Genomic DNA, 43,140 nt, shown 5'->3' with positions numbered 1-43,140 from the left:
ATGTATATGTACAGTTAATGAATGGTACCGATGGCAATGATGTGATTGTCGGTGGGGCTGATAATGACATTATTAATGGCGAAAAAGGAAATGACATTATTAATGGTGGAGCCGGTAATGATCAATTAGATGGTGGGTCAGGCGTGGATACATTTGTGTTCACAGGCAACTGGGGGCAGGATATTGTCACTGGAAGCGATGGTGAAGATCATATGTATTTCCGTGATACACCCTCTAGTGCGGTGGAATTCAAACGTGATGGTTTGGATTTGCTGATCATAAAAAAAGGTACCGACGAACAAATTCGTATTCAAGGACAGTTTAGTTCAGAGGTTAAATATGATAGCCAAGTTATTATCAACTGGGAGTTTGCTGACGGAGTCGTTTTGAAGCCGAACGATGTATATGTACAGTTAATGAATGGTACCGATGCAAACGATGAAATATTTGGTAGCGCTGGAAATGATAGCATCTTTGGTAAGGATGGTGATGATATTGTTCATGGAGGTGCTGGTGATGATTATCTAGACGGTGGAAGTGGTAAAGATATTTTAGATGGTGGCATGGGGGATGATACTTTTATTGTGTCCAGCCATGATACAGTTTTAATTTCTGATGAAATTTCAGGAAAAGATAATATCTTGTTTGATGGCCAAGAGAGGCTTCTTAAAGACTTTACAATAAAGTTGCCTAACCTAGACTTGAATGATTTGGCATTTGAGAGAAAAGACTTTGATGATGAAGTTGTGATGCCTGACGATTATTCAACATTTGATGGGAATGTTGTAATAACAAGTAAGCCTAATGGGAAAATAAGCAACAAATTAAGTATATTATTTGCATCAGCTTTTCATACGACCCAAGCTTTAACTACCCGTATTGTATATCAATATACTAATATTTTATATGACAACGAGGTTTTGTATACCATTTCTTTAAACAACTCGAATTACCTGGATAACTTTAATTCTCCTTTCAAATATTATGATAAGCAGGATAAATGGTATTTAGCCTTTAATGGCTCCAACACTTTTACTGTTAAAAAGCGAGATGATTTAAATGATGATTTAATTTTGAAATTAGGCGCAGAGAGTCAGCTCAGCCTGAAATCGGTATTATCTAATATAAATGATAAATCAGATGCAATTAGATTTATCTTTAAAAATGATAAGATTTTTAGTTTGCAGGAAGTGTTGCAGAAAATATTAAATGACTCTCATACCAAAAAAGATGATGTAATTCGTGGTTTTGATACAAATGATTATATATATGGTGATGATGGAAATGACATTATACAAGGTGGAAATGGAAATGACACGTTAGAAGGGGGGGCTGGTAATGATATCTTGATTGGTGGATATTTGGGCCTTTATTGGCATGATGTTACACAGCATTCTGAAAAATCGAATTTATTTAGACTTAAATATGCCGATCAATTGGTAGGAGAACCTACTGTTGCTGTTCCAGGATTAACTTTTACAAAATCTGAAAATAATAATGATGTTTATATTTTTGATTTAAAGCACGGCCATGATGTGGTTTATGATTATGATATTTCTAGAGAAATTACAGGAGTTGATACTCTATGGTTCAATGGTATTGCTTCGATTGATGACCTTGTATTTAGAAAAGAATCTGATTACTTGGTTATATCAAACCCGACGACAGAGTCCTCAGTTGCGTTGTACAATTTTTTCTTAGACAAGAGATTTTCAATAGAGATAATTAAAATTGGAGAGCAAAGTAGTCATCAGATGACAACTGAATTCTTATTATCAAAAATAGGAATAGGAACTAATCAAAATGATAAGTTATTAGGAATATCTGATAGAGATAATGTACTACATGGATACTTAGGTGATGATGTATTAATTGGTGACAATGGCAATGATATCTTAAATGGAGGTACGGGCAATGATATTTTAAATGGTGGTTATGGTAATGATATTTTTGTCTTTGAGAAAAATTGGGGGCACGACATTATTCAAGATAATTGGTCTAATGACGTATCCGAAATTGATACCTTACGTTTTACGGACTTTAAGTCGTCTGATGATTTCATTGTTCGCAATGTTAACGACGATATGACAATTACTCATCTGGGAAGTGGGGATACCATTACAGTAGAGAACGAATTTTTTATGTATAGAGGAGAGAGTCGTAATATCAATAGAATTGAGTTTTCAGACGGAACCATCTGGGATATTAATAATATTAATATTGCTGCTGTTCAAGGTACCAGCATGGATGATGTAATTCAAGGAGTTTCGTTGGTAGATGTAATCAGAGCTGGAGCAGGCAACGATACAGTTAATGGTACAGCTTTGAATGATGCTACTAATGAGATTTATGGTGAAGCAGGAAATGATACGCTATCAGGTATAGGGTTACTGGATGGCGGGGATGGTAATGATGTCTTAGACGGGCATGGATTACTCTATGGGCAAAATGGTGATGATACTCTAAGTGGCTCAGGTGAATTGTATGGTGGGGAGGGTAATGACAAGTTGTTTATCAAGGATGTCCAAAGCCTTACTGATACGCCTCTATTAGCTGGTGGATCTGGTGACGATGTTTTGGATGCCGGCGATGGTGTCCGTATCTTCACTAACAACAAGACTGAACAGCAAATTGCTGAAGAAAAAGAGAATATCCTCACCCATACATTAGAGGGTGGTGAAGGCAATGATATCCTATATGGTTCGTTCAGCAATGAAATTTATGTGTTTGAAGCAGGATTCGGACGTGATGATCTTTATGAACGCAAGCAAGGCCAGGCCTACAGTAATGTTGCAGATTCATATGACATCATCCGTTTTGGTAATGGTATTGCTGTCGATGATATTAGCTATGTACGCCGTGATCTCGACTTGATTCTACAACATCGTAATGGTGTGGATAGTATCAATGTGCATAACTATTTTCAGGAGCCGAATAATCATTTCAAAATAAATCTGGTTGAATTTGCCGATGGGACTAAACTGACCTCTGCACAAATAGAAAGTAAAATAACCTATTATGGGACTGATGCCGCTGACAACTTGTTTGGTTATCGTGATTCATCTGAAACCATTGATGGTGGTGCCGGATCTGACTATATCGGTGCGGGCAACGGTAACGACCGTTTATTGGGTGGTGCGGGAAATGATCGTCTGGATGGTGGCATAGGGAATGATATTTTGGACGGAGGTGCCGGCGATGACCAATACTATTACTATGCCGGTAGCGGTCAGGACATTATCGACCAAACCGGAGGCGGTAGAGATATTCTATTCACCAACAATGTAGCAACCGAACGGGTGAGCTTCCGCAAAGAAGGTAATGATTTGTTAGTCGTAATTGATAATGATATTAACCAATCTATCCGTGTTAAAGGACACTTCTTCGGTGGCGAGAAAGCTATTGCCGGTGTACAACCCAATGGAGGCAATACGATTACTGCTGCAGATATTGCTGCTCAAATTAGAGCACAAGAAACTGGTGGGCAATATGATCGCGTAATTGAAGGGACAGCTGTTGCTGATACCAACCTAATAGGATCTTCTGGGAAAGACTTGATTCTCGGGTTAGTTGGTGATGATAATCTATTTGGCTTTGCCGGAGACGACCGTTTAGAGGGTGGTGATGGCAATGACTATCTGGATGGTGGCGACGGTAATGATTATTTATTTGGAGGCCTTGGAAATGATCGTTTGGCAGGTAAAGCCGGCAACGATACTCTAGATGGTGGTGCTGGCGATGATCAATACTATTATTACGCCGGTAGCGGTCAGGACATCATCGATCAAACCGGTGGTGGTAGAGATATTCTATTCACCAACGATGTGCCAGCTGAACGGGTGAGCTTCCGTAAAGATGGTAACGACTTGTTGGTTCTGGTCGATAATGATCTTAACCAGTCTGTCCGTGTTAAAGGACATTTCCTTGGTGGAGAGAAGGCCATCGCAGGTGTACAACCCAATGGTGGCAACACTATTACGGTTGCGCAAATTGCCACGAAAGTCGGAGTAACAACGACAACTCCTACTCCACCCATCAATAATCCGACACCGACGGTGCCATCACCGAGTACTGGTAGCTATGACAAAACGGTTAATGGTACTTCAGCGGCTGATACTAATTTAGTTGGCTCCGCCGGGAAAGATTTGATTCTCGGGTTAGCTGGTGCTGATAACCTATTTGGCTTTGCCGGAGAAGACCGTTTAGAGGGTGGTGATGGTAATGACTACTTAGATGGTGGAGATGGCAATGATTATTTATTTGGCGGATTAGACAACGATCGTTTGGCAGGTAAAGCCGGCAACGATACGCTAGATGGTGGTGCTGGCGATGATCAGTATTACTACTATATTGGTAGTGGTCAAGATACTATTGATCAAACCGGTGGTGGTAGAGATATTCTGTTCACTAACGATGCTGCGGCCAGTCGCGTGAGCTTCCAAAAAGATGGTAATGACTTGCTGGTCTTGATTGATCAGGATGTTAACCAATCCGTGCGTGTTAAAGGGCATTTTCTAGGTGGAGAGAAAGCCATCACTGGTGTGCAACCTAATGGAGGCAGTACCATTACAGCAACAGAAATTGCAGCTCGAATTAAAGCTCAAGAAACTGGCGGACAATATGATCGCGTAACTGACGGAACAGCATTGGCAGATACCAACTTAGTCGGCTCGGCTGGTAAAGATTTAATCTATGGATTAGCAGGAGATGACAGACTATGGGGATTTGCTGGTGACGATCGTTTAGATGGTGGCGATGGTAACGACTATTTGTCAGGAGGAAATGGTAAAGGTTCAGGCTCTGGCAATGATATACTTATCGGCGGTGATGGTAATGATACTTTATATGGTGAAGATGGTAACGACTATTTGTCAGGTGGCGTCGGTAAAGATAGCTATCTGTATTATGTCGATCATGGCATAGATGTTATCGAAACGGGTGGCGGCGGAGATATTCTCTTCTTCAATCAAATTCAGGCAAGTCAGCTGAGCTATCATCGCAGCCAAGATGACTTAATCATCTTGGTCAATGGGGATGCTAATCAACAAGTTAGGGTTCTGAAGCACTTCCTAGGTGATAACTATGCTTTAGGCGGTATTCAGCCTACAGGCAGTAGTACTTTGAATGTAGCAGCAATTGCCGGAAAGCTTACAACATTACCTGAAAGCGTTGCCGCTACTGCGCAAGCTACAAATGCTATGATTAATGCCATGGCAGCATTTGGCAATCAAAGTTCCGGAGGAATTGCTGTAGTGAACAATAATCCCTCCACTAATCCATTGTTGGCAGCCAGTAGTATTTAGTTAGAATAATAGGAAAGATTATAATCTTTGGAGCTCTAGACTAGCAGAATCACGTTGTTAGGCTAGAGCTTTTAACTTGGAGACTATCCTAGAATGGCTATCTGGCTGATTTTTTGATCTATGTTTTCGTATGACGAGTTTGACAAGTGGTGGGCGCATAGTCGAACAATCAGGTCATGCTATTTCTGATCGGGAGAGCGGCCTTTGTAACGGCCTTCAGTTTGGGCAAGCTTGATGCCCTCCTTATGTCGCGCACAGCGTTGGTGGTAGTCGTCGTTCGCCATCTGAAGAGCTATTTTAAATAGCATTTCCTGAATGCTACCGACGACGATTTTGGCAATATCCGAATCTGTTTGGATTTGGCCAAGCATCGCTTAGTACAATTTAATGGGATGCCGAAGCATATCTTTTACCTGTATTTAAAAGAAACCGAGTTTCGCTTCAATCACCGACATGATGATCTGTATAAGTACTATTATTGAAAATGTTGCGGGTAGGCCCTTTAAAATGAATTTTGCTTCCTAAACCCCTACGTAATAATTTGGAAATGGTGCAAGCGGCTCGGTGGACGCTGATGCTATCCAAAAACTGGCGGAAGCCAAATATAGCAAATAAACTTATTTATCGATGCACATTTAAAACGGACAATCTACAACTTTTACACAGTACCGGATTATTGGAGAAGACAAAACAACAAACTACGATTAACCAGATGACTTATACTAATAGCGATTAGTATATTAATTGATCGCGGAATCTGAGACAGCGGCTGACCACAGGCTATGTCCGTATCTCAATTTATCATTTTTTATGCGTACTATCCGTTATCAGGGATAAAATAAAAAGCATGAAACTTATTCGCGTCGATACAGTAAGATTTGAAAAATCTGTAACTAAGCCCCTGCTGCCATCTTTCTTGTACAGCAAGTCGTACCTGAGACAAAAGATTTTAACAGCACCTCGCAGTCAAGGCGCCAATTACATCCATTTTTCTCTTCAATATCCAACGGACGCATGTTTGTCAGAAGGCTGCTATCTGGCTGATGTTGAAAAAACTGTGCCGCTTGCTGCATCTAGCAGTCAGCACAAATTGTTGTCATCTTAACTCTGCGCAATTTACAGTTTACTATCTGCTGTTTTGGTAGATGAGTTATCCGAAACTGAAACCAAACAACATTTCATCCGGACTGTCTTTTAGATGGATGACAGTATGCTGTTTTATATCAAATTGATAACGAATATTTTGCATTTTATCCGTATCACTGAGCTTCATCTCTTCCTCATTGAATGTAACAATATATTGGAAATTGTATTGTTCACCTTGTGTTTGAATGAAATTTAACAGGTTTACTTTTTTTCTGATTTCTACTCCGTGGAATACACCGTCATGTATCAGGAAGTCCGGTAATGAAATTTTTTCTCTAACCGCATTCAGCATAACAGTCAAATCATAAACTACCGTCGCAAGTTTAGTTTGCCCCAAAGCTTCCGAACGAGGAAAACCGGTTTCAATCTTGATCGGTACGCTGTTTTTTTTCAAGCTGCCGGGAGTGGCAATGTCTAAATACGCACCATCTGCTTCATAACTGATTTCCGTGAAAGCGGCCTCTACAATTTCTTTAAAAAGAGTACGGATACCTTCTACCTTATCTGAATAATCCTGTATGGCATTTCGCGCATTCATTTGGCAAATATTTGCCTCGTACTGTAGCTTGGATAGCTCATTATTATTCTTTTCAATGCTATCTAATTTGGCTCTGGTATCTGCTGCTTCTGCCTTTGCTAAAGCATACTGCCCCCATGCTTCAGTTAACGACATATCCGTGTCATTATCTAGGGTATTTAGCAATACTGCACGTTTGGTATCAAGATTATTGATATCATCCAGTAATTTTTTCTGTTCTCTCGACAATTCATTGATACGATTTCCGTAAAATTTCAGACGTTCTTGCGTAATAGATTCACGAAAATATAATACATCTTCAATGCATTTGCTGACCATTCTTCCTAAATCCATAACAACCGCTTCGTATTGTTTTCGAATATCCTCAATATTAATTTCTGTCGAATCGGTTTGGGTAAAACTATGCAACTTTTCTAGTTGATGGGCAATTTGCCGTTCTTGTCGTCTGAGGGAAGTCAGTTCCTGTTCTATTTCTGCAATTGCTTCGGAAATATTTTTGAATGATTCGTTTAGTTTAAACTCCTGCAATGATATATGCAGACCTATCAGGTTCTTTTCCTTCACAGCCAACTCCGATCGTAGTTGCCCTATGGATTTTCCTGAAGGCCTGATTAAGTAGTTGGTCAAAATTTTAATATCATCTTGCAGCTTACCTATCATATCCCAAACGTTTAATAGATCATTCAAAAAACTACATGGCAGTCCTAATAAATACAAGTTTAGCAAGATAAGCTGACTTTTATTTATCCCCCCATGCTGCACATAGTTTGTAGGGGTGTCTCGCTTGGCATTATCCAAGTCATCTTTAATGAAGAAACTCATTAAATTTCGGTAGTTACCATTTGGGTAATTGCGTTCTTGGGATCTAGGAAAGAAAATATCGGAAAAAACTTTCTTTGCCTCTTCAATGTCCCAAGCCAATTCAGGTTGATCTGCTTGCTTCAGATATATTCTCTTGGGTTCATGAAAATTACGGCGTATTTGTAACAGGCCGTCTTTAACTTCAAGCAACAAGCATATTTCATGTTTTTGTTCACGCAAAAAATCATACTTTTTACGCCCAAATAATTTGCCTGCTTCATACGACAGTAATAAATAGTCAATTAATCTGACAATACTAGACTTGCCAATTCCATTCTGCCCGTGTGACTGTTGGTTTTGCGTACTGCGTTTTTCACTATACTGCCCAATAATCAGATTCAAACCGGGATGAAATTGAATGTCTTCCAATAATAAATTTGTGGGAGACCAAAGTTTCTTAAGCATTATTCAATCCTGTTTAATCAAACATATCGGGTTGCATTTTTTGTTGGCGCATTCGAATATGATAATGTTCATGTTCGATTGTGTCGACCGTGTATAAGAACTCTAAAGTTGCATAAAAATTGACCAAAGTACGCCGTTTATCCTTCTTTAAAAAAACAGTCAGTAAATCATCAATCATGATGCTGTTTTTCTTAGATAGCTCCTCTAAAATGGATGCACCCATAACGACAACGGATAAACTCAAATCACTCTCCGGATGCAGTAAAGCCATCTTTGCTCTCCTTTATGGCTTATTGCCAATATGACATTGTGAAAAAACATACCAAACCAATGCCGCAATGTAAGCGGACAACATATCATCTTTCAACTCGCCGTTATATTTCCATTCGTACTTCTCGATAAGACGTTTCATTCTTTGAAATTCACTGGCAGTTGAATCATTCTGTACAATATTGTAATAATCTTGAACAATAATGTTTTTTATTGTATTGATTGATGACGTATCATAGGAACGTAATACCTGTTCCACTTCAATTTGCAATTCGTATGTTGCAGTAATTCGTGCTTCAAATTCCCGGTGCTCCGCCTCGGTACTGTTTGCCCGCAACTTGCGGATAATTTCAGGGGCTTCCGATAACGAGCGTACTTTGTCAGTCAAATAATTTCCTGAAATCAAATCATTAAGTAGCGTATTCAGAAAGTCCCTACCCAGGTATTCCTTACCAATATTCAGTTTTTGATAAATACGATATCTGTCGGGGTATTTTCTGGGGCTACCTGTACTGTCGGTTTCCACCATAAACAGAATATGTTCGCTTCCATGCAGTTTATGTTTGCTACCCCATGTTGCAACCAGCTTGACTTGTTCGGGAGAGGGTTCTAAATTGGTATAAAAATGCCAAGTCGGATATAGCACCTGCCAGTTGGTTTTGTATGAATCAAAATCACCCCTTAGTTTTTGAATAATAATATTTGCAGAGACTTTTTTTTCCGGCGCATAACAGGCAATACAGATACGACATGAAGAAATCAGACAGTCAGCGCCTTCATCCTTTACGCTGCGTAATTCCTGTACCGCGTCATTGCCGTAATGGATACGCATTAAAAATTTGATGAAATCCTGAAAGCCAAAGCCTGACAGGGAGGACAGCTGGGTGGCGACAATATTCTGTAAAGGAGTACGCATTTCAGATGGCCTTGTCAGATGATAAATTAAGTTTGGCTAAACGGATGACATCCTGAAGCAATTTCACCATACTGTTCTCAAGAAAAGGATGTTGGTGTATCAGGTTTTCAATATTTTTTAGTTCGCGAGAAACCTTATCTGTTGTACCTAATTCGGCCTTTTCATATGTTTCCACACCCAAAAAAGCACACAAATCTACTACTCTGGAACTGACAACTTTACATTTTCCTGACCGAATACGTTGGACAAAATCTTTGTTCAATGCTCTCTTCCTCTGCTTGGAAATATCCTCTGCATAGGTTTGGTTATACAAATCAACACATTCCCGTAAAGTCAGCTTGCGTTCCTTCAGGACACATCTTATGTCGTTTGCAATTTGTGTATGGGTTCTATAATGCTGCATAATTTATATTGAAAAATCAATAATTATTTTAATTTTATATTAAAATAATGAGACAATCAAACTAAAATTTTACCTCTTAATAATTCTACTAATTTCATAAAAAACAAATGGATAATTAATAAAAGTGTGGCTGAGTGATTGGCTTGAGAAAGAAAAATCTGTCTTAACAGATTGTGAGGTGAGAAGAGTATAAATTTTAGGACGCTGAATTTGGCGTTCCTTATCATCAGCTTGTTCCTGTTTATATTGTCGCATGGCGCTTTTGACCATATCTGTACTGCATTTGGTCAACTCGGCTGTTTGGAAAATAGAGTAGCCGTTTTGTCTCAGCTCTATAATGATTTTATGTTTGGCCAGATTTGTTTTTTTACCTTAATATCGCTATGTAGAGTTTAATGAAGGGATAGATGTTATCAGCCCTCTTGGCAAACTTAGTAAGACAAAGCAGAGAACATTACAAAAAGAGAAAAAAGAAAATAAAATAGCTTTCCATAAGCAAGAACTGGAAGCGCTCGGCGTGGAAATAGATAAGAAAAAAGACAAGGAATGTAGGTATCCCTACGTTTGATGCGGGGCGGTAAGCCTAAAAAATATAAAGAACTATCAATGAGGCCAAGATCGATGATGCTCGGAATAACTAGAAAAGCACTTTTTCTTTGATTCGGCGTACCAGTTTTTCCGCTCTAGGCAATGGTAAGCGTGTGATCCTATCGATATATTCAGCGACAATTACATCGCCCTGTTGTAGATCAGAAATCAGTTGGTTCAGCAAAGGACGGTCGGCGCGGGTACCAGAAGCCTTTTCTTTATAGACACCTGCAATCAATAAGTAGCCTTCGGCCTTGGCTTTCTCAACCAAGGCATTCTGCCGCTCAAGGTTTTTTCTTCTGTACTGACACGTTGGTAGATTCTCGCTGCTTTCATGGCTTGCCTCAATAGTCAGTGCCGGAAATGCGGGAGACATAAGTGCCCGCTGGTTATTTTGGGTATATTCTAATTAACCAACAATATTCACTCAATCAATTGTGGATAATTAAAGAAAAATCGGACTTAAACTGACCAACTGTAAATTATCCATCCTAATTGTCCAATGGGAAAAATAAAATGACCATCGGGAGGAATGCCGACAGTCATGTGTAAAAATATTATCCCACAGTCACCGCTCTATATCAGGAGAGTCATAAGGTTGACTTATCTCTTTGTCTTTTATTTGAGCCAACTGGCTGCCATATAGATTAATTCTCGCCTGTATTTGATCGGCGGGGGATAGTTCTTTAATCACTTCTTCACCGGCCTTTATTACCAGTTTCTGAGTAACGGATAGCAAATGGGCATTAGCCCTTAAGTCCGTTTGAATGTCATTAAGCTGCCGGGTGTTGCGATGCAGCTCGTAATCGATGGCGGTGCTTGGCATTTGTCCAACATGGATGCGGTCGTCAAAAACTAAGCCGTCACGGTTGTAGACTCGGAAATGGTCGGCCTTGCCAGATAAATATACGGTATCGGCATTTTTCGGTAGCAGATCCACGACTAAATCGTGGTGAGCCTTATCCGTATAGCGAGGCATTTCCCCTAGAGCCTTCATTTCTTCGTAGCGCTCAATAGTACTCTGCCAGCTAACTTCAGCCGGGGTGGTTTGGATGTATACCGCTGTTGTATATCCGTGACTCCGCATCTGGTCTAGAGTTTTCATCGGTACTTCGGTGGTGCGGAAAGTACCTTCGACACTGATGTTGTAGCCTTCAGACAACGCTTTGGCAATTACACGCTCTGTCATTTCTCCAGAAAATGAGGCGGTATACTTGGGAGCATCTTTCCCATATTTTGCTTGAATTTCCTCAAATTCAGGGTGATAGCGACGGAACTCATCGCCGTTTACCACTAACAGATTACCACCAAGCTCCGCATTGATTTGACGGACAAGGTTGGATTTTCCTGCGCCGGGCTGCCCGCCCAATACGAAACCCTTAGGCAAAGAAGAGGGGCGAACCTGACTTTCAGAAATCAGGTCGTCCCAAATCAGTTCAAATGAGGCGGCTTCCCGTGCGGGAATCATTTATGCCGTCGCCTCTAGTTTTGGCAGTGCCGCATATTTTTGGTGAAGAGCATTACACTCATCCGCCACTGCTTTAAAGTCAATGCTCTCGGGAGCCGAAGCATAAAGGAAACGGCGCAGAGAAACGATTCTGTCTTGGTCTGCGGTACGTTTTCCGGTGCGCGGGGTTTTACGGGCAATCAAAGCCTGCACGGAAGCGACTCGTTCAATCAGCGCATCTTTTTGCATCAAGGTGCACATAACCTGTTCTCCTGTTGCGAAGTTTTACTGGTACTTAATTATATACCATAGTTGTAGGACTGGCCGTCTGAAAATCGTCTTTCGGACGGCTTGTATTTTATTCTTGAAAGGGATTGATGACTAAATGTCCGGTGGCATCCGTATCGTGCGTTGCGGCTGCAAAATCATATACCCGGGCAATGGCGGCGATATAGCCGTCAGCAGCGGCAACCGCATAACCGGCTGTCCGTGCTTTCGCGCGAACTTGGGCATATGCAGCAGCGGCTTCAATATCGAAATCTAAAAGACGTCCCGCAAAAAAAAAGGGAGAACGGTTTGTTACACTTCGAGCAGGCAAATAAAAGCCCCGCCGCAGCACAGGTTTATGTGCTGCGGCGGGGCAATAAATGAAATTAACTTAATTGGCGATTCTCAAGCAGATATAAGCAACCAAAAGCAGAGAACTGGCTGCCAAAGGCAATATGGTGGATAACTTCAGACGGCCGTACTGCCACCGCTCTGCTACGGCATTCAGCAGCGCAACGGGAAACCCAAATACGACCAATGCAATCATTAAATTAGCCAACAATCCGGATTGAAAGGCGGGGGAATCAACCGCCCTGTCCGAAAAAATAGCGGCGTAAAAGGTGTAGGCGGCAATTACCAGGAACAGCAGAAATAACAAAGCATTTAAGACGATGAGCAGCCACAGCGCAGAATCAGGCAGTTTCCGCCTGCTTTCTGATTTGTTATCTGTTTTACCTGTCATTTTTTTCCTTTCCATATTTGTAGGTATCCGACCTAAGCGGCACAGGCTATTTCAGCCGGCTCGGGCTTCCAGTTGGCGCGTATCGGCGCGGCCATCGGCGGCGAACAGGTCGCCGATTTGTTTGTATCTAAAGTCTAATGTGTATTGTTTGGTCATTTTGACTTCCTGCGTAAAGGCATGGGAAATTCCTGCCGGACACTTCCGTTGAGGAGGAAACCGTTGGCACGTTTGCTGCGTTTGATGCCGTCCGCTCCCCAGCTGCCCCATTGTTTGAAGAAGAATGCGGTTCTGGCGGCCTCGCATTGCCGCAGAATGTTTTCCACCCACACGGCCTTCATCTGTCTTGCTTTGGAGCCGGATTCCCCGCCTACGATAACCCAATCGATTCCCGTCAGATTGAGCTTGCCCAAATCTTCCAGCAGCGGTTCGGCGGAGATGAAACGGACGGTGGCGGGGATATGCCGCAGCACATCTATTCGCAGCAGCCCGTAGCGGCGGTCTTCCACCGATACACCGAGCCATACGTTTTCCGGTACGGAACGGGAGTGGAAGTATTCGGCCATCCGCTCCGCCCGTTTGGTCAGAATCTGATAGGTGTGCTGCGGTGTTTGCCGGATAGTTTCAAAAATGCGGTCGATGTAGGTAAACGGCACGTCTTCGTGAAACGTATCGGACATGGAGTTCACAAAATAAACTGCCGGCTTTTTTCTGTCGGCGGGTTCTTTCAGACGGCCTTCCATCAGGGTAAGGGCAAAACCGTTTTCATAACCTGCCGCTCCCATTGACTGAAGCCGTTTTGCCATTGTTTCGGCGTAGCAGTTTTTGCATCCGGGCGAAATTTTGGTGCAGCCGGTTACGGGGTTCCATGTCTGTTCCGTCCATTCGATATTGCTGTTGGCCATAAAAAATTTTCCAATATTAAAAACCGATTGCCTGCTGTGCCGTCCGTTGTTCATGCAAGGCAGTAAAGGCGGGGTTTAACTCAATACCTACCCACCGCCGCCCCAAGCGGTTGGCCGTTTCCGCCACCGTGCCGCTCCCTGAAAACGGGTCGAGCACCAAATCATCCGCGCGTGAACCGGCCAAAATACAAGGCTCGATCAGTTTCGGCGGGAAAGCCGCCAAATGGTCGTGGCGGGCGGCAACGGTAGAAACCTGCCATACGCTGCGTTTGTTCCGCTGCGGACGCGCGGGGGTGTGCTCGCGGTTGCTGCGGTGCTGGGTCATGCTTTGGCCGGGATTGGGTTTTTGAGTGTATTTGCCGCTGGTGCGGCAGAAGTCGTGCTGCCTGCCGGCACCGGGGCGGTGGTAACTGTCCGACGGCTCCCTGATGGCTTCGTGATCGAAGTAGTAACGGCTGTTTTTGGATAACAAGAAGAGATATTCGTGTGAACGGACGCAGCGGTCGGTTACGGATTCGGGCATGGGGTTGGTTTTGTGCCAAATGATGTCTTGGCGCAGATACCAGCCGTCGGCCTGTAACGCCAAAGCCACCCGCCACGGGATACCGATCAAGTCTTTGGCTTTGAGGCCGTCTGAAAGCGGTGTGGTTTTCAGACGGCCTTTCAATTGAGTGGCGGTCTGATACGAATCCTGATGCCCGGCAAACGGGCTGCCGTCGGCATTGCGGCCTTTGCCGCTGCCCGCATAGCTGTCGCCGAGGTTGAGCCATAAGGTGCCGTCGTCCGCCAATACGTCGCGCACCAGGCGGAATACCTGTACCAAGTTATCGACATATTCGGCCACGGTCGGCTCCAAGCCGATTTGCCCGGCACAGCCGTAATCGCGCAGACCGTAATACGGTGGCGAGGTGATGCAGGTTTGCACTTTCATGCCTTGGGCGGACAGTTCGGGTAGGATAAGGCGGCAATCACCGGTGAACAAACCGCCTTTTTCTGTATTGAGCATTTCAGTTTCTCCGGTAAAAAGCCCGTTTACTAAAAACAGGGCTTTTTTATCTGTCTAAGTCGTTTCCCTGATTCATATCTCGGGATGGAGCGGGAATATCTTTTTGAATGCCTTTTTGTTGACTGCCGGCCATATCGACGAACGACTGGCGGGCCAGCTGCGCCGACATCGTCTGCAATTGCTCCGCTTCCGACTTGAAGCCGGCCTGTCTTAAACCCTTAATCAACGCATGGGATTTTTCAATACCGTCGGCTTGATTCGATAAGGCTGCGCGCAACTGCTCGGGTGATGTGCCTTGTAGCACGGCTTGATCATATTCCTTCTGCGCTTTGGTCGTGAAATCCTGACCGGCAACTTCTTTGGCCAACTGACTGATGATGCGGGCTTCGGTTTTGTTGCCCATCTTGTAGAGTTCTTTGGCAATCTTGCCGTACTCTTCCAATACCAGCCCGCGTGTCTGCATGGCTTCGCGCAGAAACGGATGTTTTGGCCGGTCGTTATGTTTCAGCGCATCTATCAGTTCCTCCGCCTGTTGCTTATACCGATCCGGCAGATCGCCCCTTGAACGGATGGAACGCACAAAACTGTTTTCAGGCTTCAGCGTTTTGCCGCGATGCTGGCGCTTGGTGGCCGCGCACAATACGCCTTCTTCACGCAGTTTTTCGGCAAAGCGGACACGCCACTCGAACAGGTCGTTTTTACGCGGATTAAGCCGTTGTCCGTACTCGTCGCGCATCAATACGCACAGGTGGACATGCGGGTGTTTCGGCTCATTCGGATCATGGCTGTCGTGGTGCAGGCCGAATACATACTGGTGCCCGGCGAACTGTTCGGCGGCAAAGCTGCGGGCGGCGTTCAGCACCGCGTCCGGCGGTGTGCCTTCGGGCATCGACAGCACGATATTCAACGCCTCTTTATGCTTGCTTTCCTCTGGGATACCCAGCTTCTGCCAGTCGTTGGTAAACTCTTTCACCGCCCGCTTGCCGAGCAGCTTTTCACCGGATTGGTTTTCCAGCGGAACCTCTCCATTGCGCGAGACATAGTCCAAATGATTGCGCACACCGCGCATGCCTTTTGAGTTACTGCTCAACCGCCTCGGGATTTTAACCATCACTTCGGGATGTTTGAGGGCGGCGGCGCGAAGGTTGGCCAAACCGCTGCCGGGCTTCAGCGGTTTGGATGATTTATGGCTATTACCGCCCAAATAAAAACCGCTGTCCCGTTTACCCTTGACCGAACGGGTTTTATAGCCCAAAAACCAATCATCAATCTTTTTCATATACGCTCCGGTTCTCAACGCTTACGGCGGCGGTGGATTTGCAGCAGATGGTTGACTTTGCCGATATGGTTATCAATAAAATTTTTCAGATCGGTAATCTGCTGGCTGCTTAAAGAAACGTTTTCGCCCGCGTTTAAACGGCGGGCGATTTGGTTGATGTTGCGGCCGATCAGCAATAGCTGGTAATTGGACTGATACAACATATCGGCCTCATACGTGGACATCATCGGGTGTTGATAGATATGTGACTGGATAATGTCACGGGCAACATCATTGATGGTACCGCGTCGCTGTTCCGCGGCGGCCTCGAGATAGGCACGGTCTTTGTCGGGTAGGCGCACGGTGATGCGGCGGCGGCACTTCGGTGGCGGCAGTTTGGCCGCTTCAGGTTCCGCCGGCGTCTCCAGCTGCGCCTGTAACAGCTTTTTGGCCAACAACGACACACTGGGTTTGCCGTACCGTTTCTGCGCGAGTTCGCGCAGGGCTTCCAGTTCGGTAACAGTCAGCCCAAACACACGGATCGGCTGGCTTTTTGTTTGGTTATCCATAATCACTCCAAGCAGTCATTCGGCATGTCACCGGTCGAACTCCAGCTGCGGTTGATCGATATCGCGTTCCGCCTGTTTGACGGAAGATGCGATTTGCGCTTCGTAGAAGTTGGTTCTGGCCTGCATTTGGGCAGACGGAGACAAACCGGCAATCGTTTTTTCCATCATATACTCCATCACCATCCGCTCTTGACGCTCGGTCGCCGTCAGTAACGGGGTTTGCATCAAATAGCGCTCTTTGGCTAACTCATGCTTGATTTCCAGCGGGGAAAGGGTGGCGACCGGTTCGGCAGCCTGCTCCGGTTCCGGCCCGATGTTGCGCTCGAAACCCAGAACGTATTGCTGGATGCGCTCCGCATCGCGGGCAGCCCGTAAAATTTCGGTCGGATCGTTTTGCAGGATTTCGATGTAAGAACCGACATAATGAGCATGGCGTTCTACCTCGACCGGCAGCCCCATTTCCCGCGAAAGCATCAGTGAGGCAATTTCCGCCCGAAGCTCTTCTTTGGCATATTTGGCAGGGTCTTGCCTAAAACCCACCATTTCCCGGTTTAACCGGCTTTCATGCCCCGTCCAGTGACCAAGTTCGTGCAAAGCGACGGCGTAGTAATTACCATCGCTCGGAAACTGCTTCTTCTCGGGCAGCACAATATGGTCGTGAACAAAGTGGTAATAGGCATCGTTACCGGCAACATGCCGTATATCGGCACCGGAGAGGCTTAACAGCCTTTCCGCCCGCTCGTGGTCTTCCCAAACCGGGGCCTTTTCCAAGGGAGGCAGCCCGTCAATCTGTTGGGCGTTGAATACGGTGAATCGTTTGAAATATGGGTTTTCCAGCTGAAACCGTTCTTTCACCGGCTCACCCTTACTGTCCAGAATCGGCTTGCCTTTTTCGTCGCGCGCGTTTCGCTCGATGTTGGTAATCAGCTTGACCAAGGAGACACCGCTTTCGCCCTTGCGTACCTGGGCACCGACGCTTTGTGCCTGCCGGTACGTCATCCAACGCGGGTCTTGGTATTTTTTATGCATCATCAGCAATAAAGCATTGCCGCCCGAATAGCGGTTGCCGGTGACATGGTTGTAAGGCCAGTCACTACCGGTTGCCGGATTCCACGGCTGCTGCATCGGGGCGACGCCGCGCCGTAACTGATCGATCAGTTCGTTGGCCACCGCTTCGGCAAACTCTTGAAAGGTGTTCTTTTTGTCCATGTTATTGCCCATAAAGAAATACCCCGTATCCGGGGATACGGGGTATTGGTTATTTCCAAGCTGCTAAATCCAGCAGGTCTTTGGCCTCCTGCGGTGCCGTCGGATCCAGCAGATAAGCACGCATCTTTTCATACGACTCGGTGGCCGCCAGATATTGATCCTGTTGCTCGGGTGTCAAGGTGGCCAACACCCATGCTTCGTCTTGCAGCAAAAAATTGTCGGTCGGCTCCGCGCTGTCCATCAGCGTTAAATCGTCTTCCATCGCTGTCTCCAAAAAGAAAAGCCTGTCTGAAAGTTTTCAGACAGGCATTAAGTTAACGTTCTATTTCCGGCGTCTGTTCGCGCTCATGAGTGACAGAAGGCGAACGTGCGGCCTGAAGGCTCTGATTCTGCCCGACAGCCGGGGTAGGTATTTGTGCCGGTTTGGGCAGGGTCAGCTTGGTGCCGGACATCATCTTGGCGGTGTGCTCGTAATAGTTGGTCAGTGCCAAAGTACGGGCTTCGCCTTTTACCCCGCGAATGGTATCCATAACATTGCGTTCATAAAACTCCAGATGCTGTTTATTAGGCTTGGACAACTTGGACGCCTTGTCCATATAGTTTGCTTTGGACGCGGCAAGGTTGGTATCCAAGGCAGCCGATTTCATCCGATTGGCATCATTCAAGACTTCCGAGGGCACCTCCTTGTCACCAATCGCCTGCAACGGAACGCCGGCTTGGGTATCGGCAAGAGGTGAAGTGTTGATGGCCGCCTTGGTGGGCACGCGGCTTTGCGCCATCATCTTATCGGCTTTGGAAATGGCCTCGACATCCGGCTGGGTACCGTGCTCGCGGCGTTCGTCGCGTTCGTGTCCGACAACCTCCATCTTAAACAGGTTACGGGAGACTTGCTCTTTTTTCATCCCGGTTACTTCGCCCGCTTCATTACGTTGCGGCACCTCCAACTCCACCGGCTGCTTGCCCAGCGATTGCAGCCGGATACGGTCGCCCACTTTTGCGCCGCTGCGCTCCATTGCGTCGGACAGGTCTACCCCCCAAACCGTGCGTTCCTTACCTTCCCGCTCCAACACGATATACGGGCTGTGCTGGTTTTCCGGGTTGTGACGGTACGGGGCGTTACCCAGTTCGACGATACGCTCGCCTATATCCTTTTCGGCCGCAGGCGCAACAGCCGAAGCGGGAGTGTCAGGCGCTCGTGGTCGCTTGTCGCCCGGGTAAGGGGCGGGCGGAACCTTTTCCGGCTCGGCAGCAACGCTGGGGGAGCGATTCGGCGTAGCCTCGATACTGTTCAGCGACCGGTCTTGGCGCAGGCGTTCCACCAAAGCCAAATCCTCCGGGGTTGGCCGGTAGCCGCTGGTACGGATGCCTTGGCTCTCCGCCGCCACATACATCATGGCCTTAAATTCCTTACTGCCGGAAAGCTTGATGCTGTCCCAACCTTTTTCTTTGGCCACTTCCAACATATCGTTGATGGTTTGCGTGTCGGTTTTGGCGGTGCTGATTTTTTTGCCGCTATCCACAAACAACACAGTGGTCATGTTGGCGGCAGAGAGATACTTGCCGTCGGCCACCACATAACGGCTGGCGATGCTTTCGGGCGGGATACGGTAATTAAGGTCGGTTACCGCTTTTTTGTCTGCGCCGACCGATGCTTCGGAACGGTCAGCCGTTTTTTCCGGGGCGGGCGGCTCCGGTGCCTTACCCGGCAACGGTGCTTCCCAACCGGCTTCGGTTTTGCGGAAGGCAACCCGTTCGCCGTCATGGGTGATGCCGTCATAACCGCCGATACCGCCGGCATTGTCCAAATCGGCCTGAATCTGTTTCGGATCGCGCCGCAGATACTGGATGTTGGTGGTCGGGTCATAGACTTCGTAATGCTTGAAGTCGGCTTCATAGCGTTTACGATCCGGGGTGAAATCGGCGGCGCGGCCGTTGCCGTAAAGATGGTCTGGGTCGACGGCTTGATACGGTTCAGCTGTCTTCGTTTGACTGCGACCGGCATATTCGATGCTGTTGTCGGTGGTTTTCGGTGGTTCATCGGCAACCATCGTTGCGGGTTTGGTTTGGTTGTTCATTTCGGTTTCCTGTATGGCAGGTGTCGCCGGTGCGGCGGCTGGAGGCATAGCAACTTTAGCGGCAGGGATGGCGGTGCCGGACAGCCGGGCTTCTTCGGCTATGACTTGCGCCCAATCCTGTTCGGTCATCGGTGCCGGAGCAGCGGTGGCAGACGACGGCACCGGAGCCGGCTCAACCGACGGCGCAGCGACTTCAGGACGGGATGCCGGTTCCGGGCGGTGAAACGCTGCTTCCATTTTTTCACGCACGGCATCGATACCGGCCAGCCGGTGCAGATCGTTAAAGTCGCTCGGCAACTTAGGGCGGCCTTTATCATCCACACCGTTTTCCATCTGAAATTGCTGAATTTGTTTCATGGTGAAATCAGGCTCAATCACTTGGGCGCGCCCTTCAAAATAGGAGGCGGCTTGCAATGCTTTTTTCATGCCCGTTTGAGTCGCGTCGTTGTCGACCGCAAACGCAACCGGCACGTCGTGCGGCAGGTTTTTGGCCAAGCGTTCGGATACCGCCACCATGTTGCCCGCGTTAAACGCCACAATCACCGGCTTGCCTATCGCCTGATGAATACTGGCGGCGGTGGCATAACCTTCGGCTATCACGACACCCTGATCGGTTTTGCCGGCATCACCGACCACGGCAAATCCGCCGTGTACCTGGCCGCCGGATAAAAAGCGCTTACCGCCGTCTTGGTTGATCGACTGCATATTGACGATTTCGCGATCATAAACCACCGGTACCAGCAGATTGTGGTCGTCTTGATAATGGTTCTGACGCAATCCGGCGACGGCGGCGGGGTCGGTGATGCCTTTGGCTGCCAGATAGGGATGATTCATATCAGCCGGTGCCGCCGTCGACCAAATACGCTGTGCGGTATTTTTTACCCGCCCGTATCGTTCGGCCTGCGCCTTTTCTTCAGCCAATCGTGCTGCTTCTCGCTCGGCCTTTATCCGAGCCTGCTCTTCCGGTGGCGGAGGAGTATAGGGCTTGTCTGGGCGGTATCCGTTTGTGCGTGCATCGAGGAACAACGATCCGATTGTACGGGTTGGGTTTTTGATGCTTTTCCACACATTGCGGGCAGAGCGGGCATTGTAGTTATCGGCCTGTTGCGACCATTGGTCCCACATATCAAAGCCGTTGTCTCCCATCTCGTTTTTAATCGAGTACCCGGTGTTGACCCAAACATCGCGGTCGTGCGGATCGATATAAGTTAGTGCTTTTTGGATTTCATCGTAATTGCTCATTTAATTACTCCAAAAAAATGACGGCCTAGAGTGGTCGTCTGGTTTTCGTTATCATGCGGCATCTGGGGGCACGGTGATACCTGATGAGGTTTTCAGGATTTCTGCAATCACAGGCAGGCTACCTTCACCCCAATTTTTGGCAATCGCCGGCACCAGTTCCGCCACGTACTCGGGCTTACTGCCCGGCGGCACCAGTGCACCCAGCAGCACACGGGCAATTTCTTCCGCATTAACCGCATCCTGCCAGCGGAAGGAGGCCATCTCTTCGGGTGAAACATATTCCGGCTTTAACGCTTGGGGCTTTGGTTTGGATTGAGGCGTAATGACCAATTCGGGAATTTGGGGAACCGGCCAATTCGCGCGTTTGCTCAAAACCGGGTCGTTCCAGTAGATGATTTTCTTCGCGTAAATCGGGCGGGTACCGGTCATGCTGATGACACAGTCGCTGTCAGGCATGATTTTCAATTCGTCGGGGTTCATCACCGCACGCTTCTGGTCACTTACGCTATTGCTGCTGCTACTGCTTTTGCCACGTGACCGTGAGGTGGATTTGGCCTTATAGGTTTCGTAACCGATCAGCTTACTCAACTCCTCGGCTTCATCTTGCTCGCGCGGCGAGAAGATCAGGCGGCAGGCAAAGTTTGAGAAGAAATTCTGCTTGCCCGTTTTGCCATACACGCCTTCGACCTGCGACGGTGTTTGAAACACAATAGCCGGTCGGATACCGTAACCGGCCAAGAAGCCAACCCCTTGCTCAATCGCCTGAATACGTCCCAAAGCGGTGAATTCATCCAGCATCAACAAACATTGGTATTTCAGTTCGTGGTTATCCTGTGGTAATCCCTGCCTCACGTTGACGTCTGCCAGCTGGGAAAAGAACAGGTTCAGCAGCGTGCCGTAGACTTTGATTTCCTCCGGCGAAATGCCCAAGTAAATTGTGGTCAGTTCGCGGCGGACGTTATCCAGAAAGAAGTCATCGCCGCTAGTCGCTGCCTCTACTGCCGGATCCAAAAAAATCGCCAACGGTGCGGACATGGTGGAGAGAATATCGCCGCCGGTTTTACCGTTGCCATTAGCAAAGCCCAGCAGCAAGGTTTGGCAGTTTCGGCTTAATTGGGATTCAGAATTAAGTGCACGTAACTCAATCTCCTCACGGATCCATTCTTGCAGGGTTTTGCCGTTGGCCGGGGCGGTCAGGCGGAACAGGTTGGCAAGCGTGGTTCGGTTTTCAGGCAGGTTTAAATCCCGCTCGCCCTCCGTTTCAATCAAGTACAGCAGTAAGCCAGTAAACAGTTTTTGCGCCTCTTGCTGGAAGAACTTCGCGCTGCCGCGATCCTCTGCCGGTAATGGGTAGAAAATAGCCGCTATGGACAAAGCATCTTTGTATGTAAATTTAGGCTCGCGTCGCACATAGGTAAAGGGATTCCAGCGGTGACTAATCAGCGGTGCGCTCTTATCGCGATCGTGATACGGCATCGTGCCGCTGGGGTTAAACAGAAAAACTTTTTGTCCGTGGGCCGCCCGAAAGCCTGCGGTAATCAGAAAGTTTTCTTTTTTGACGTCATTTACCACCATGCTGTGCCGGAAATGAAGACAATTCGGTATCACAAAGCCGACGCCCTTACCACCACGGGTGCGAGCCGCCAGATACACAAAACCGTTATCCGACCACCGCAGGTATTTGCGCTTATATTTGCCAATTAACAAATCTGGCGAATCTTTTTCGCCAAACGCTTTTCGCAGCAGCCCCGCTTTCTTTATCTCGCTGCCATTAGCAAAGCGTGCCGAACCGTGCAGTTCACGCTTCGGCTTGCCAAATATGGCTGCCAAACACAGCACCAAAGCTGCTACCGGGAAAAAAGCCGCAACCGTTGTTGAGGCTTGTAGCGGAAACATCATTTTGGCGGGCAACCCTTCAGAATAATGCCAAAAGGTATAGAGCATAGTAATGGACGGTTCGGACGCCAATCCCATCCATTGTTTAAATATCAGGGAGCCAATATACATCCCACCTATGGTCGCAACCACCATCACCAAACAGATGATAATTGCTATTGTCATAAACTTTTTCATATCACCCCCAAACAGAAAAAGCCCGCAATCAATCGCGGGCTATCGTTTTATATTTCAGACAGGCTTACATCATCCCGTAGATGCCATTGGAAAGGTTTTGCTCGGCCTGCTCACCTTGTTGACCACGGGTGCGGATGATCTGCATTTCGGCGGCAATTACCTCGGTGATCTGGCGTTCAATACCGTTACCGTCCACAAAACGCCTTGAACGTTGTTTGCCGTAAACCAAAATCGTGTCACCTTTTTTCATGTACTGACAAACTACTTCTGCTTGGCGCTTATAAAGTAAAACCGGTATCCATTCGATATGCTCTTTCATTTCACCGTTGCTTTTGTCTGTCCACTTATCGACCACTGCAATCGTGATTTTAGTGGTGGGCGAGCCGTCAGGCATATACCGCAACTCAGGGTCTTTGGCTAGATTGCCCATAAACTCTACTTTGTTGATATACGGCATGCTATATCCTTTCCATTTTTAGCAAAAGTAAAGCCGTTCGGTTGATGCCGGACAGCTTTAAATGATATTTTGTTTATCTGTATATAGGCGACAACGACTGGCTACCGGTGGCGAAAATCAGCCGGATTGATCGGGTGGGGATCCGACCACAAGCCGGCTTTGCCGGCTCTGGCCGTTTCTTCCGCCCGTACAAGTGACGGATCATGGCTGTACTGCCGGTATACCCATGCGTAACCGGCAGCCACCATGTCATGATTGACCGCTTGCCCGTCAACATAGACCAGACCAAGAGTGCGGCCATAGCGGTCGTGACCGTAAGACGAAACGGTGACGGTTTTACGGAAAATCAGCGAGGATAAATACTGCTTGGATTCCTTGCCGAAAGCCTGCTTCTTTTCGGGGGCATCGATGCCGTATAGCCGTACTGTCGTAGCTTGCTTACCGTACAGGCAGGAAAAAGTGTCGCCGTCGGCCACACCGACCACTTCGCAGCGAAACGATGCCCGTTCACTTGGTGAATCTTTGTGAAACCAGCCGAAAACGCCGCCAATGGCGGCAAGCAATAAAGTGATTACTTTCCCTGCCGAAAACAGCCGAGTCATGATCGACCACTCATGGCGTAGAATTTTTCCACCGGGTCGTAATACAGTTCAGTCAGGCGCGTTTTTTCAAAAAAGCAAATGACATCGATGGTAGAGCGTACGGTGTTCAACACATAGTCGTAATCCATGTTTTGTCCCGTAGCCGACTCTTTTGCCAACTGGGCGATGCGGTAATGCACCGAACGCGCATCGTTAGCATGGACGGATGTCAGGCCGCCGGGGTGGCCGGTATTCAGCACAGACAAGTAATCCCATGCCTCGTCACCGCGCAACTCAGTCAACAGAATACGGTCGGGCTTCAGACGCATACACGCGGCTACAATCATTTTCGCGGTGATGTGTTCTTTGTAAAACAAATGGGCATGATTCGGATGGTTAGGGGTACTCAATTCATGCGTATCTTCAATGGTAATCAGCCGCTCAGATGCCGGAATCATATCCACCAAGGCTTTGGTAAAGGTAGTTTTACCGGAGCCGGTACCACCGACCATACAGATGTTTAAGCGGTGGTCAATCGCCGCCTGAAAAAACGCATTCAAGTCTTTGTTGGCTTTATCGTTCAACATTCGATATTGCCAATCAGCCAGCTTGACATCATTGGGCAGTTTCATCTTATCGCTAACGTCGCGCATAAAACGCCCGTCAATTTCAATTTCAGATTCCAGACACTTTTCCGCTACGCCATAGGTGGAAACGTCAGCAAATTGGTTTAAACGACCAGAACCCAGATAATCATCCAGACTAAAGCGGGTATTGGAAGGTTTGCGAAACGCGAAAACCAGTGTTTTGTCTTCACAAGAGGGCGGCATCATAATATGACCGCGCTCACCATCAGGCAGTGTTACCGAGTGAATAGGTGACTCGTGAGATAGGTGCTTACTGTTAAAAATACACAAAGCAGTAGCCAGTTGGGTCAGCGCTGTCAGCGTCAGTTTACCGTCTTCAATACGCTCGAATCCGGCTGAAGTTTCCAAAAATAACTCCCCGGGACGATTAATCAATACCTCGGTAACACCCGGCTGATTCAACAATTCCGAAATGCCCAATCGGTCGAGCATATTTCGCACGGTAGTATCGGGGCGGATCGTACCGCTTGGAATGCCTGTTTGAGTAAACATTTACGTTCCTGAAAGAAAAAGCACCCGCATGATGCGGGCGCTTTCAGTTGAAGAAAACTAATACATCGGATTCGGCACAATATCGTAAACCTTATCAAAATTCACATCTCGCGCTACCATGATATTAATCAGCGAACCCTGATTAATCACACCTGTCGGCGGAATATTGATGCTGTTTTTCAAGGCTTCCGTCGCCATTTCTTGCGCAGACTCGCTCGTGTTCTCGTAAGTGATATTGTTATTGCTGCCTCCGCTGCTTTCATTGCTGGTGGTCAGTCCGTTGCCGATATCGTTTATCAAACTAATCATAATTGCACCGCCAAAACGCTGCAAGAAATGATAGCGGACATGGGCACCATGACCCGACTCACCCAAAGCACCACTGCCGGGACTGCGAAGTGACACCTTTACACCGGAAGGCGTTTCCAATTCATTCCACAACACAAATACCCGGGCTTGGCCTTGCAACAGCGCCGATGTTTGTTCGCCCACCACTTTACTGCCGCGTTCAACCAACAGGACTTTGCCGTTGGCCGAATACACATCTTTCACCACCACGCAACGAGTAAAGCCCGGCTGGGTGGTGACGATGCGGGTTTCAAGACCACAACGAATATTGGTGCCTTTGGCCAACAAATAACTTAAATCACCACGCTGTTCTGCGTTGGCGGCCACCGTTGAGGACGGTGTCAGCTTGGCAGCAAATGAAGAGCCGCTATCGGAGGACTTCTCAGAACCCGAACCCCCACCCAACAGACTCTCGGAAGTACTACTGCCACCCGCGTTACCACCACTTGAATCAGACTGTGACAATGTAACTTCTCCGGCAGCAGCGTCATCAACAAAAATACCTTCTTCCAAGCGGCGATCCCGTACTAATTCCGCAGGACTTTTGGTCTTTTCAGCTGCCTGAGAAGTATCAGCCGTGTTTACGGTGTCAGCGGGCGTAGCCGTCGCTGAAGCCGACCCCGAAGTAGGTGCTGATGCTGCCGCTGCTGAAGCCGCCGATGCGGCCAATGCAGCAGCCTCTTCACGTTCGGCAGCTAAGATTTTTTCCTTATCTTGATTAAAGTTTTTGGGGCGTGTGTTAGCGGCAACATCTGATGACTGTTGGGCCTGTTGGGCATCTGCCGCCGGCTCAGGATCACCGCTGGTAAATGCAATCAATCCAGCCACAGCAGCACCGGCAGCGACAATAGCGACGCCCAAAAACGCGACTTTACGCATATTTTTGTTTGTGCCGGCAGACAAATCTTGCGGAATACCCGGCTCCACCCGTTCGTTTTGAACGATTTCAGACAAATCACGCTGCTCATCGAATCGCTCACCGGTATGGTCGCCTTCTATTTCGGCTCCGTCATGTTCAATGCCGTTATATTGAGTGTCACCATCGGCGTAGTCATCGGGAGACACCGCATCGCCTTGATTATCGTCGACATGAGGATTATCATGCTTCTTCTTCAGCGGATTGATTTTTTTAAGAAAATTCATATTATTCCTTTCCGTTCTTATCGGTTAACCCGCACGTTGTCATTGCTGTCCGTGCCGGTTCGATTAAACGTCCCTTGCTCATTAAAGGCACGGTTCTCAACAGCCAACACCGACTTGCCCAGCCGCAACACAAATTTCTTGGCGGTTTCATGAATCACGATGACATCGTTTTCCATGTGGGTATTCAGCAGCGCCTCAGAACCATCGTCCATTACCTTGTATACCATCGGTAACTCTTTGCCGTTATCGAAGCTCAGATAGGTGAAACGGCCGTTATCATAGGCCGCCGTCGGTGCCAGTGCTTTATCGCCGAATGCCCAATAATTTTGATTGTGCACCGCATTTTTCAGCTTACCCGCCCGATACAGCTTATCCAGTGCTTTTGCCTGTTTATCAGCCAACGCCCGGCTTTGTGCGGCTTTTGAGTCGGGATATATAAAACGAAGAATGTAGGTGGGTTTCTGGTTTTTCACCGGCTTAAGTGACAATGAAAATGCGTATGACCGTTTATTGGTCTGAATCAACAGATTTGTGTCCGGCAGCTTGGCCGTCGGTTTAAATACGATGTTGTTGCCCTTGATGCCCAAATTCCAAGCTTTTTTATCGCCCAAACCCAAAAATGAAGAGTCACCAACCAAACGCTCGTCGGGTTCCAGTTGGATCCAAGAAGCATTGCCAATTTTGCCTCGGATATGAATGACCTCATTCGGGTTGTAAACCGCCTGTTGGATATAGCAATCACGGGAGGCACATTTCGGAACGGTGACCGCTTGTGCCGTCAGAGGAAGAGCAGACAAGCACAACAGGGACAAAAGATTGTTTTTCAGTTTCATGCGCTTTCCTTATGGGGTGTTTTCCGGGTCAACTCGATAACTGGTCACCTGAAAGCCCAGCGGATTAACAGCACGGTCTTTCTCACTAAACGGCTTGTCGGTATATTCAAAACCAATGGTGGCAATCATTTTTTGTGGCGGAATGACTTTATCCAAGTCGCCGGTCACCGGGATCATTTGTTTTTCAAAACGGATTTGAGCGGTTTTACCAATAAAGGTGATGGCATTGATTTTGGCCACCACTTTGTATTCACCGCGTAGCTTGAGGTGCGGGGCGTTGGGGTTGTTGTGATAGATTTTAGAGAACTCTCCCTGAACCGCTGGAGAACTCAGCAGCATGGTAGCGTCGTAACTGTCCTGAATGGTCTGCCAGTCGTAACCTTCCCGATAACGGATGTACTGGCCTAGGAAATACTTATCAAGCACCTCTCCATAGCTTTCTTCTTTCTTCTTAACCGTGGTCACAATATCGGTCATCCCAGTGTTATTATCGACACGCACCACAAACGGTTTTACTTCTTTCAACGGTGTCAGCCCTGCGATGGCACCGGCCATCAAGCCGACCAATAAAAGACAAACTCCGGAAATGCGCCAAGCTATTTTGCTGTTACGGCGCACCATTTCGATTTCAGACTTCTCAAAAGCCTTGGCTCCTTCAATAAAGGCCAAGGCTTTTTTATGGTGCTCGGGTTTGCCGCCCTTTTGGGTTTTGTTAGATTGTGCTGCCATTAAACACCCCCGTTCACACTACTGTTAATGGGAAAAGGTTTACCGTGCGGCTTGGGCGGGTTTTTACCGGCACAGGCGCACAACATCACGGCGGCGACCGTGGCAATGATCCAGTTTTTCATGGCACAGATCCTTTCGTGCGGAAATAAAAAAAGCGCCGGCAATCGGCGCTTAGTACGGTTTTGGGTTTGAGGTAGTTTTAATAGGTGGCAACAGTAAATTTGGTTTTTTGTGTATTCAGGTGATGGCCGTCTTCAAGGGCAAAGGGGGCGATCTTATCAACACGGCTTTTCTCACCAGGCGGTAAATTCACTTCAGCTCGAACGGAAGTTACATAATAATTTTGTTTGTCATATACCGGCACAACGATAGCGACATTCAAAAGTTTGTTGGTTTTATTGAAAGCCTGTCCGTCAAACTTAACATCGGTACGGCTATCCGATACTTTATTGAGGGTAAGCTTAAGGTTACGTATTTCATACTGGGCTGTGACTTTATCGGGGATGGTATAGGACTGTCCGGTGACATTAGAAAGGCCTGAGCCGGACAAGGCGGCATTGGCTTTGCCTAGGGCACCATTTAATTCTTCCAGACCGGCATTGATTTGGGCGCAGCCGGTCAAGACGGAAACGGCGATTAGCGCCGGGACAGCAAAGGGGAAACGGATTTTCATAAAAAACTCCTTCAAATAAAAAAGCCCGTACTCAATTAGTACGGGTTTTATGATATGTGGATAATTACTAAAGCTCAACGGTTGCTGTGGTCTTCTTTCACCACAACGGTAATCGGGCCGCCCAAAAACCAACCCAGAAAGGACATCATGCTGATGAATAGGCAGATGACTGTGAAAAGCATAACCTTCATGTTCAATGGGGGGGCGATAATAAATTGAACCGTGCAACCCAGAAGGCATAGCAAGAAAGAATATTTAGCCAATTTACCTAACATAATGAACCCCCACTATTTGCTTTGTCCGATGTTACCCCCTTTTCTATTGAAAGAAGGTAAATTCTTAGTCTTACCCCAAGCATAAACGGACATTAATGTTCGGCTGAAGCCGTTTACCGAAGCACCGCCAGTCAATGCGGAAGCAATTGACGGGATATTCCATGCCACCAAAATAAAGAAAACGGTGGACAAGAAGAAAAGCGGAATCAGACCAAGCACTTGTGCTACGGAAGATATTTCACCCACGATAGCATTTTGCAGATGGGTTGTAAAGAAATCTTGCTGCAAAGACCCCAGAATAGTAAAAAACATTATGGTGACCGAGTAATTTAGAACTTGACCAATCCAGTTCATGCCCCATTGCCGGGTTGAGGGAAACAAGAGTGAACCCAGAAAAATCGGACCAATCACAATCACCATCGCCAAAGATAGCTTGGCTATAACATAGTAAGCAAAACTTGTTACAAAAAACAGAAAGCTACATACCAAAACAAAAAAGTAACCAATATATAGCATCAACTTATCTGATACTTGAGTAAAGTCTAGACTTGCAGCGTACTCCGGGATTTTGGTTAAGGTGTTCATCACGTTACTGGCATTTGTATCTAACGCACTGGCTGTATACTCCTGCGATGAAATAAAACCACTCAGGCGGTCGGGCAACTCCCATAGAATATTAGCAATTTTGTCATACTGGGAAGCGTTAAAAGCACAGGCGATGATAATGACCCATCCGATCAAGCTTTTACCAATATCGACAACGCTTTCATCAAAACCCTTCTTGTAATAATCAAAAGCCAACAACAGTACATAAATGGAAAAGCACACCTGAAACAGCGGTGCGACACCGGCAATCAGACTGCCCGCCTTGCTGAACAGGTTGGTGCCCATCCCGTTCATGATCATGTTGGCAATATCAGAAAAAAAGGTCTGTCCCATATACTTTCCTTTATCAAAAACACCCGGCATTAAGCCGGGTGTCGGTCGGGAAGAGGTTAGTTATTGCATTCTTCAAACTTACGGTCGTACATATGACGCGCCATACAGGCTTCACGCATTGCATATTTCTTCTTCTCGATTTTTTCTTGTTGGGCATAAAACCGATCCATCATATCGAGTTGAATCTGCGTGTTGTTGATTTTGGCCTGCTCGGTGGCAATGCGGTTTTGCAAATCGGTGGCCGCTTTAATGTCTTGCGTGTTGTTGATTTCTTCGCGCAATTGGTCAATTTTTTCTAACTGGTCAGATAATTCTTCATATGCGGCTTTTGACATTGCTTCATTATTGGCCAACAGTTGCAATGCGGTTTCCGGCTTATACGACTTGCCGTTGAGCACGGACTTGTAGTCGGTGTTTTTGACACTATCGTATAAAGAGCTCCATTCAGAAGGAATCTGGGACTTCACTGCATCTTTCAACAAATTGCCCATATTGCGGGAACCAGTCATCGCCTGAACCTGGCTTTTAAGCTCGGTCAGCTGCTTAATCTGGTTTTCAATCTGCGTTTTCATCTGTATTAAGCTTTGAATTGCATTCGCCGCTGCCGCGCCATCAAATGTGGGAATACCACTGGCGGAAGCCGGCGTTACTGATCCAAACACTAGCCCGACAGAAACCATAGTGGCCACTATGGTTTTTTTGAGAGGTTTCAATTTCATATAAAACTCCTTGCAAGGAACGAAAAAAGCCACCCGCTAGGGTGGCCATTAAAAAGACCCGTGCACGGGTCAAATTTCAGATTGATTCATTTACGTTTGCTGTGTTGTATACCTCCGTTAGAAAGTTCTACGGACTTTTGCCGCATCACGTTGCCGTACAGCGCCGATGAATGGCTGATACCAATCATTGACGTTTTCACTACCGACTTCGTTCATCACTTCATGAAGCAGTTCTACGTTATCAGACGAACCGGACAGAAAGGGCATTTCATCCTTAAAACCATAAAGGTCAAGCAAAGCAAAGGCAGACTGCTTCGACTGTTTGATCAGGAAGGTACGGCTTTCTTTCGGCAGTTTAACCATTTCATCGTACTCCTTGCGGGTAATACCACACCGTTCATAACTGCCATCAAACTCGGCGTCAGGGTTAGGTAAAAAGATTTTGGTCGGAGTTTGCTGCACGATGGCGGCAAAAATCGGGCAATTGATGGCATCTTCCGGTGACTGTGAAACCAGAATCAACCAGCCACCCAACTTACGGTCGGTTTTCAGGATTTTAAGCATAATGTCCTGAGTAACCTTGTACCGGGCAGCGTGCCAAAACTCTTCGATAATCGTTGCCAGAATACCGCTGCTTTTCGCCACATTTTGCATCATGATATTTCGCAGATGGAACATATAGGCCAACACCGGACCAGTGGGCGGATAACCGTCTTTCAGAATATCAGTCAAGTCAAAGCCGACGCGAGTAAAGTCTTCCGGGTTAAACCGATTAGTCGGATTGTCCAGACACCAAGCAAAACGCCCCCCTTCGCTGCGGCACCATTTTGACAAACGAACCCGCAAAGAATTGGGGTCGCTTATAACCGGAATGTTTTGCAGCAAGTGGCTGAAATTGCGGTGCTCAAAATCCAGACTTAATACGCTGTCTACCGCAAACTGAATTTCCTTTTCTTCAGCTGCCGTCAGCTTGCCGTTTTCGTCCTCTCCACACATCCCCACCAAAGAGTAAAGAAACTCCCGGTTGGAAGGCGTATCGTTCAACTGAAAAGGATTAAGTCCCGTCGGCTCACCCGCCTGAAGTGAAAAATAACTGCCGCCGATAGCACGCACGAAAATTTCCATGCCGCGATCCAAGTCCATGACAAACAAGTTTGGCTGGAACCGCATGGTAAAAGCCATGAGCGATGTTTGTGTCGTGGTTTTACCGGTACCTGTTGCCCCTAAAAGCAAAGTATTCCCGGCAATTTTTTCGCCTAAGTTGTCTTCTTTCGGGTTGGAAAAGTGGAAATTGAAGTCATAGATGGTCTTCGAGATTGTTTGCAGCGGCATAACAGCAGAGCCGTCACCGATGGGATTACCCGTTTTCTTACCATGCGAATAATTGTGAATACCAAACGTCGTGGCGTAGTTGGTGGTCGTTTTCGGAAACATCCGTGGTTTTTCTTTACTGCCCGGTACCTGACTGAAGAAGGTAGCCGGTGCTGATAAACCGGCCTTAGTAAACCGATAACCACCCGCATTGAGAAAAGTAGAATACGCACGGGCACCGTTAGTCGAAGCTTCTTCGGCAGTTTTGCCATAGACCACCAGTGCACAATGGTAATCACCGAACATCATTTCACCGGCGGCGAGCTTTCCTAAGCCGTCGCGTAATTCGTCCATCTGGCCTTTAGCCAAGTCTCCGGCAGACTCGAGATTGTTCAATTGCTTCTTGATGCTCTCCTTCATTTTATGCGGATTAACAAAAATCAGGCTTTGAGTCAGGGTAAATTCGCAGGGCAGCGTCAGAACATCGCTGAAAATTTTGGGTTTGCTCAAACCAAAATCTTTCAGATCGAACATCTGGGCAAACTTAATGGTGCCGTCTTGAGAACGAACTTCGCTAACATCGGTACCGAAGTGTAAGTTTGCTCCGCCTATCATCTGATAAGCGTCGACGGTAGACAATGGAATCGGCTCTTTCTTCCCATTAATCAAGCTGCCGAAAAATTCATAGACTTCGGAAAATGGAATACCATTCTGGTTTTGATAGGCGGTCAACAGATACGGATCGTAAGCATCGAGGGATCGCATCATGATCTGAATCTGCTCCTCCGCTTCTTTGATGCCAGCATCAATATTGTCGGTTTTAATCAAAACCGTAATGTGATACACGTTTTCAAAATAATCCTCGTTTTGAAAGCGTTTCAGATATTTTTCGGCAAATTTTTGGCAGAAAACGGAATCAAACTCATATTTGCGGTCAAAATTGATTTTCTGGCGCTGTAAAGTCCCCCAGATAGCCAACCGGTTGCCCAAGGTTTTCCCCATACCGGCGAGCAGGGTTCTGAGTGACACAAATTGGGCAAATAAATGCTTATCATCCACCCCGTCAAACGGGATACCGCTCATGCGAATCACAAAAGCAAGATACCCGTCTTTATAGCGGACAATGTTATTGGTGACGTGTTGGCAGATTTTCGGTAGAAAATCTGATTGAGCCGGTTGTTTTTCTAGAGCCTTGCTCAAAAAATCGCTGATAATCACTTAACTGTCTCCCAAATTTAGTCGCAAGTATGGTGCTGGTACCACCAAACATTTTTGAGTTTTTCTTTCTCAAAAACCATTTAAACTCATACATATAAATACGGATTGCTTGGTCGTCATTAGCACAGATCGTGCGGAAAAACATAATGAACGGTATCGGTAGGGCCAGGAAAAACAATGCCGATCCTTCAAGGATCGGCAAAGTCATCATAGCTGCCATCGTACCGACAAAACCACACACAGCCAGTGCGGGCAGAGGCACACCCATCACCATTGCTTGCCGCGCCATACCGTTAAAGGTTGGCTGTTCTGTTTCGATATTCTCGGTCATTTGGCATCCTTTATTAGAAGGTCATTGAGCCACCTTTGGTCCATAAGAAGCCCACGAACGCGATACTGGCCGCAGCACCGACTACCCACAAACAAGTAATCAAAATATCACCCCATTGCTTGCGGTGTTGAGCGCCCTCAATACACTGCCAGAGGACAATAATTGATGCGACGACGCCGCAGAATACATAAATGCCGGTACGGATGGTTGTCGCCATATTGCTGACATCATCAAAACCGGCGGCCATCGCCCCTTGGCTCGCTACGGCAAGAGCTGTTGCGATCAGAGCATTTTTAGCCCATGATGCTTTTTGAGAAATTACATTTGATGTATTCATACTGTTTCCTTTTGAAAAACAAAAAGCCGCACAAAGGCGGCAGACATAAAAAAACCGGCACTAGGCCGGGTACGATATTGCTGGGTAGCAAATTAAAATTCTTGGAACACATCCCACGCTGCGTATTGTTTCGGCGGTGGGGAGTTGGTTGATGCTTTTAAAGCGACGGCTTGGGCAACCGCTTGCGGGGTTTTATTGTTTGAACGTGAAGTAGCCACCTTAACCAAGCCACTCTTTGCAGCATAAGCAGGGTTACCACTCAGTTGAGCATAGCGACTACGTACAAAGCGCACATAATTTTGAGTTTCTTTATACGGCGGTATACCTTTATATTTGTCTACCGCCCCTTCGCCGGCGTTGTAACCGGCCAGAATGTAATCGAGATTGCCATTGAAACGCTTGGACAAAAATGCCAAATAACGAGTGCCCGCAATGATGTTGTGCTCGGGGTTGTATAGGTGTTTGGGATTAACTCCCATACGGGCGGCGGTCGCCGGAATGACCTGCAACAGACCTTGGGCATTTTTATGAGAGCGAGCGTAACGATTACCGTCGCTTTCACGAGCCATAACAGCCCACACAAGGTTTGGATCCAATCCTTGGGCAGCGGCATGTTTTTCTACTAAATTTTGATACTGTGGATAGGGTGCAGAGACACAGATACCTGATGCCAAGGCAGCAATGAAACCCAACACATTTTTAGTTTTCAACATTAAATCCTTTTAAACAGAAAAAGACCGCTTGAATTTTTCAGGCGGTCTTATTGATTTCAACTCATCATAGAGACAGAGAATTTATATGGATTTCAGAACGGAATATCGTCGTCAATTTCATCTACCGGAGCCGCGGGTGCGGCAGCCGGTGCTTGACGCCGCGGTGCGGCAGGCGGCTCGGCGGTATAAGATTGCGCAGGTTGTGCAGATTGATAAGTATTGCCATCATCAAAAGGTGCACCTCCGGCGGAAGCGTTTCGGGAACCCAACATTTTCATTTCGCTGGCGATAATGTCATAAGCCGTGCGCTCAATACCGTCTTTATCAGTATATTTTCGGCTCTGGATACGACCTTCGATATAAACTTGGCTGCCTTTTTTCAGATACTGGCCGGCAATTTCGGCAAGGCGGCGGTACATCGTGATGTTGTGCCATTCGGTACGCTCTACCCGCTGGCCGCTTTGGCGGTCATTCCAGCTCTCGCTGGTGGCAATCGATAAATTGGCCACTGCTTCACCGTTGGGCATATAGCGTATTTCAGGGGCTCTCCCCAAGTTGCCTATAAGGAAAACTTTGTTCAAGGATGACATTTTTTACTCCCAAAAAATGAAAAAAACGAAAAATTAAACATACCAAATAGGTCGAGGCAGGATTAAGTTTTCGTTTTCGAGTGTGTCTAATTTGTGCCAGAATCTTACACAAAGATACTGTATTAGGCTGAAGTTGCAGGCTTCACATTTATTAAAAATCAAATACTTATAAATAATTTTTTAGACTCATAATCCCTTGGTCGTGGGTTCGAAACCCACCGGACCCACCATATATACAAGGCCTTGCATTTGCAAGGCCTACTGCATTGAATTCACGGGCTAACTAAGCGCCCTGTTTGAGTTTATCCCAAAAGTTCAAAATATTGCATCGGCTACCCGCCAGCCAAATCTAAATATCCATAATATTCAAGGCACTAGACTAGCAGAATAGCTCTGTTAGACTAGAAAAATGAAATATAACACCAAGTTAAGTGACTATCAGCTCAAAAAAATTATCAAGTATTTTTGTGTCGATATAGAAGCCTCAAAAACCGCTTTGCTGACAGGCTTCAACCGCAATACCATCAACCACTGGTATTGCATTTTCAGGCACGAAATATACCGCTACCAAAGCGAGCAAAAAGACCTGTTATACGGCAGCATAGAGGTTGATGAAAGCTATTTTGGTGCCAAACGGCAGCGCGGTTCCCATGGCAAGTTAAAGCGTGGCAGAGGAACGCTTAAACAACCCGTCTTTGGTATTTTCGAAAGAGACGGCAGGGTTTATACCGAAATCGTTCCTGATTGTAAAAAGCAAACACTTCAAGCTGTTATATTGGGAAAGGTCTCTCTAGAGAGTGTTATTTATTCTAATAGCTGGCGCGGTTATAGCGGTTTGGTCGATGTCGGCTACTCTAAACATTTGCGCGTTAATCACGGACAAAATGAGTTTGCAGATGGTACCAGGCACATCAATGGTATTGAAAGCTTCTGGAGTTTTACCAAACTAAGGCTCACCAAATTCAACGGCGTAATCAAAAACTTTGATTTGCACCTGAAGGAATGCGAACGGCGATGGAACCGAAACTCTGATGAACTGAGTCACAAACTTTGGAGGCTTTTAAAGTAAATTTATATAAAGCTGCTAGTCTAGAGCATTCAAAATTTATGCAATAATCGTTGCAGCGAAAACCAAAAGCTTTGGGCATAAAAAGCATCAACGGCGTGGCTATTTTGAGTTAAACAGGTGAGGATGGTTGAAAATGGAACAGGGTAAAGATAGCGGCGAATCGGCTGCGAATGGTAAGGATACAATGAAAACGCTCGGTATTATCGGCGGGATGAGCCCGGAGAGTACCGTTTCGTATTACCAAATGATCAACCGCGAGGTAAACCGCCGTTTGGGCGGAAACAGTAGTGCGGATATGTTGATGCACAGTGTGAATTTTGAAACCATCGCTGCGTTGCAGCGTGAAGGTAAGTGGGCGCAGGCGGGGGAGGTGTTGGCACAGAGTGCGCTGAAGCTGGAGCGGATGGGGGCGCAGGCGATTGTATTGGCTACCAATACTATGCACAAAGTGGCGCCGGCGATTGAGGCGGTCATCAAGATTCCGCTGATTCATGTGGTCGATGCCACTGCAAATGCTATTCGGGAGCAGGGTTTGCAGCAGGTGGCGCTGCTGGGTACCCGCTTTACCATGAGCGACGGTTTTTACCGCGAGCGTATGCAAAGTTTCGGTGTGCAAACCTTGGTGCCAAACGATCGGTGGCAGGAGGAAATCCACAGGGTGATTTTTGAGGAGTTGTGCCGAAATCATTTTGGCGCGGCGGCCAAGCAGTATTATTTGGATGCAATCGCCGATTTGAAACGGCAGGGGGCGCAGGGGGTGATTTTCGGCTGTACCGAAATCGGCTTGCTGCTCAAGCCGCAAGAGTGTCCGCTGCCGGTATTTGACAGCGCGGAAATTCATGCGTTGGCAGCGGTGGAATTTGCTTTGTGTTAAGGGTAATATGCGCCGGTTGATCCATGCCTGTCTGAAAAATATTTTCAGACAGGCATTTCAATCATGCTGTTTCCCATGCGCAAAAACAGGCATACTTCGGCTGATAAGCTATTTTTCAATACGGATTTTTTCATGACCGCCAAAGACAGTTTGCTGGCCGCTTTTGTGCTGATCGCGTGGGGCGTTACTTTTCTTTTTATGCGGATGTCTCTAAACGAAGTGTCGCCTATGGTATTGGGGATGCTGCGTTTTTTATTGCTGATGTTCCCCGCTGTTTTTATTCTGCCGCGGCCGCAAGTGGCTTGGTATTGGCTGGTATCTTACGGGCTGGCGATCAGTTTCGGTCAGTTTAGCTTGCTGTTTATCTCGCTGCATTTGGGGATGCCTACCGGTTTGGCGGCCTTGCTGCATCAGAGCCAAGTGTTTTTTACCGTATTGCTGGCGGCCTTGCTGCTGCACGAGCCGATACGGCGCAACCATGTGGCGGCCATGATGTTGGCGGCGGCGGGGCTGATGTTGATCGGTATCGGCCAACATCAGGGTGCGGTGCCTTGGGCGGCGATGTTCGCCTCTTTCGGCGCGGCGGCCGCTTGGGCGGCAGGCAATATCATGGTGAAGTTTATCGGCAAGGTGAACGCTTTGTCTTTGGTGGTGTGGGGCAATATTTCTTCGCTGCTGGCGTTTAGCGCGGCATCGTGGTGGCTTTATGGCGCAGAGGGAGTGTGGCGGCAAATCAGCGGCATGAGTTGGCTCGGCATAACGGGAGTGGCGTTTTTGGCTTATGTAGCCGGATTGTTCGGTTATGCCGGTTGGGGAGCGCTGTTGTCGCGTTACGAATCGGGAAAGGTCGCGCCGCTCTCGTTGCTGGTGCCGGTGATTGCGTTGTTGGTTGCCAAATTGTTTTTAAACGAATATATGAACGGCTGGCATTGGGCGGGTGTGCTGGTGGTGATGTTCTCTTTGCTGGTGCAGGTGTTCGGCGGCCGTTTGAAATGGTTTAACCCGGAGAAAATAGGATGAATTATTGCGAATTTGCCAACGGTTTGCCGGAGGATACGGATAATCCAAACAGGCATTACCATGCGCATGAATACGGTTTTCCGATTGAAGGCGATAATGAATTGTTCGGGCGGCTTTTGCTGGAAATCAATCAGGCCGGCTTGAGCTGGACGACGATTCTCAGGAAACAGGCGGCGTTTCGGGCGGCTTATTCGGGCTTCGACATCGCTGCGGTAGCCGCTTACGGCGAAACAGACCGCGAACGCTTGCTTGCCGATGCGGGCATTATTCGCAACCGTTTGAAAGTGAATGCGGCCATTTACAACGCACAGCAGATTTTGCTGTTGCAGCAGGAGTACGGCTCGTTTAAAAACTGGCTCGATGCGCAGCATCCGCTGGAATTGGCGCAATGGGTGAAACTGTTTAAACGGCATTTTAAATTTGTCGGCGGCGAGATTGTGAACGAGTTTTTGATGAGCACCGGTTATTTGCCGGGTGCGCATGTGGAAAGCTGCCCGGTTTATGCCAAGGTGTTGGCGGCGAAGCCAAAATGGACGGAAACGCGTTAACGAGAAAGTTGTTTAAGCGCTTTGGAAAAAGCCGTTTTAATCTTGAACGGAAGCCTCTGTAACAAAATGCCTGTCTGAAAATATTTTTTCAGACAGGCATTTTTCAATATCAAATCGTAAAACCTTAATCAACACACCTTTACCAACCAGCCGTGTTTGTCTTCGGCAATACCGTATTGGATATCGGTTACCGCTTTGCGGATGGCTTCGCCGCGCTCGGTGCTTCGGACGGCGATTTCTTGGCCGTCGATCACAAACGAGGTTACCGGCGAAATCACGGCGGCGGTGCCGGTAAGAATGGCTTCGGCGCCGTTTTTGACGGCGGCTTTCATTTCGGCTACGGTGAAATTGCGTTCGTTGACCTGATAGCCCAAGTCTTTGGCGACGGTGAGCACCGAATCGCGGGTAACGCCGTGCAGGAATTCGTCGGTCAGCGGTTTGGTGATGATTTCGTTGCCGTTAATCAGCGCGAAGTTGGAGGCACCGGTTTCTTGTACGTCGCCGCCGGGGCAGAACAATACTTGGTTGGCGCCGTATTCTTCTTTGGCTTTCAACACCCAAGGCAGGGCGGAGGCGTAGTTACCGCCGCATTTTACGCGACCCATGTGCGGGGCGCAGCGCATGTTTTCGGTTTCCACCAAAATCTTCATCGGCGAGCCGACTTTGAAATAATCGCCCACCGGCGAGGCGAGGATGTAGAGCAGGGCGGTTTCGGTGGGGGTGCCGGCTTTACCGATGACCGGGTCGGTACCGATCAGGGTGGGGCGCAGATAAAGCGCCGCCGGTGCGTCGGGCACTTCGTCGGCCGCGCGTTTGACCAATTCGACCAAGGCGTTCAGATAGGCATCGGTTTCGGGAACCGGCAAGTGCAACAGTTTGGCGCTTTGCTGCATGCGGGCGATATTGGCGGTGGGGCGGAACAGGACGATGTTGCCGTTTTGCTGGCGGAAGGCTTTGAGGCCTTCGAAACATTCGCTGCCGTAATGCAGCGCATGAGCGCCGGCGGGGAGGGTGAGGTCGTGTGCCGATTGCCAGCGAAGCGGCTGCCATGCGCCGTTTTCGTAAGCCAATACGGGCATTTCTGAATGGAATACGCTGCCGAATACGGCGGGAACGGGTCTGCTCATGATGTGGTTACTCTTGATGAAAAACTAAATGGTTTGCAAAGGCATAAAGATACGCTTGGAAAAGGGTGTTTGGCAAGCTTGTCGGCGGGAATCGGCGCGATTCGCCGGGAATGAACAGGCAGGGTGTTCCACTGGCAAGCGCGGGGTGGGCGCGGCGGCGGGCAACGGAGTGTAGTAGGATGTAGGCACTCGGAGTAGAATGCGGCTTTTCCGCTTTTTAAAAATGCCTGTCTGAAAAATATGACACCGATCCGTTTTTTACTCAAGGCAGCGGTATTTGCTACCGGCCTTGCCGCTTTCCTGCAAGTGTATTCCGTGCAGGCGATTTTGCCCCTGTTGATGCGCGATTTGCAGGCCAGCGAGGTGGAGGCCGGGCTGGCGGTGGGCGCGACGGTATTGGGCGTGGCCTTGATGTCGCCTTTTATCGGTATGCTATCGGACGCAATCGGGCGCAAGGGCTTGATTGTCGGCTCTTTATTGTTTCTCGGCCTGCCGACTGCCACGATGGCGGGCGTAACGGACATCGGCCAGATGCTGATCTGCCGTTTTTTGCAGGGGGTGGCGATTCCGGGGATTACGGTGGTGCTGATTGCCTATATCGGTGAAGAGTTCGGCGGCCGCGTGATGACCAAACTGATGTCGCTGTATGTGGCCGGTACGGTGCTGGGCGGTTTTCTCGGCCGCTTTATCCTCGGCCATTTGAGCGAAATCACCGGCTGGCGCACGGCGTGTTTCGTGATGGCGGCTTTGTGCGCGGCCTGTGCGCTGTTTGTCGCCAAGCAATTGCCAGCTTCGCAGCATTTTGTCGCCAAGCCGGATATGGGCAACGCTTTGCGTACCCTCAAATCGCATCTGCGCAACCGCCGCCTGCTGGCCGCTTGCGGGCTGGGTGCCTGCGTGTTGTGGTCGCTGGTAGGCTGTTTTACGTATATCAATCTGCATCTGGCCGAAGCGCCTTACCGGCTCGACAGCGGCAGCCTGGCCAATATTTTCAGCGTTTATTTGATCGGCATGGTGATCACTCCGCTTTCGGCGCGCCTGATCAGCCGGTTCGGCAGTACGCGGGCGGTGATGGTGGCGGTGGGCTTGTCGATGGCGGGCGTGGCGGCGACGCTGTGGTCGCCGTTGCCGGTGATTGTGGCGGCGCTCACCGCGATGTCTTCCGGCGTGTTTATCACGCAGGCGGCGACCATCAATTATATTGCCGCCAATGTGCAGGAAGGGCGCTCGCTGGCTTCCGGCCTCTATTATATGGGCTACTATGGCGGCGGAACCCTCGGCGCTTGGTTTTGCGGGCTGGCTTATACGCAAGCAGGTTGGCCGGGGGTGGTATGGCTGCTGCTGGCGGTGCAGCTGTGTGCGGTTCTGATTGCCAAATTCGGTATGGAGCAATAGTTTGAAGTTTTCCGCAGGGCGGTTGCATATTGCCAAGCATCTATGCCTGTCTGAAAAGTTGGATGCTGCCGTTTAATGGGTTATGATGCAGGCTCGTTTTTAATGACTGATTCGCCCATGTCGCAAACTGTTTTTATCGCCGATTTGCATTTATCCGATGATACGCCAAAACTCAACCGCCTGTTTTTGCAAACTTTGCAAAACTGGCAAGGGAAGGTTGATGCTTTGTATATACTCGGCGATTTTTTCGAGGTATGGTTGGGCGACGATATTCTCAGCGACATCGCCGTTGAAGCCGCCGCCGCGTTAAAAGTATTCAGCCGCACCGCGCCGGTGTATTTCATTTGCGGCAACCGCGATTTTCTGCTCGGCCAAGATTATGCCGAACGGGCTGGGATAACGCTTTTGCCTGACATCCGCGAAATCGAGCTTTACGGCACGCATTATTTGATCAGCCACGGCGACGAAATGTGCACCGACGATGTGCCCTACCAACGTTTCCGCCGCATTATCCGCAATCCGTGGCTGCAAAAACTGCTGCTCGCCCTGCCGCAAAGCCGCCGCCGCAAAATCGCCGCCAAAATCCGCGCCGCCAGCAAACAGAAAAAACAGGCGATGGGACATACGCCCGTTTCCGACGTAACCGAATCAGGCGTTCAAGCGGCCTTAAACAAGCACCCGCAAACCGAGGCGCTTATCCACGGCCACACCCACCGGCCGGCGGTGCACGAACACGGTTTCAACGGCCGCACGGTGAAACGCTACGTGCTGCCCGATTGGTATGGCAGAAGCGGCGGTTATTTAAAAGTATCGCCGCAAGGGGCGGAAATATTGATGTTGGAATTGGCTTGAATGTATCGCCAATCTGTTTGAGGGAGTTACGCACGTCATACCCGGGCTTGGCCCGACTATCTTAATGTTGCCGAAAACCAGATGTTCGGGTCAAGCCCGGGTATGGCGGAGCGGTTAATATGAAGCGGTTTTACACCAATCCCAAGTCCAATCGGCAATCTTATCCTTATCTTTTATTTATCAAATATCTACATGGTTTTCAGACAGGCCATACCTGTCTGAAAACTTTCTCTTTCCCATCAGATTAATCCGCTTTGCTTGTCTTCAAAATTATTCGGAAATCGGGTAAAATTTCCGGCTTTCGGGCAGCGCGTTTTCATGCGCTGCCATTTTGCAGAAATACAGAGGAAAACATGAATTTCAACGATTTATTCAATCGAAACGAATTTGCAGCACGCCATATTAATTTTGCCGACGAAGCCGCGCTGCTCTCGGCGCTGGGCGAAAAAGATATGGCGGGCTTTATCGGCAACACCGTGCCGCAAAGCATCCGTATGCCCGAGGCGCTGAATCTGCCCGAGGCGCTCACCGAAGCCGACGCGCTGGCGAAAATCAAAGCGCTGGCCGCGCACAATAAAGTGAACAAAAGCTACATCGGGCTGGGCTATTATCCGACCCGCCTGCCGAACGTGATTCTGCGCAACGTGCTGGAAAACCCCGGCTGGTACACCGCCTACACGCCGTATCAGGCCGAAATCG

41 protein-coding genes and 2 pseudogenes are annotated in these 43,140 nt (G+C 47.9%); 9 read left to right on the top strand and 34 right to left on the bottom strand.

From position 1 onward, the window contains the following. Nucleotides 1-17 precede the first annotated feature (17 nt). Nucleotides 18-5,303, top strand: a complete 5,286-nt coding sequence (locus Q4C79_RS04560) for a calcium-binding protein (RefSeq protein ID WP_303089843.1) — start codon at nucleotides 18-20, stop codon at nucleotides 5,301-5,303. A gap of 179 nt (nucleotides 5,304-5,482) precedes the next feature. Here Q4C79_RS04560 and Q4C79_RS04555 read toward each other — a convergent pair whose 3' ends face one another. Further along, the gene (locus Q4C79_RS04555; RefSeq protein ID WP_303089851.1) at nucleotides 5,483-5,674 is read right to left on the bottom strand and encodes a hypothetical protein; all 192 of its coding nucleotides are present in this window, start codon (nucleotides 5,672-5,674) and stop codon (nucleotides 5,483-5,485) included. On the opposite strand from Q4C79_RS04555, the pseudogene Q4C79_RS04550 reads away from it, so the two are divergent. Beyond that, a pseudogene (locus Q4C79_RS04550) lies at nucleotides 5,666-5,814 on the top strand (IS1595 family transposase); the annotation flags it as partial. The gene Q4C79_RS04555 and the pseudogene Q4C79_RS04550 sit on opposite strands and share 9 nt — an antisense overlap. A 639-nt stretch (nucleotides 5,815-6,453) precedes the next feature. Here Q4C79_RS04550 and Q4C79_RS04545 read toward each other — a convergent pair. From Q4C79_RS04545 to ssb, 32 genes are all read right to left on the bottom strand, one after another. Continuing rightward, nucleotides 6,454-8,253, bottom strand: a complete 1,800-nt coding sequence (locus tag Q4C79_RS04545; RefSeq protein ID WP_303089842.1) for a DUF2326 domain-containing protein — start codon at nucleotides 8,251-8,253, stop codon at nucleotides 6,454-6,456. A gap of 13 nt (nucleotides 8,254-8,266) precedes the next feature. Continuing rightward, nucleotides 8,267-8,524, bottom strand: coding sequence for an ABC-three component system middle component 6 (locus tag Q4C79_RS04540; protein ID WP_303089841.1), 258 nt, complete (start codon nucleotides 8,522-8,524; stop codon nucleotides 8,267-8,269). A 12-nt stretch (nucleotides 8,525-8,536) separates the two neighbouring features. After that, entirely contained in the window at nucleotides 8,537-9,439 is a 903-nt protein-coding gene (locus Q4C79_RS04535) for a hypothetical protein (RefSeq protein ID WP_303089840.1), read from the bottom strand. 1 nt (nucleotide 9,440) lies between these two features. Next, nucleotides 9,441-9,752, bottom strand: coding sequence for a hypothetical protein (locus tag Q4C79_RS04530; protein ID WP_303089839.1), 312 nt, complete (start codon nucleotides 9,750-9,752; stop codon nucleotides 9,441-9,443). A gap of 727 nt (nucleotides 9,753-10,479) precedes the next feature. Further along, the gene (locus tag Q4C79_RS04525; RefSeq protein ID WP_303089838.1) at nucleotides 10,480-10,806 is read right to left on the bottom strand and encodes a recombinase family protein; all 327 of its coding nucleotides are present in this window, start codon (nucleotides 10,804-10,806) and stop codon (nucleotides 10,480-10,482) included. A 192-nt stretch (nucleotides 10,807-10,998) separates the two neighbouring features. Next, on the bottom strand, nucleotides 10,999-11,898 hold the full coding sequence (locus Q4C79_RS04520) for a zeta toxin family protein (protein WP_303089837.1): 900 nt from the start codon (nucleotides 11,896-11,898) through the stop codon (nucleotides 10,999-11,001). After that, nucleotides 11,899-12,138: a hypothetical protein gene (locus Q4C79_RS04515; RefSeq protein ID WP_303089836.1), complete on the bottom strand. Its 240-nt coding sequence runs from the start codon at nucleotides 12,136-12,138 to the stop codon at nucleotides 11,899-11,901. Between the two features lie 97 nt (nucleotides 12,139-12,235). Beyond that, entirely contained in the window at nucleotides 12,236-12,475 is a 240-nt protein-coding gene (locus Q4C79_RS04510) for a PIN domain-containing protein (protein ID WP_303089835.1), read from the bottom strand. A gap of 60 nt (nucleotides 12,476-12,535) precedes the next feature. Beyond that, nucleotides 12,536-12,886, bottom strand: coding sequence for a hypothetical protein (locus Q4C79_RS04505; RefSeq protein ID WP_303089834.1), 351 nt, complete (start codon nucleotides 12,884-12,886; stop codon nucleotides 12,536-12,538). A 152-nt stretch (nucleotides 12,887-13,038) separates the two neighbouring features. Beyond that, complete coding sequence (locus Q4C79_RS04500) at nucleotides 13,039-13,788, bottom strand: phage Gp37/Gp68 family protein (RefSeq protein WP_303089833.1); 750 nt, start codon at nucleotides 13,786-13,788, stop codon at nucleotides 13,039-13,041. A 16-nt stretch (nucleotides 13,789-13,804) separates the two neighbouring features. Beyond that, complete coding sequence (locus tag Q4C79_RS04495) at nucleotides 13,805-14,794, bottom strand: site-specific DNA-methyltransferase (protein ID WP_303089832.1); 990 nt, start codon at nucleotides 14,792-14,794, stop codon at nucleotides 13,805-13,807. 46 nt (nucleotides 14,795-14,840) lie between these two features. Further along, nucleotides 14,841-16,073: a traS protein gene (locus Q4C79_RS04490; protein WP_303089831.1), complete on the bottom strand. Its 1,233-nt coding sequence runs from the start codon at nucleotides 16,071-16,073 to the stop codon at nucleotides 14,841-14,843. Nucleotides 16,074-16,087: 14 nt separating this feature from the next. Continuing rightward, the gene (locus Q4C79_RS04485) at nucleotides 16,088-16,621 is read right to left on the bottom strand and encodes a hypothetical protein (RefSeq protein WP_303089830.1); all 534 of its coding nucleotides are present in this window, start codon (nucleotides 16,619-16,621) and stop codon (nucleotides 16,088-16,090) included. A 27-nt stretch (nucleotides 16,622-16,648) separates the two neighbouring features. Then, complete coding sequence (locus tag Q4C79_RS04480; RefSeq protein WP_303089829.1) at nucleotides 16,649-17,830, bottom strand: ArdC family protein; 1,182 nt, start codon at nucleotides 17,828-17,830, stop codon at nucleotides 16,649-16,651. A 49-nt stretch (nucleotides 17,831-17,879) separates the two neighbouring features. Then, entirely contained in the window at nucleotides 17,880-18,092 is a 213-nt protein-coding gene (locus tag Q4C79_RS04475) for a hypothetical protein (RefSeq protein ID WP_303089828.1), read from the bottom strand. A gap of 52 nt (nucleotides 18,093-18,144) precedes the next feature. Then, nucleotides 18,145-21,147, bottom strand: coding sequence for an LPD7 domain-containing protein (locus tag Q4C79_RS04470; protein ID WP_303089827.1), 3,003 nt, complete (start codon nucleotides 21,145-21,147; stop codon nucleotides 18,145-18,147). 51 nt (nucleotides 21,148-21,198) lie between these two features. Beyond that, nucleotides 21,199-23,220, bottom strand: coding sequence for a type IV secretory system conjugative DNA transfer family protein (locus Q4C79_RS04465; protein WP_303089826.1), 2,022 nt, complete (start codon nucleotides 23,218-23,220; stop codon nucleotides 21,199-21,201). A 64-nt stretch (nucleotides 23,221-23,284) separates the two neighbouring features. Next, nucleotides 23,285-23,677 carry a single-stranded DNA-binding protein gene (locus Q4C79_RS04460; protein ID WP_303089825.1) on the bottom strand — a complete coding sequence of 131 codons (393 nt, stop codon included), beginning with the start codon at nucleotides 23,675-23,677 and terminating at the stop codon, nucleotides 23,285-23,287. A gap of 101 nt (nucleotides 23,678-23,778) precedes the next feature. Then, the gene (locus tag Q4C79_RS04455; RefSeq protein ID WP_303089824.1) at nucleotides 23,779-24,279 is read right to left on the bottom strand and encodes a thermonuclease family protein; all 501 of its coding nucleotides are present in this window, start codon (nucleotides 24,277-24,279) and stop codon (nucleotides 23,779-23,781) included. Beyond that, nucleotides 24,276-25,397 carry an ATPase, T2SS/T4P/T4SS family gene (locus Q4C79_RS04450; RefSeq protein ID WP_303089823.1) on the bottom strand — a complete coding sequence of 374 codons (1,122 nt, stop codon included), beginning with the start codon at nucleotides 25,395-25,397 and terminating at the stop codon, nucleotides 24,276-24,278. The genes Q4C79_RS04455 and Q4C79_RS04450 overlap by 4 nt, the downstream gene beginning before the upstream one ends. 57 nt (nucleotides 25,398-25,454) lie before the next feature. Further along, nucleotides 25,455-26,888: a type IV secretion system protein VirB10 gene (gene virB10, locus Q4C79_RS04445; RefSeq protein WP_303089822.1), complete on the bottom strand. Its 1,434-nt coding sequence runs from the start codon at nucleotides 26,886-26,888 to the stop codon at nucleotides 25,455-25,457. Nucleotides 26,889-26,905: 17 nt separating this feature from the next. Beyond that, nucleotides 26,906-27,721 carry a TrbG/VirB9 family P-type conjugative transfer protein gene (locus Q4C79_RS04440; RefSeq protein WP_303089821.1) on the bottom strand — a complete coding sequence of 272 codons (816 nt, stop codon included), beginning with the start codon at nucleotides 27,719-27,721 and terminating at the stop codon, nucleotides 26,906-26,908. A gap of 9 nt (nucleotides 27,722-27,730) precedes the next feature. Then, nucleotides 27,731-28,450: a virB8 family protein gene (locus Q4C79_RS04435; protein ID WP_303089820.1), complete on the bottom strand. Its 720-nt coding sequence runs from the start codon at nucleotides 28,448-28,450 to the stop codon at nucleotides 27,731-27,733. Continuing rightward, nucleotides 28,450-28,572 (bottom strand): hypothetical protein, encoded by a 123-nt coding sequence (locus tag Q4C79_RS04430; protein WP_303089819.1) that lies wholly within the window; start codon nucleotides 28,570-28,572, stop codon nucleotides 28,450-28,452. The genes Q4C79_RS04435 and Q4C79_RS04430 overlap by 1 nt, the downstream gene beginning before the upstream one ends. Before the next feature lie 77 nt (nucleotides 28,573-28,649). Then, nucleotides 28,650-29,123 (bottom strand): hypothetical protein, encoded by a 474-nt coding sequence (locus tag Q4C79_RS04425; RefSeq protein WP_303089818.1) that lies wholly within the window; start codon nucleotides 29,121-29,123, stop codon nucleotides 28,650-28,652. A gap of 287 nt (nucleotides 29,124-29,410) precedes the next feature. Next, nucleotides 29,411-30,337, bottom strand: coding sequence for a type IV secretion system protein (locus Q4C79_RS04420; protein ID WP_303089817.1), 927 nt, complete (start codon nucleotides 30,335-30,337; stop codon nucleotides 29,411-29,413). A gap of 56 nt (nucleotides 30,338-30,393) precedes the next feature. Then, nucleotides 30,394-31,056, bottom strand: a complete 663-nt coding sequence (locus Q4C79_RS04415; RefSeq protein WP_303089816.1) for a type IV secretion system protein — start codon at nucleotides 31,054-31,056, stop codon at nucleotides 30,394-30,396. A 117-nt stretch (nucleotides 31,057-31,173) separates the two neighbouring features. Further along, a complete protein-coding gene (locus Q4C79_RS04410) occupies nucleotides 31,174-33,585 on the bottom strand; it encodes a conjugal transfer protein (RefSeq protein WP_303089815.1) in 2,412 nt (803 codons plus the stop codon). Beyond that, nucleotides 33,494-33,916: a VirB3 family type IV secretion system protein gene (locus tag Q4C79_RS04405; protein ID WP_303089814.1), complete on the bottom strand. Its 423-nt coding sequence runs from the start codon at nucleotides 33,914-33,916 to the stop codon at nucleotides 33,494-33,496. The genes Q4C79_RS04410 and Q4C79_RS04405 overlap by 92 nt, the downstream gene beginning before the upstream one ends. 13 nt (nucleotides 33,917-33,929) lie before the next feature. Beyond that, complete coding sequence (locus Q4C79_RS04400; RefSeq protein WP_303089813.1) at nucleotides 33,930-34,253, bottom strand: hypothetical protein; 324 nt, start codon at nucleotides 34,251-34,253, stop codon at nucleotides 33,930-33,932. Nucleotides 34,254-34,345: 92 nt separating this feature from the next. Then, nucleotides 34,346-34,966, bottom strand: a complete 621-nt coding sequence (locus tag Q4C79_RS04395; RefSeq protein ID WP_303089812.1) for a lytic transglycosylase domain-containing protein — start codon at nucleotides 34,964-34,966, stop codon at nucleotides 34,346-34,348. Nucleotides 34,967-35,058: 92 nt separating this feature from the next. After that, nucleotides 35,059-35,556, bottom strand: a complete 498-nt coding sequence (ssb, locus tag Q4C79_RS04390) for a single-stranded DNA-binding protein (RefSeq protein WP_303089811.1) — start codon at nucleotides 35,554-35,556, stop codon at nucleotides 35,059-35,061. A 409-nt stretch (nucleotides 35,557-35,965) separates the two neighbouring features. Between ssb and Q4C79_RS04385 the strand changes: the two genes are divergently transcribed. From Q4C79_RS04385 to Q4C79_RS04370, 4 genes are all read left to right on the top strand, one after another. Continuing rightward, entirely contained in the window at nucleotides 35,966-36,625 is a 660-nt protein-coding gene (locus Q4C79_RS04385; RefSeq protein WP_303089810.1) for an IS1595 family transposase, read from the top strand. A 184-nt stretch (nucleotides 36,626-36,809) separates the two neighbouring features. Continuing rightward, nucleotides 36,810-37,499: an aspartate/glutamate racemase family protein gene (locus Q4C79_RS04380; RefSeq protein WP_303089850.1), complete on the top strand. Its 690-nt coding sequence runs from the start codon at nucleotides 36,810-36,812 to the stop codon at nucleotides 37,497-37,499. A gap of 132 nt (nucleotides 37,500-37,631) precedes the next feature. Then, on the top strand, nucleotides 37,632-38,519 hold the full coding sequence (locus Q4C79_RS04375) for an EamA family transporter (protein WP_303089809.1): 888 nt from the start codon (nucleotides 37,632-37,634) through the stop codon (nucleotides 38,517-38,519). Continuing rightward, nucleotides 38,516-39,067: a DNA-3-methyladenine glycosylase I gene (locus Q4C79_RS04370; RefSeq protein WP_303089808.1), complete on the top strand. Its 552-nt coding sequence runs from the start codon at nucleotides 38,516-38,518 to the stop codon at nucleotides 39,065-39,067. Before Q4C79_RS04375 ends, Q4C79_RS04370 begins: the two co-directional genes overlap by 4 nt. Before the next feature lie 128 nt (nucleotides 39,068-39,195). On the opposite strand, the gene ilvE is transcribed toward Q4C79_RS04370, so the two are convergent. Further along, nucleotides 39,196-40,194 (bottom strand): branched-chain-amino-acid transaminase, encoded by a 999-nt coding sequence (gene ilvE / locus Q4C79_RS04365; protein ID WP_303089807.1) that lies wholly within the window; start codon nucleotides 40,192-40,194, stop codon nucleotides 39,196-39,198. Between the two features lie 240 nt (nucleotides 40,195-40,434). On the opposite strand from ilvE, the gene Q4C79_RS04360 reads away from it, so the two are divergent. The 3 genes and pseudogenes from Q4C79_RS04360 to Q4C79_RS04350 all read left to right on the top strand — a co-directional run. After that, complete coding sequence (locus tag Q4C79_RS04360; protein WP_303089806.1) at nucleotides 40,435-41,589, top strand: MFS transporter; 1,155 nt, start codon at nucleotides 40,435-40,437, stop codon at nucleotides 41,587-41,589. A 117-nt stretch (nucleotides 41,590-41,706) separates the two neighbouring features. Then, complete coding sequence (locus tag Q4C79_RS04355; RefSeq protein WP_303089849.1) at nucleotides 41,707-42,441, top strand: UDP-2,3-diacylglucosamine diphosphatase; 735 nt, start codon at nucleotides 41,707-41,709, stop codon at nucleotides 42,439-42,441. A 353-nt stretch (nucleotides 42,442-42,794) separates the two neighbouring features. After that, a pseudogene (locus Q4C79_RS04350) lies at nucleotides 42,795-43,140 on the top strand (glycine dehydrogenase (aminomethyl-transferring)); the annotation flags it as partial.

The sequence above is a fragment of the Neisseria sp. genome, assembly GCF_030523955.1.
In the GTDB taxonomy this organism is placed as follows: domain Bacteria; phylum Pseudomonadota; class Gammaproteobacteria; order Burkholderiales; family Neisseriaceae; genus Neisseria.
This window is presented reverse-complemented; position numbering and strand designations above follow the sequence as displayed.

Coding starts and splice junctions, on each gene's coding strand:
- Q4C79_RS04560 (WP_303089843.1), top strand. CDS start 18: ATGAATGGTACCGATGGCAATGATGTGATTGTCGGTGGGGCTGATAAT.
- Q4C79_RS04555 (WP_303089851.1), bottom strand. CDS start 5,674: ATGCTTGGCCAAATCCAAACAGATTCGGATATTGCCAAAATCGTCGTC.
- Q4C79_RS04545 (WP_303089842.1), bottom strand. CDS start 8,253: ATGCTTAAGAAACTTTGGTCTCCCACAAATTTATTATTGGAAGACATT.
- Q4C79_RS04540 (WP_303089841.1), bottom strand. CDS start 8,524: ATGGCTTTACTGCATCCGGAGAGTGATTTGAGTTTATCCGTTGTCGTT.
- Q4C79_RS04535 (WP_303089840.1), bottom strand. CDS start 9,439: ATGCGTACTCCTTTACAGAATATTGTCGCCACCCAGCTGTCCTCCCTG.
- Q4C79_RS04525 (WP_303089838.1), bottom strand. CDS start 10,806: ATGTCTCCCGCATTTCCGGCACTGACTATTGAGGCAAGCCATGAAAGC.
- Q4C79_RS04520 (WP_303089837.1), bottom strand. CDS start 11,898: ATGATTCCCGCACGGGAAGCCGCCTCATTTGAACTGATTTGGGACGAC.
- Q4C79_RS04515 (WP_303089836.1), bottom strand. CDS start 12,138: ATGTGCACCTTGATGCAAAAAGATGCGCTGATTGAACGAGTCGCTTCC.
- Q4C79_RS04505 (WP_303089834.1), bottom strand. CDS start 12,886: ATGACAGGTAAAACAGATAACAAATCAGAAAGCAGGCGGAAACTGCCT.
- Q4C79_RS04500 (WP_303089833.1), bottom strand. CDS start 13,788: ATGGCCAACAGCAATATCGAATGGACGGAACAGACATGGAACCCCGTA.
- Q4C79_RS04495 (WP_303089832.1), bottom strand. CDS start 14,794: ATGCTCAATACAGAAAAAGGCGGTTTGTTCACCGGTGATTGCCGCCTT.
- Q4C79_RS04490 (WP_303089831.1), bottom strand. CDS start 16,073: ATGAAAAAGATTGATGATTGGTTTTTGGGCTATAAAACCCGTTCGGTC.
- Q4C79_RS04485 (WP_303089830.1), bottom strand. CDS start 16,621: ATGGATAACCAAACAAAAAGCCAGCCGATCCGTGTGTTTGGGCTGACT.
- Q4C79_RS04480 (WP_303089829.1), bottom strand. CDS start 17,830: ATGGACAAAAAGAACACCTTTCAAGAGTTTGCCGAAGCGGTGGCCAAC.
- Q4C79_RS04475 (WP_303089828.1), bottom strand. CDS start 18,092: ATGGAAGACGATTTAACGCTGATGGACAGCGCGGAGCCGACCGACAAT.
- Q4C79_RS04470 (WP_303089827.1), bottom strand. CDS start 21,147: ATGAGCAATTACGATGAAATCCAAAAAGCACTAACTTATATCGATCCG.
- Q4C79_RS04465 (WP_303089826.1), bottom strand. CDS start 23,220: ATGAAAAAGTTTATGACAATAGCAATTATCATCTGTTTGGTGATGGTG.
- Q4C79_RS04460 (WP_303089825.1), bottom strand. CDS start 23,677: ATGCCGTATATCAACAAAGTAGAGTTTATGGGCAATCTAGCCAAAGAC.
- Q4C79_RS04455 (WP_303089824.1), bottom strand. CDS start 24,279: ATGACTCGGCTGTTTTCGGCAGGGAAAGTAATCACTTTATTGCTTGCC.
- Q4C79_RS04450 (WP_303089823.1), bottom strand. CDS start 25,397: ATGTTTACTCAAACAGGCATTCCAAGCGGTACGATCCGCCCCGATACT.
- virB10 (WP_303089822.1), bottom strand. CDS start 26,888: ATGAATTTTCTTAAAAAAATCAATCCGCTGAAGAAGAAGCATGATAAT.
- Q4C79_RS04440 (WP_303089821.1), bottom strand. CDS start 27,721: ATGAAACTGAAAAACAATCTTTTGTCCCTGTTGTGCTTGTCTGCTCTT.
- Q4C79_RS04435 (WP_303089820.1), bottom strand. CDS start 28,450: ATGGCAGCACAATCTAACAAAACCCAAAAGGGCGGCAAACCCGAGCAC.
- Q4C79_RS04430 (WP_303089819.1), bottom strand. CDS start 28,572: ATGAAAAACTGGATCATTGCCACGGTCGCCGCCGTGATGTTGTGCGCC.
- Q4C79_RS04425 (WP_303089818.1), bottom strand. CDS start 29,123: ATGAAAATCCGTTTCCCCTTTGCTGTCCCGGCGCTAATCGCCGTTTCC.
- Q4C79_RS04420 (WP_303089817.1), bottom strand. CDS start 30,337: ATGGGACAGACCTTTTTTTCTGATATTGCCAACATGATCATGAACGGG.
- Q4C79_RS04415 (WP_303089816.1), bottom strand. CDS start 31,056: ATGAAATTGAAACCTCTCAAAAAAACCATAGTGGCCACTATGGTTTCT.
- Q4C79_RS04405 (WP_303089814.1), bottom strand. CDS start 33,916: ATGACCGAGAATATCGAAACAGAACAGCCAACCTTTAACGGTATGGCG.
- Q4C79_RS04400 (WP_303089813.1), bottom strand. CDS start 34,253: ATGAATACATCAAATGTAATTTCTCAAAAAGCATCATGGGCTAAAAAT.
- Q4C79_RS04395 (WP_303089812.1), bottom strand. CDS start 34,966: ATGTTGAAAACTAAAAATGTGTTGGGTTTCATTGCTGCCTTGGCATCA.
- ssb (WP_303089811.1), bottom strand. CDS start 35,556: ATGTCATCCTTGAACAAAGTTTTCCTTATAGGCAACTTGGGGAGAGCC.
- Q4C79_RS04385 (WP_303089810.1), top strand. CDS start 35,966: ATGAAATATAACACCAAGTTAAGTGACTATCAGCTCAAAAAAATTATC.
- Q4C79_RS04380 (WP_303089850.1), top strand. CDS start 36,810: ATGAAAACGCTCGGTATTATCGGCGGGATGAGCCCGGAGAGTACCGTT.
- Q4C79_RS04375 (WP_303089809.1), top strand. CDS start 37,632: ATGACCGCCAAAGACAGTTTGCTGGCCGCTTTTGTGCTGATCGCGTGG.
- Q4C79_RS04370 (WP_303089808.1), top strand. CDS start 38,516: ATGAATTATTGCGAATTTGCCAACGGTTTGCCGGAGGATACGGATAAT.
- ilvE (WP_303089807.1), bottom strand. CDS start 40,194: ATGAGCAGACCCGTTCCCGCCGTATTCGGCAGCGTATTCCATTCAGAA.
- Q4C79_RS04360 (WP_303089806.1), top strand. CDS start 40,435: ATGACACCGATCCGTTTTTTACTCAAGGCAGCGGTATTTGCTACCGGC.
- Q4C79_RS04355 (WP_303089849.1), top strand. CDS start 41,707: ATGTCGCAAACTGTTTTTATCGCCGATTTGCATTTATCCGATGATACG.